This is a genomic window from Lentibacter sp. (genome assembly GCF_965657785.1).
Taxonomy (GTDB): Bacteria; Pseudomonadota; Alphaproteobacteria; order Rhodobacterales; family Rhodobacteraceae; genus Lentibacter.
The window spans coordinates 1-55,652 of the sequence record NZ_CBFHPP010000001.1; the positions used below are offsets into that span (position 1 = coordinate 1).

Sequence of the window (55,652 nt, forward strand, 5' to 3'; positions counted from 1 at the left end):
AGCTTTACGAATATCGGATATGGAACGGGGCTGCTCTTCGGAGTGGCCCTTTTTCTTTATGCGAGGTGTTTCGGCTGGTGCCGACCTGCTGGGGGGCCAGCCCCCCAGACCCCCCGGGATATTTCGGGAAAGAGGAATAACATAATATTAACCAACTTGGGCGATCATCCTCTTGCGGTACAGGCGGGGACGCCGATGACCGTGAAAGGGGAAGCATGGCTTCTCTGGGGGAGGTGGCTTGTCCGCCTCTCCTGTTTCCTCTTTCTGAAAATATCCTGGGGGTCTGGGGGCAAAGCCCCCAGTTGAAACGGGGTCTGGGGGCGAAGCCCCCAGCGGAGCGTCGCCGAAGGCGGCGCAATCACTCTTGTGAACTCATTGGTCAGATTGGATTAATCCAAGGCCTCTCAAATAGACACCGATGCCTGATTCCAGCAGGTCTTCGGGCGAAAACGGGCTTTGTGTTCCCGGGGAGTTGCGTGCGAAGAGTTCGACGACGCCGTGGCTCATCGCCCAAATATGGGCTGAGAACATCGATGCGGGCGGGCGTTTTTCGGCGGGAATGTGTTGGCTGAGGTCTGTGGCGGCTGTTTCGAGCACAGCGCGGGCGCGGGCGGCGGCTGTGGCCAGCTCTGCTGTGCGGTTGACCGAGATACCGCTTTCAAACATCGCGATATAGTGGCCCGGGTATTTGCGGGCAAAGGCCAGATAGGCGCGTCCTGTGGCTTCAAAGGCGGCGAGGGCGGAGGGCTGTCCTGTGTCATAGGCATATTGCATGAGGTCGGCAAATATCTCGTATCCCTGCCGTGCGGCTTCGGCGATCAGGTCTTCGCGGCCTTCAAAGTGGCGATAGACCGCAGCGGGCGTGACGCCAGCGGCTTTGGCGGCTTCGGAGAGGGTAAAGCCTGTCGGGCCTCTGACTTCGATCAGCTGTAGGGCAGAGTCGACCAGGGCCTGGCGCAGGTTGCCATGATGATAGCCGCGTTTTTTAGGCATCCCAGATCTCTGGGCCTGCGCAGACGAGCGGGTCGATTGCGCCGAGGGCTTTTGTATCTTTGCGGTCATAGTTGATTTGGGTGAGCACGGCGCGAATGGCGTTAAGGCGGGCGCGGCGTTTGTCGTCAGAGCGCAGGATGGTCCAAGGGGCCTCGCCCGTATGGGTGCGGGTCAGGGTTTCGCGGATGGCGGTTGAGTAATTCTCCCATTTTTTCAGGCCTTCGACGTCGATCCAGCTGAGTTTCCAGTGTTTGAGCGGGTCGCTTTCGCGGCCTAGAAAGCGGCGCAATTGTTCGGCGCGGCCAACATTGAGCCAGAGTTTGACGAGGTGGATGCCTTCTTCAACCAGCATCTGTTCAAAGGCGGGGGTTTGGGCGAAGAAATGCTCTCTTTGGTCTTTTGTGCAAAAGCCGAAGACATCTTCGACGACGCCGCGATTATACCAGCTGCGATCATAGAGCACGATTTCGCCGCCGGAGGGCAAGTGCTCGATGTAGCGCTGGAAATACCATTCGGTTTGCTCTTTTTCTGTTGGCTTGGACAGGGCAACAACCCGTGCGCCGCGTGGATTGAGATTTTCGCGGAAGCGTTTGATTGTGCCGCCTTTGCCAGAGGCATCACGGCCCTCAAACACGATTGCGATCCGCGCCCCTGTGGCTTTGGCCCATGTCTGGAGTTTGACCAGTTCTATTTGCAGGTTGGCCATGTCTTTTTCATAGGCTTTGCGCGGCATCCGATCTGAATAGGGGTAGGTCGGGCTGAGGATATCGCCCTTTTCGGCGCGCCTGATGGCGCTGCGGATGGCCTCGGGGGCGTCCTGTTCAAAATAGGTGGTGATTGCACCATCAAAGGGCAGCTCCATGCGGGCCTCCTAACTCGTTTTGACCACTATGGCGGCTTAGGGCGCGGGGCGCAATCCTGCGCGGCTGGCGGCGCGGTGAATGGCGGCGAGGGTCTCGGTCTCGGCGCTGTGCTGGATCATATGGCCGTGGCCTTTCGCCGAAGTGAGTGTGGCGTTGGGCAGGTCTTGTAGCAAGGGTTCGGCGTGTATCTTCAGGCCCACTGTGATGTCATTGGTGCCGTGGAGGATTTCCACGGGGAGGCTGATTTCGGGATAGAGCGGGACCATCTCCTTGATTTCGCTCAAGAGATTGGCACGCTGGTGGGATGTGGCCCGCATCGAGGCGTGGCGCAGCGAGAGCTTGGGGCCGAAATAGTCAAAGTAGCCCTCTGGCACAGGGTCGGGGGCAAAGACTTTTGTGAGCGTCGCTTCGATATAGGATTCGGAGATGACTGCGGGCAGGAGCGGCAGAAAGAGCGAGCCGAGGAGCGGACTTGAGCCTGCGCGGTAGAGCGGGTCAAGGGGGGTTGCCCAGGGATGGGAGGGCGTGGCGAGCAGGACGAGCGCCGAGAGGCTCTCGGGAGCATAGGCCGCCCACGCGAGCGCGACAGAGCCGCCATAGGAATGGCCCAAAACGATCGGGCTCTTGGCCCCCATGGCCTTTACAGCTTCTGCAATTTGGGAGGCTTGGGCGCGCAGGCTGTCGCCCTTTGGGCCAAGCGCGGCGCTATAGCCAAGGCCCGGACGGTCGACCATAAAAACGCGGTAGTGCGGCGCAAGCTTGGCCGCCAGTGAAAAGCTCATGTCGCGGGTGTGGCCGTTGGAGCCGTGAATCAGCACAAGATCAGGGCCATCTGGCGCGCCTGTCACAACCACGTGCACGGCGGCGCCATTGATGATCTCGATCTCGCCACGGGGCGGGGTGGCGGCTTCGGCGGCGCGCTCGGCCCGTTGGGCGAGGAGCCAGAGTGCCAGCCAGACGAGCGCCAGCACGACAAGGCTATAGAGCGCCAGTTTGAGCATCAGCCGCGCAGATCGGTGCTTTCGAGACCGATCTTTTCAATGTCAAACGGCGTGGTTTCGTAGATTTCGGAAATCCAGTTGCCATAGAGGAGATGGGCATGGCTGCGCCAGCGGTTGAGCGGGGTTTTGCTCGGATCATCGGCGGGAAAATAGCCCACTGGCAGCTGGATGTTGGCGCCTTCAATCTGGTTTTGCGCGAGGTCGCGGGCGTATTCCTCGCCCAGCGTGCCGCTGTCATATTCCAGATGATTGAAGACATAGAGTGCGCGGCGCGCGGGGTCTTCGACCAGCGCGGGGCCCACATCTTCGGAATGCAGCAGCACGGTGAGACCTGCCGCTTCGATCTCGTCGCGGCGCATTTCTGTCCAGCGGCTCACTGGCATAACAAAGTCATCGGAAAACCCTCTTAAAAGAGTGCTTTGCGGAGCGAAGTTGAGGTGGCGGTAGCAGCCAAAAAGCTTGTGGTCGAGCAGGTGCTTTTTGACACCATGGAAATAGCCAAGCATGGCCATGCCGCCCCAGCAGACGCCGAATGTGTTGTGAACATGGGTTTGGGTCCAGTCAAAAACACGGGTCAGCTCGTCCCAATAGGTGACCTCTTCAAAGGGCAAATGCTCGATCGGGGCACCTGTGATGATCAGCCCGTCAAACTTTTCGCCAGAGGCGGCGACCTCTTCAAAGGAGCGGTAGAACTCTTCGAGGTGCTCTGCGGCTGTGTTGCGAGCCTGATGTTCGGACATACGAATGAGCGACAGCTCGATCTGCAAGGGCGTTGCGCCAATGAGGCGGGCAAACTGGTTTTCTGTTTGGATCTTTTTGGGCATCAGATTGAGCAGGCCGATCCGCAAGGGGCGGATGTCCTGACGGCTGGCCTCATCTTCGCCCATCACCATCACACCCTCGCGGCTGAGCACGGAGTAGGCGGGCAAATGGGAGGGCAGTTTGATCGGCATGGGCTTGGCCTTCTGTTGGGGAGAGCTGATTTAGGACGCTTTGGCGCGGGCCTCAAGGGCGGCCGTTACGACAGCGTCAAAATCAGCCGCGTCGCGGACTGTGGCGATATCGGTGGCCTCGACTGTGATGCCCCATTTGGACATGGCTTCATAGCGCGGCTGGCGGTGCGCGAGGGCGCGTGCGTAGGTGTAGCGGATGAAGCTATCAGGATCAACTTCATCTTCTGAGCATTTGTTTTCGCTTAGGTATTCGCTCCAGACGCGGGCCAGAAAGGCGGGCTGGTAGGCCATAGGCTTGGGCGCGCGATCAAAGCGGCGGATCAGCTCTTCGGTATGGGCCTCAGAGCCTTTGAGCCAGATCATCAGGGTGTTCTCACTCAGGGTTTTCATCAGCTCGTCTTCAGGATTGGACGGATCGGCCCATTCGCAGACAGAGCCACCTGTGTCGCAGATGAAATGCGGATAACCATAGAGCGCCTCGGCGCGGTCGATAAAATAGGGTGTATCCAACAGGGCCGCGATTTCGGCGCGGCGGAATTGCTCCTGGCGGGCGCTGTAGTGCGCCATGCTCATGCCGCCTTTGGCCACGGCCCCGGGCTTGCCGAGATAGGAGGAGACGGCGGCGAGATTTCCGAAGGTGATGTTTGATCCTATGTATATGGAATCGCTCATTAAAAGCTCACGCAAGAACGGCACTTTCATGGCCTCGCGCTTGGCGTTATCGGCGATATATTCGCCCATGTAGCGGGTGCCGATGCGGTAATCGATCGAGTAGTGAAACCAGTCACCTGTTTCGCGTAGCGCATTGGCCACATGGGTTTTGCCAAGGCCCGACATCCCGAAAAAGAGGGCTTTTTTCTGGGGGGCGTCCTGCCAGCTTCTGGCTGTTGGATAGATCATGCTTGGCCTCATTCTTCACGCCTCACTGGAGTAAAGCGGCTGTGCGGCGGGGTCAAACTCTATTGCGGATCAAGGCCCAGAGCCGACCATCGAGAATAAGCAGGCCAAGCGCGAGGATCCCGAAGCCAAAGAGCGCCCTCGGGTGCAACGCCTCGCCCAAGACAGCCCAACCGAGGAGAATTGCGATGGGCGGCATCAGCAGGGTGACAAGCATAAGATTGCCCGAGCCAGCCATCGCCAGAACGCGATAATAGAGCAGATAGGCCAGCACTGTGGCCGCGAGCGCATAATAGGCGATGGCGGCCAGCGTTTCGACGCGCAAGGCAAGCGTGAGCGGGCCTTCAAAGTGCCAGGCCAGCGGAACCATGATCAGCATCGTGGCTGTGAGCATTCCTGCGGCGGCGACAAGCGGGGGCAGGCCCGCCAGATGCTTGCGCGCCCAAACACCTGCAAAGGCATAAGACACTGTCGCCGCCAGAACGGCGAGCTGTGCCAGCGAACGGATGTCAAAGTCGCGTAGGTTTTCAAGGCCGATGGCTGTGGCCACGCCGAAAAAGCCGATGCAAACGCCCGCAAGCTTCTGGGCTGTGAGGCGCTCGTCGGCCAGAAAGAGGCTGGCGACGAGCACGCCGAAAATCGCTGTGGCGCTGTTGAGAATGGCCGTGAGGCCGCTTTCGATATGAAGTTGTGACCAGTTGAGCAGAGTGAAGGGGATGACGTTGTTGAGCAGCCCCATGACGAGGAATGCACCCCAGACGGGCCAAGCGCGCGGCAGCGACAAGCGCCGCGCAAAGACGAGGCCCCAAAGCACGAAAGAGGCCCAGAGCGCGCGATGCGCAACCGTGGAGAGCACGCCCACTTCGTTCAGGGCGAGCCGCACGGAAAGAAAGACGCCGCCCCAGATCAGAGCCAGCAGCAAAAGCTCGGCCCATGTGCGCGGCGAGAGAGATTTTTGATCTGTCATGGCCTAGCTCTGGCGTGCTTTTGCGTGCGTCACGACCCGTTTCTTGCGGGTTTCGCTCCAGATGTTGAAATAATTGCCAGCAAAGATCAGCAGAGCGCCGGCAAAGACCCAAAGATCAAGCGCTTCGGCATAAAAGCCCCAGCCGATCAGGGCGATGACAGGCAGGCGCACAAAATCGATTGGCACAACCACGGTTGCGGGTGCAAGGCTGAGTGCAGTGGTGAGGCAGAAATGCGCCAGAAGCCCCGCGCAGCCGATCAGCATAAGCCAAGGCGCAGTGACGGGAGAGGGCAGGGCGATGTCGCCGTCAAACCCTGCGGCCAGAACACCGAAGACGGCTTGCATGGCGGTCAGATAAAACAAAATACAGGTGATTTTTTCGCTGCGGGTGAGCCGCTTTGTTAGGATGATTGTAATGGCAAAGCAGATCGCGGCGAGCGAGGCTGTGATCACGCCAATACCGACGGTTTCGCCAAAGGGGCGGGCCACAATAAGAATACCCGCAAAGCCCATCAGCGCGGCAAGCACGCGGGTTCGGGTCATGCGTTCGCCCAAAACAAAGGGAGACAAGACCAGAACCCAGATTGGCGAAGTGAACTCCAAAGCAAACACCTGCGCCAGAGGAATGACAGTGAGTGCAAAGAACCATAGATTCTGTCCGCTGAAATGGGCAATATTGCGGATAAGATGCGTGCCCATGTGGCGGCGGGTGATGTCGCCAAGATGGCCGCGTGCACGGGCAACAGCGACCACGATCACCAACCCGATCAAGCTGCGGTAGAGCATGATTTCAAAGGTATCGAGCTCAAAACTGACCGCCCGCCCCGCCACGGCCATAGCGGAGAAGGACGCAATCGCTCCGATCATCCAAAGCGCAGCGCGCAGGGTTTGGGGGGCTTCGCTCATGTCTTTCTTTTTGCGATAAATATCCCAGGGGGTCTGGGGGACAGCGTCCCCCAGCGGGTCGGCTTGGCGCAAGCCAAGGCGAAACCCCTCATTCCCACTCGATCGTGCCGGGCGGTTTGGATGTCACATCATAGGTCACACGGTTGATGCCCTTGACCTCATTGATGATCCGCGTGGCGGTTTCGCCGAGGAACTCATGCGTGAACGGGTAGTAATCGGCCGTCATACCATCCACAGAGGTCACAGCCCGCAAGGCGCAGGCAAAATCATAGGTCCGCCCGTCGCCCATCACACCGACGGTGCGCACCGGCAGGATCGCGACGAAGGCTTGCCAGATCTCGTCGTAAAGCCCGTGTTTGCGGATCTGATCGATATAGACCGCATCGGCTTTGCGCAAAATTTCGAGTTTTTCGCGGGTGATCTCGCCAGGGCAGCGGATCGCGAGGCCAGGGCCGGGGAAGGGGTGTCGGCCGATGAAGCTGTCGGGCAGGCCAAGCTCGCGGCCAAGCTCGCGCACCTCGTCTTTGAAGAGCCCACGCAGGGGCTCGACGAGTTTGAGGCCCATCTTCTCGGGCAGGCCGCCGACGTTGTGGTGCGACTTGATCGTCACAGACGGGCCGCCAGAGAAGCTCACGCTTTCGATCACGTCTGGGTAGAGCGTGCCTTGGGCGAGGAACTCGGCGCCCTCGATGGTGTCGGCGTATTTCTGGAACACGTCGATGAAAAGGCCCCCGATGATTTTGCGCTTGGTTTCGGGGTCAGACTGGCCTTCCAGCTTACCAAGGAAAAGCTCGGTTTCATCGGCGTGAATGAGGTTGAGATTGTAGTTCTCGCGGAACATCTTGGTGACTTCTTCGGCTTCGTTGAGGCGCAGAAGGCCGTGATCGACAAACACACAGGTGAGCTGCTCGCCGATGGCTTCGTGCAAAAGAAGGCCAGTCACCGAGCTGTCAACGCCGCCCGAGAGCGCGCAGATCACCTGCTTGTCGCCGACTTGCTCGCGGATCAGGCGGATCATTTCTTCGCGGTAGGCGCCCATGGTCCAGTCGCCTGAGAAGCCTGCGAGCTTTACGAAGTTTTCATAAAGCGTTTTGCCATTCGGGGTGTGGTGCACCTCGGGGTGGAACTGCACAGCAAAGAAGTTACGCGCAAGGTCCGCTGTCATGGCAAAAGGCGCGCCGGGGGAGGTGCCGAGCACTTCAAAGCCCGGGGCGATTTCGCTGACATGGTCGCCGTGGCTCATCCAGACCTGTTCGCGCCCCGAGCCGTCCATGAACCAGCCGTTGATGAAGGCGTCACTTGTCCCTGTCGGGCTGACCCATGCGCGGCCAAATTCTGCCGTGGCATTTTCACCGGCTTCAACTTTTCCGCCAAGATCATGCATCATGACTTGCTGACCATAGCAGATCCCGAGAATGGGCACACCAAGCGTATAGGCGCTTTGGGGCGGGCGCGGCGAGCCGTCGCGCATCACGGAATCAGGGCCGCCCGAGAAGATGATCGCCTTGGGCGAAAGCTCGGTCAGAAAAGCGTCTGTGACGTTCTGGTAGGGATGAATTTCGCAGTAGACATTCAGCTCGCGCAAACGGCGCGCAATAAGCTGTGTGACTTGGCTGCCAAAGTCGATGATCAGGAGGGTTTCATGCGATATATCTGTCATGATTTGGCTCTAGGGCAGAGTGCGGCGAAGGTCAATTCCCAGGGCTATAAGAAAGCGCTATGGTCTGTTGTTTTATGCAGACAGGGCGGGCAATGTCGCTTTTTCCTGCCAAGGGGCGCAAAAGCGCTGCGGGTGGGCGCGGGCGCGGGCTATTGAGAAGCAGATTTTTCCTGTGTTCCAGAATCAAGGATAGCCCAATGACCGAGGCAACAGCAGTACGCAAACGTGGACGCGGAGCAGGCGGCGGCGCAGCGCGCCGTGCCGAGCGCAGCGCCGTTTCTTTTGAAACAGCCAAATATATCGAGCGCAACATTCCAAATTTTGAAGTGCTCAATGAAGAAGCGCTTCAGATCATTGAAGCCAATGCCGAAACCATTCTGGAAGAAGTCGGGGTCAACTTCGTTGACAATCCCGCTGCGCTCCAGCGCTGGCGTGATGCGGGCGCGGATGTTCAGGGCGAGCGGGTCCGCCTGCCCAAGGGGCTTGCGCGCGAGCTGATCAAGACCGCGCCGAGCGAATACACCCAGCACGCGCGCAACCCCGAGCGCAATGTTGTGGTCGGCGGGCGCAACCTCGTTCTGGCGCCCGTCTATGGCCCGCCCTTTGTGCGCGATTCCGCAGGCGGTCGCCGTTATGCGACGATGGATGACTTCAAGAAATTCGTGAAGCTTGGCTATATGTCAAAGTGGCTGCACCATTCGGGCGGCACGGTTTGCGAACCGACAGATATTCCTGTCAACAAACGTCACCTTGATATGTTGCTCGCGCATATGCAGCTCAGCGACAAGCCGTTCATGGGCTCGGTCACCGAGCCAAGCCGCGCGCAGGATTCTGTAGATATGTGCGGCATTCTCTTCGGCAAAGAGTTTGTGCAAGAAAACACGGTCATGACCTCGCTTGTGAACATCAACTCACCGATGACATTTGATGATGTGATGATGGGCGCGCTTGAAGTTTATGCGGCCAACAACCAAGCCTGCATCATCTCGCCCTTTATTGTGGGTGGGGCTATGGCGCCTGTCTCTGTGGCGGGCACTCTGACGCAGGTTTTGGCCGAGGTTCTGGCGGGCGTGGCGTACTCCCAGCTTTGTAAAGCTGGCGCGCCTGTGATTTTCGGGGCTTTTGTAAGCTCGATTGATATGAACTCCGGCGCACCGACCTTTGGCACGCCAGAGGCGAGCCTTGTGACATATGGCGCAGGCCAGCTTGCGCGCCGTTTGGGGCTTCCGTTCCGCTCGGCGGGGTCGTTCTGCGGCTCAAAACTGCCCGACGCGCAGGCCGCCTATGAGACGGCCAACTCGCTCAATATGGGCCTGCTGTCGGGGGTCAACTTCATGCTTCATTCCTGCGGCTGGCTTGAGGGCGGTCTTGTGGCTGACTTTGAGAAGTTTGTCATGGATGCCGACCAGCTTGGCACATTGCACCAACTCGCAAAGGGCATTGATATGAGCGAGGGGATGCAGGCCATGGACGCGATCCGCGAAGTCGGGCCTGGTGGGCATTATCTGGGCTGTGCGCACACGCAGGCGAACTTCAAGACAGCCTTCTGGAAGTCGGATGTTTTTGACTACAAGCCGTTTGAAACATGGGAAGACGAAGGCGGGCGCGACACACGCCAGCTGGCGACCTCACGGGTTGAGCGGCTGCTGGGGCAATATGAACAGCCCGCGATGGACCCCGCGATCAATGAGGCGCTTGAAGCCTATGTCGCCGAAAAGAAAGCCTCTATGCCTGACGCGTTTATTTAAGGCCGTCTTAAGTGTGAAACGAGGCCTCGCAGGGATGCGGGGCCTTTTTCTTATTTATTCTGCTGGCGTTTGCGGCGCGGCTGCGCGCAAAAGCTGCGCTTCGCCGAGCGTGGCAATCAGAACTTCGATATGGCGCAAGTAGCTGTAGCCCGCTTCATTCTGGCGGCGCTTTTCGTTGAGGCTGTGTTCGATCTCAAGCAGATCTTGCAGCGCCTCACATGACGTCAGCGCTTGGGCGTGGTGGTATTGCCCCAAAGCGCGGGCCAGATGAGAGCTGCGCATATAATGGCGCAGGCCAGCTTCTGCGGCCTTGAGCAAGAGGCCGGGACGGCGCAGGGCTTCAAAACGGGACAGCGGATCTTGCATAATTACCTCACATAAAAAACAGAACTGTGAGGCAGGTTAAACAACCTTAGCGGGTGTTGCGCGGAGCCATGATCGAGCGCACGCAAGGTTTAGGTCTGTTTAGAATTTATCAACAATAGTTTCCAATACGTAAAAATTAACGAATGCGTAACCACACAAGTTTAGGTTGTGGATAACCTGTGGGGAAGCCTGTGGATAACGTGAGGATATTGGATGACTGTCATACGCTTTGAACTGGCTGAGACGGAGCGCTTCGGGGCTGGACACGGCCGATGGCCAAAGTGGTTCCCCAGCTCGGCGCTCGCCTATCTGGCGCATACAGAACTGGGCATGTCGATCAGGGCCTTGAGCCGTTTGAGCCAATGCCACCCCTCTACAATCTCACGACAAATCAGCCGCTGGGAACGCTTGCGCGACGAGAGCCTGATTGATGAGGCGTTCAGCAGTTTGACTGTGAAGCCTTGCACAAAAGCCCCCTGCACGACCTTAAAGGAGCCTGCCTTGATCCATGTAATGCCCGCTGAAAGCCCCTGTTTGCCTGATGATGAGACGTTTGCGGCCGAGGCGCGGCGTATTTTGCGCCGTTTGAGCGAGCCGGGGGCCGTTCTGGCGCTGGCGAGTGATATGGAAAAGGGCGTTGTTGTCAGAGAGACGGAGGCGGGAACCACCACGCGCACGGCTGTTGTGGAGCGCGCCTTGGCACAGGCTTTGGCTGTGAAAGACTGGATTGCCTGTGCCACTGAGGGGCGGATTTCGCGCTATCGCATCACATCGGCGGGGCGCGTGGCATTGGGCGGGCTATTGGCGGAGAGTGAAAACCGCGCGCGGGGCTTTGCGGAGGGGCAAATGCGCTTTGACGCCAGCGGCGCAAAATCGCTGCGGCGGCGCAGCACTTTGGGCGAAACGCCTTTGATGATCCTGTCACGGCGGCGTGAAAAGGATGGTAGCCTGTTTCTTCAGGCGGCACAGGTCAGTGCGGGAGAGCGGCTGCGCGAGGATTATGAACTGGCCCAGATGGCATCCGGCGCAAGCTATGATTGGGAGGCGCTATTGGCGCATGAAACCCTGCCTGCACGGCGCAAGACCCAGCCCTTGAGTGCGGAGGCGGCGGCGGATCGGGTGGCCTCGGCGCTGCTTTTGTTAGGGCCGGGGCTGGGAGATGTGGCGCTGCGCTGTTGTTGCCAGCTGGAAGGGGTGGAAACGGCGGAAAAGGCGCTCGGCTGGTCGGCGCGCTCGGGCAAGATTGTCTTGCGGATCGCTTTGGAGCGACTTGCGCGGTATTACGCAAGCCTTGGGGAAGGCACAAAGATGATCGGGTGAGGTCTTCACGCTATGCGCTGCGGGCAGAGCAGCGTGCCGCGCTTCCTGCGTGACAGGGGCCCGTGTTTTGGCTATGGGTGGGCGAACTGTGAAGGAAGCTCTCTCATGCGTGATCTGAAGATACCCGAACAACGCCACCCCGAGAAGGCGCGCAAGCCCGACAACGCCCAGCCGCGCAAGCCAAGCTGGATCAGGGTCAAAGCGCCCCAAGGCGACGGTTATAAAAAAACCCATGAGATCATGCGCGAGCACAAGCTGACCACGGTTTGCGAAGAGGCCGCGTGCCCCAATGCGGGCGAATGCTGGAGCCAAGGCCACGCCACCATGATGATTATGGGCGAGGTCTGCACGCGGGCCTGCTCGTTTTGTAATATTGCGACAGGAAAGCCGCCTGAAGATCTTGACCCGTTTGAGCCGGGTCGTGTGGCCAATGCTGTCGAAAAGCTTGGGCTGAACCATGTGGTGATCACTTCGGTTGACCGTGATGATGTGGAAGATGGCGGGGCCGAGCATTTTGCCCAGACCATTCGCGCCATTCGTCACCGTTCGCCCACAACCACGATCGAGATCTTGACGCCTGATTTTTTAAAGTGTGATCCCAGTGTTTTGGAGATCGTTGTTGAGGCTAAACCAGATGTTTTCAACCACAATCTTGAGACTGTTCCCGGGCTGTATCCCGAAGTGCGCCCCGGCGCGCGGTATTTTCATTCGCTGCGGCTTTTGCAGCGGGTGAAAGAGCTTGATCCTTCGATTTTCACCAAATCGGGCATTATGGTCGGTCTTGGGGAAGACAAGCAATCTGTGATGCAGGTGATGGATGATATGCGCGCGGCGGATATCGACTTTCTCACCATCGGGCAATATTTGCAGCCGACGCCAAAGCACCAGACGCTTGACCGCTTTGTGCATCCTGACGAATTCAAGGCCTATGAAACGGCGGCCTATGGCAAGGGCTTCTTGATGGTTTCGGCAACGCCTCTGACGCGCTCAAGCTACCATGCAGGCGACGATTTCGCGCGGCTGAGAGACGCACGCGAAAAGAAACTTGCGCAGGGCTGAAGCGCATTTTCATGGGCGTGATTTGTCTCTTTGCCTCAGGGTAAAGTCGCGAGATAGGCGGCGATTGCGGCGCGGTCAGATGCGGGGAGTTTGGCTGTGTTTTCGATGACGGCGGCCATATGACCGCCTGCGCTGTCAAAATCGGGGGTGAAGCCTGTTTCAAGGTAATAAATGATGTCTTTTTCGCTCCAGTCCAGCGCGTTGATCGCGGGGATGCGGCCTGTGCCCGAGGGGGTGGCGGCGCCTGAGAGCCATTGGTCATTGAGCGGCGCACCGAGAGGATTGCGCGGGGTGTGGCATTCGCCGCAATGGCCCAAAGCCTCGACAAGGTAGCGCCCACGCTGAAGCGGCGCGCTCTCAAGCGGCACGGAGGCGACCCAGTACTCCTCCAGAAACACCCGCTTCCAGAGGCCAAGGCCACGGCGGATATTGAAGGGAAAGCCGACCTCGTGGCGCTGGTTTGGGCTATCTGAAGCGGGGAGCGTTTGCAGGTAGGCGTGCAGGTGGGCGAGGTCTTGGAGACCGTCGCCTCTGAGTTTCATGCGGACATAAGAGCCGTAAGGAAAGGCAGGGTAGTAATGCTGGCCTTCGGGCGATGTGCCAAAGAGCATTGCGTTTGCAAGATCGGTTTTGCTCCAGCCGCCGATCCCATGGGTGGGATCGGGGGAGATATTGGGCGCGATGAAGGTTCCGAACGGCGAAGCAAAGCGCATCCCGCCTGCGAGCAGGCGTTTATCTTCGCTTGTTGCGTCGGGTGCGGCATGGCAGGAGGCGCAGCCCGCGGCATGAAACACCGCTTCGCCGGCACTGGCGTCACCGATAAATCCTGCGAGGGCGGACTCGGGGAGCTGTTTGGGCTTGCTGAGCTGCCAGAAGGCAAAAGCAGAAACCAGCCCGACGGCGAGGACACGGATAAAGAGACGGCGCATGACACTCATTCCTCTAACATGGTGTCAGGCAGGATAGAGGGCCTATGGCACAAGTAAACCCTAGGCGTCACCCTCGGCCAGAAAGCGCACGCAGCCGATAAAGGGCAGGTTGCGGTTGCGTTGAGCAAAGTCGATCCCGTAGCCGACCACGAATTCGTCGGGGATTTCAAATCCGATCCAGTCGGCCTTAACGCCTGTTTCGCGGCGCGTGGGCTTGTCGAGCAGCGCAATCGTGCGCAGTTTGCGCGGTTTGCGGCTTTTTAGCAGGTGCAACACGTGCTCCAGCGTGTAGCCGGTATCGACGATATCTTCGACCACCAGCACATCACGGCCTTCGATCTGGCCGCGAATGTCTTTGAGGATCCGCACTTCGCGCGAGCTTTCCATACTGTCGCCATAGGAGCTGGCCTCGAGGAAATCGACCTCGACGGCAAGATCAAGCTCGCGCACGAGATCGGCGATGAAGACAAACGAGCCGCGAAGAAGGCCCACGACGACCAGCTTGTCTGTGTCGTGAAACTCTTTTTTGATGGCGCGGCTCAGCTCTTCGATCCGCGCCGCAATGGCCTTGGCCGAGATAAGTTCGTCGATGACATATGGACGCTCTGGCATGGTTCCCCCTTGAATTCCGCGCGCTACCATACGAAATGGGGGGCCACTGTAAACGCGAAACTTGAGAGGCCTCATGCCCAAGCACGAAGAGACGCGGGTTTTGCCCTATAGCCCTGAGCAAATGTATCAGCTTGTGGGCGATGTCGCGCGCTACCCCGAGTTTTTGCCGTGGTGTTCGGCGGCGCGGGTGCGCTCTGTGACGCCGATTGACGGCGGCGAAGAGATGCTGGCTGATCTGGTGATCGGGTTTCAGGTCTTTCGCGAGCGTTTTGGCAGCCGTGTGCGGATGTTTGAGGCGCAAGCTGGCGTGCCCGCACGGCTCGAAACCGAATATCTCGATGGACCGTTCAAATATATGCGCTCTAACTGGTTTTTTGCGCAGACGGATGGCGGCTGTGAAGTGCGTTTTGATGTGGATTTCGAGTTTAAGAACTTCTTGTTGCAGAAGGCGGGTGGGCTGTTCTTTTATGAGGCGATGCAGCGGATTGTGAAGGCCTTTGAGGCCCGTGCAAAGGAACTCTACGGATGAACGCATTTGAGACATTGGCGGCGTTCTATGAAACGCAGCGAGAGGCGGAGTTGCCTTGCTCGGCGACGGATGTAATGCGTCTTTGTCTGCTGGATTGGTTGATCGTGAGCCGCGCGGCCAAGGGAGACGCCGTGGCCGAGAGCGCTTTGGCCTATGCGGCTGGGCAGGGCGAGGCCTCGCTGTTCTTTGGGGGCGGGGCGAGTGCGCGGATGGCGGCGCTTGCGAACGGCACTGTGAGCCATGCGCTTGATTATGATGATACGCATTTTGCCCATATCGGTCATGTGAGCACTGTTGTTATCCCTGCCGCTCTGGCGATGGGCGAGGCGCGTGGCGCGTCGTTTGAGACGATTTTACGCGCGGCTTTGATGGGCGCCGAGGCGGCGACGCGCTTTGGGGTTTGGCTCGGTCGGGAGCACTATCAGATTGGCTATCACCAGACCGCAACGGCTGGTGCAATCGGTGCGGCTCTTGCGGCGAGTGTGGCGGCGGGGCACAGGGACGTGCGCGCCGCCTTGAGCAATGCTTGCGGCTTTGCGGCGGGGCTAAAGGCGCAGTTTGGCACGGGGATGAAGCCTGTGAATGCGGGTATGGCGGCGGCCAATGGTGTCGAAGCTGTCTTGATGGCTGAAGCGGGGCTGGCGGGCTCTGAGACTGTATTTGAAGCCTTTGCGGCGACCCATCATGGCCTCAAGGACACCGCAGCTTGGGACGAGATTGGCGAGGCCTGGCTTTTTGAGGCGGTGACCCATAAGTTTTATCCTTGCTGCCATGGCACCCACGCCATGATCGAGGCGCTGCGCGACGCTTTGCAGCGGATGCCTTCGTCTGAGCGGACCCTTGAGCGGATAACGGTGCGCACCCATCCACGCTGGATGAGCGTATGCAACAAGCCAAGTGTGAAGGATGCGCTGGAGGCAAAGTTTTCATACCGCGCTTTAGCGGCGCTTTTGGTGCAGACTGGCGGCGCTGCGGTTGATGAGGCGGGCTTGCAGAGCCTCTTTCCGATGCGCGAGAGCACGGGGGCTTTGATGGCCTCGGTTGAGGTGATTGCCGATGAGGCGGTGAGTGAGGAGGCGTCGCGCGTGACGCTTGAGGCGGGCGGTGCAAGTGCTCAGGCGGAGCATGATTTGCGCGCGCCAATGAGTTTTGAGGCGCGACTTGAGAAGCTATTGGCCAAGGGCGAGGGTGTTTTGCCCAAGGGAGAGGCTGCGCGTTATTGGGATGTTGTGCAGAGCGCAGATGTCACCGCGCTTTTGTCTCTTATCACAGAATAGCACGCTGAATGGAGAACGGGCGCCCCGAAGAGCGCCCGTTTGACTTTAGGAGGTGTGGTCATAAGCGCGTTCGCCGTGGACCGCGAGATCAAGCCCGTTGACCTCTGTTTCCTGATCGACACGCAGAGGTGTTATGAGCGCGCAGAGCTTGAGCAGAGCGTAGCTCACCACGACTGTAAACACACCAACAATGGCAAGGCTTCCGAGCTGTGCGGCCCATGAGCCAGCGCCGAAGGCAGCGATCATGATCGTGCCGAAGATACCACCGACACCGTGAACGGCAAAGACATCGAGCGTGTCGTCGATCTTGAGCTTGTGACGAATGAGCGTCACGGCCTCTTGGCAAAGCACACCCGCGACAGCGCCGATCAAAAGGGCTTCGACGGGGCCAACAAAGCCGGAGGCGGGTGTGATGCTGGCAAGGCCTGCGATTGTGCCTGTGACGATGCCGACGAGAGAAGATTTACCGTATTTGATGCGCTCCCAGAGCGCCCATGTGAGTGAGGCGGTTGCGGCCGAGATATGTGTGACGGTGAGCGCCATGGCCGCTCCACCATCGGCGGCGAGCTGGGAGCCGCCATTAAAGCCGAACCAACCAACCCAGAGCATGGCGGCGCCGATAAAGACATAGCCCGGATTGTGCGGCGGCGTGGTTGCATTGCGCCGTGGTCCAAGCGCCACGGCGATCACCAGGGCCGCAAGGCCCGCTGTTTCATGCACAACGATCCCCCCTGCAAAGTCACGCACGCCTGTTTCGCCAAAAATGCCACCATCAGAGAGAAAGCCGCCGCCCCAAATCCAAGATACGACGGGCGCGTAACAGAGCAACATCCAGAGGCCGGAGAAGAGAAGCACAAAGCCAAAGCCGATACGTTCGACATATGCGCCAACGATAAGGGCCGGGGTGATGATCGCGAAGGTCATCTGGAAGGCGAAGAAAAGAACTTCCGGCAAGCTGCCTGAGAGGCTGTCGGCATCAACGCCCCAGAGGAAGGCTTTGCCGAGGCCGCCCCAGTAGGCATTGGCCCCGCCAAAGGCGATGGAATAGCCCACGGCCAGCCAGAGCACGCTCATGAGGCAGGCGATGGCGTAGACCTGCATAAAGACGCTGAGTACGTTGCGGGCGCGCACAAGCCCGCCATAAAAGAGCGCAAGGCCCGGTAGGGACATGAAGAGGACCAGCGCTGTTGCGACGATGATCCAAGCGGTGTCGGCTCCGTTCATTTTATCATTCCTTCGTTGCTTTGAAGTGCTCAAAGCGCAGGCGGAGCGCTGAAAGAAGGGGCACGCGCGCTTAAATCAGAGGCGTTTTGCGTATTGCCTTAATTTTAGGCAAAATTATCGGGCATTGCCTGAAAGCTGTGCGTTATGTGGAAGCGGCCTTCAGCAGCAAGGCAATCGCGTGGGCCGTGGCGGCTTGGCGCACTTCGGCGCGGCCAAGGGGGCCGAACTCGACAGTTTCAAAGTGTGTGGGCTTACCGCGCACTGCAAGGCCAAAGCAGACGCGGCCTTCAGGTTTGTGCTCCGAGCCTCCGGGGCCTGCGATCCCAGTGATCGAGACGGCAAGGGAAGCCGAGGACTGCCTCAGCGCGCCCTCTGCCATTTCTTGGGCGACCTCTTCTGAGACGGCGCCGTGGGTGTCTAATGTATGAGCTTTGACGCCGAGCATCTCGCGCTTGGCGGCATTGGAGTAGGTCACAAATCCGCGCTCAAAAACATCAGAGCTGCCTGCAATATCGGTGAGGGTGGCGGCGACCAGACCGCCTGTGCAGCTCTCGGCTGTGGCAATCGTCAGGCCAGCGGCGCGGGCGACGTCAAGGAGAGCCGAGGCGTTCACATCAACACCCCATGCCAGACAGCGGCCGCGAGGCCCACTGTGAGGGCCGCGGCGACACCTGCGATGATATCATCCAGCATGACGCCAAGTGCATCACCACGCCGATCGGCCCAACCGATGGGGCCAGGCTTGAGGATATCAAAAAAGCGAAAGCCAATGAAGGCCACGAGCCAACCTGGCCAGAGCGCAAGTGCGTCAACGCCTGCGTGGGATGCGCCTATCAGGACAGGCAAAAGCGCGATCCACTGGCCTGCGACTTCGTCCATGACAACTTCTGAGGGGTCGTGATCATCTTGCCCTTCGATCATAATCGCCGTGGCCCACCAGCCTATGAGAAAGGCCGCAAGCGCGCCAAACGCGACCAGCCAGTAGCCGCCGAGCAGATTGAGCGCATAGGCCAAGGGGAGGGCGGCCGCAGAGCCCCAAGTGCCTGAAAAGGGGCGCATATATCCGACGTAGAAGAATGTGCCGGCGAGCCTTGCAAGTGGCTTCATGATGTCACCAATGTTGCGGTTGCGAGGGCGGCTATGCCTTCTTCGCGGCCCGTGAAGCCGAGGCGCTCGGAGGTTGTTGCCTTGACAGAAATGCGGGAGGGGTCCAGCCCCATGATGCGGGATAATTCGGTTTGCATGGCGCTCGCATGAGGGCCTATTTTGGGCTGTTCGCAAATGAGCGTGCAGTCGATATTGCCGATCTCATAGCCCTTGGAACGCGCCAGTGCGCAGGCATGGGCCAGAAAAATATGGCTTGCCGCACCTTTCCATTGCGGATCGCTTGGTGGGAAGTGGCGGCCTATGTCGCCCTCAGCCAGCGCGCCATAAAGTGCATCTGTTATGGCGTGCATCCCGACATCTGCGTCGGAATGGCCCAACAGGGCTTTGTTATGAGGAATAGCGACGCCGCAGAGAACGACCTGATCGCCGTCGGTGAAGGCGTGAACGTCAAATCCGTTGCCAAGCCGTATGTCCATAGTGCCTCTCAAAATGCGCTCGGCGCGGACAAAGTCCTGCGCATGGGTGAGCTTTAGATTGTCTTCATCGCCCAGTGTGATCGTGACATCAAGCCCGGCTGTGCGTGCAATCTCCACATCATCAAGCGCTTCGCCGTCATGGGCGCTGTGGTGGGCGCGGTGCGCGGCAAGGATGGCGGGGAGGGCAAAGCCTTGCGGTGTTTGGGCGCGAAAGAGGCCCTCGCGGCTTTGAGTGCCTGTGACGGCTGCGTCCTGCCCTTGCCAGAGCGCGTCTGTCACAGGCAGCGCAGGCGCGGCGGCCTTGCTTGTTATGAGCGCTTTGATCACGCCAGAAATAACGTCGGGAGAGACACAGGCGCGAGCGGCGTCATGGATCAGAACATGGCTAAAGCCGCGGCCCTCAAGCGCTTCAAGACCTGCGCGGACAGAGGCCGCACGGGTGGACCCACCGTTTACAGCCTCAAGACCTGACGGGAGCTGGCTGTGATCATCGGGGTGCACCACTGCGACAACATGAGAGATGTCGGGGTGCGACAGGAAGGCCTGATACGTCCAGTCAAAGACGCGCTGGCCCGCCAGAATGCGCCACTGTTTTGGCAGCCCCGCACCAGCACGGGTTCCGCGACCAGCTGCGACAAGAATAGCGGCGATCTTCATCATGGATCCTTTCGTTAGGATGTCTTGTAACACCGGCAGGCAGAAGGGCAATGCGATGAAATAACGTGCAATCTGCTTAATTTTTGTGCAATAGCTTTGATGCGCCGAGGTGGGCAAGCGTAAGGGCTTGAGACCTATATGAAAACACCCATAGGGCTTAAGAGAAGTTGCGGACATAAAAATGCAAAAGACCAGCCAAAACCTGCCTCTCGATATGCCAGTTGCGCTTGCACCACTGGCCGGCATCACAGATCTGCCGTTTCGCAACCTTGTCGCCTCTTTTGGCGCGAGGTTTGTTGTGAGCGAAATGGTGGCCAGTCAAGAAATGGTGCAGGCAAAGAAGGGCGTGCGCGAAAAAGCAGAGCTTGGCTTTGACAGCGCCAATACGGCTGTTCAGCTGGCGGGACGCGATCCTTACTGGATGGCGGAAGCGGCGCGGATGGTGGCCGACAATGGCGCGCAAGTGATTGATATCAATATGGGGTGCCCAGCCAAGAAAGTTGTTGGCGGCTTGTCTGGCTCGGCGTTGATGCGCGATCTGGACCATGCTTTGCGCATGATCGAGGCGGTGACGGCGGCTGTAAATCTGCCCGTGACACTCAAGACGCGGCTCGGCTGGGACGAGAATAGCCTGAATGCGCCCGAGTTGGCGCGGCGCGCGGAGGGTGCCGGCGTGACGCGTTTGGTGATCCATGGGCGCACGCGCTGTCAGTTTTATAAGGGGCGCGCGGATTGGGGCGCGATCGCGGCGGTGAAAGAGGCGGTGGGTATCCCCGTCTTTGCAAATGGCGATATTTGCAGCACGGAGGATGCGCGCAAAGCGCTGGACGCCTCAGGGGCGGATGGCGTGATGATCGGGCGCGGCGCACAGGGGCGCCCTTGGATTTTGCAACAGATCGCACATGAGTTGTGTGGTGCTGCTGCCCCCACTATCCCGACTGAGGGTGAATTTTGCTACATGGTATTAAGTCATTACGAGGCGATGCTAATGTTTTATGGCAGCGATCTGGGCCTGCGCGGCGCGCGCAAGCATCTGGGCTGGTATATGGATGTGGCGAACACGCCGCTGCCGTTGCGGCGCGAGGTATTGACTGCGACGGACACAGCAGAGGTTTTGCGCTTGCTGCCCTTGGCGCTACAGAACAGGAGCGCGGCATGACGGAGGACGGCAAGCTCTGGGCCTCTTTGCCTTTGCCTGCGCTTTTGATCGGGGCTGATGATCGTATTGAAGCGGTCAATCCAGCGGCCGAACAACTACTGGTTGGGTCAGAAAAGAGCTTGAGACACAAACCACTGTTTGAAGCTGTGAGCTTTGAAAATGCGCTTGATGAGGCCTTTGAGCGGGCCCGGCGCGAGGACGCCCCGCTCTTTGTGCGGGATGTCGGGCTGGCGCGGGCGGGGCGTGCCCTTGAGCGGTGTGACTTACAGCTTGCGCCCTATGAGGCGGAGCGGATGCTGCTTCTGATCACGCCACTGTCGCAAGTGAGCAACCTGCCCAAAGGGCGCCGCGCCAAGACGGCGGCGCGCTCTGTGATCGGCATGGCAGAGATGCTGGCGCATGAAATCAAGAACCCGCTGGCGGGGATCACGGGCGCCGCGCAGCTTTTGTCTATGGGGCTTCGCGGAGATGATTTGGAACTGACGGATTTGATTGTGGCCGAAAGCCGCAGAATCGTGAAGCTTCTGGATCAGGTGGAGGAGTTTGGCAACATAAGCCCGCCCGAGCGGGCCCCTGTCAATTTACATGATGTGCTGGACCGTGCGCGCCGCTCTGCTCAGCTTGGGGTTGGAGCGGATGTTCAGATCATTGAAGAGTATGACCCGTCCTTGCCCGAGGCTTGGGCCGATGCGGACCAGCTGTTGCAAGTCTTGCTCAACCTTTTGAAAAATGCGGCTGAGGCAGCCGGGGCGGGGGGCGTTATTCGGCTGCGCACATCTTATGAACACGGATTTCGGCTGCGCACGGATGACGGGCTTGGGCAACCGTTGCCGCTTCAGATCGAAGTGATTGATGATGGCTGCGGGATTGCGCCTGATATGCTGGATGACATTTTTGAGCCCTTTGTGTCCGGTCGCGAAAACGGGACAGGGCTGGGGCTCGCGCTGACTGCAAAAATTATGGCCGCTCACGAGGGCTGGGTTTCGGTGCGCTCGGTGCCAGGAGAGACGGTGTTTCGTCTGTCTTTGCCGCGCGCCCCACAATCGTCTGAAAAGGAGAGTTAGATGGATGGCACAGTGCTTGTGGCGGATGACGACCGCACCATCAGAACAGTTTTGACTCAGGCTTTAACGCGAGCTGGGTGTAAAGTTCAGGCAACCAGCTCGTTGACCACGTTGATGCGCTGGATCGGGGAGGGTCTTGGCGATGTTGTGATCACGGATGTGATGATGCCAGATGGGAACGGGCTTGAGATGCTGCCTAAAATTGCGGCTGACAGGCCGGATTTGCCTGTGATTGTGATCTCCGCGCAAAACACAATCATGACGACGATCAAAGCCGCCGAGGCGGAAGCTTTTGATTATCTGCCAAAGCCCTTTGACCTGCCCGATCTGATGAAGCGCACGGCGAAGGCGCTCGATGTGAGCCGCAAACGCGGCGGCGGGCGCGCGACCAGTGCAGCCACCGAGGCCAACGAACTCCCGCTGGTGGGCCGATCTGCCCCGATGCAGGAGGTTTATAAGCTTGTGGCACGGGTCTTGAACTCGAATTTGCCTGTGATCGTAACGGGCGAAAGCGGCGCGGGGAAATCGCTTGTCGCGCGGGTCATTCACGATATGTCAGACAGGCGCAACCAGCCCTTTGTCGTGTTGACGGAAAGCGCCTTTGGCAAGACGGGCGCTTTGGCAGATGTTCTGGCAGAGGCGGGGCAGGGCACTGTTTTGTTTGAAGAGATCAGCGATTTGCCAGATGCCTACCAGATGAAGGCGGTCCATCTTATGGATGCAGCGGGGCGAAATGGGCCGCGGTTTTTGGCGTCATCGCAGATGGAGTTGTCACAGGCCATGGCGCAGGGAAAGCTGCGCAATGATCTATTTTATCGCTTGGATGGCGCGGTTTTGACGCTGCCTGCCCTGCGGGCGCGGGTTGAAGACATCGGGCTATTGGCCGAGCATTTTCTCAGCCAGAGCCGTGCCACAGGCGCGGCGCATGGCTTTGCGCCAGCGGCCTTGGAAGCGCTCAGGCACTATAGCTGGCCTGGAAATGTGCGCCAGCTTGCTAATACTGTGGAACGTCTGGCGCTGACCGCGCGCAGCGGCGAAATCAGTGAGGCTGAAGTGTCGAGCGCGCTTGCGGCGCAGCCTGCTTTGGCGCCGAGCCTTGGCGCTTTGTCTGACGAGAAGCTGGCGGAAAGCGTTGCGCGCCATGTGAAGCGCTACTTTGATTTGCATGGTGATGCTTTGCCGCCTCCGGGGCTTTATGCGCGCATTTTGAGGGAAATGGAGCTGCCCCTGATCGAGATTGCACTTGATGCGACAGGCGGCAATCAGGCCAAATGTGCCGATTTGCTGGGCCTCAACCGGAATACGCTGAGAAAGAAGATCACTGACCTCGATATAAGCGTGACACGCCGCCGCAAATTGATGTAAAACCGCAACAGAAGCGTGGCGGCCTTGCATCATGCGGGGTTTAAGCCACCAGATATGGCGGTTGAGGACTGATGCGATACAGTATGGCGGGGGCTTAGGCGTGGCCACCCGAATGCATAAGTTAAGCTGGAATAGTTTGAGCAAGCTGCGGCGACGCAGGCGTGTTCAGAACTTTGCGACGCTTGGGTTGGTGATACTTGGCCCTGTTCTTGTTCTGGCGACCTTCTTGGTTTTTGGTCCGTTTGACCAAGGCGCCCGCTCGCCGGCGCTTCGGATTGTTTTGCTTGCCGACCTTGTCTATGTGCTGCTGGTTGCGGCACTTGTCATGCAGCGCGTGGCAAAGATGATCGCGGCGCGGCGCTCGCGCTCTGCCGGCTCCAACTTACACCTGCGTTTGACTGGCGTATTTGCCATCATGGCGCTCATTCCGACTGTTACAGTTGCGATTTTTGCGGTTTTGACGGTGAACCTTGGTCTTGAGGGCTGGTTTTCTGACCGTGTGCGCCAAGTGGTTGGCTCGTCACTGTCGGCGGCGGAGGCCTATGAGGGCGAACATCGCGACAATCTCATGCGCAATGCCCAGTCTTTGGCGCGGGGGATTGATTTTGAGCATTCTCTCTCGCCTTTTATGCGCGACCCTGACTTGCGCGAAGTTCTTACACTTGGGCAGCAACGCTTTCAGCCTGATATGCGCGAAGCCTATGTGATTGACGGGGTTGGCGAGCTGAAAGCGCGGGGCGAGCGCTCTTATTTGTTTAACTTTGAAAAGCCGACCGCCGAGCAGATCGAAGAGGCCCGCAAGATTGGAATCGCGGTTATTCAGGATTGGAACAACAACGAGTTTCGCGCCATTGTCCCTTTGGCGACCTTTCCCGACCGGCTTGTCTATGTGAGCCGGGATGTGGACGGGCAGATCCTCAACCTGTTGAGTGAAACGCAAGAAAATGTGCGTCTTTACAACCAGTTGGAAAGTGATCGCGGGCAAGTCTTATTCCAGTTCGGGTTGGTCTATCTCGGGTTTGCTGTGATCCTTATTCTGGCGGCCGTCTGGCTTGGGCTTTGGTTTGCCGAACGCCTTTCGCGCCCCGTGGGGCGGCTCACCAGTGCGGCGCAGCGTGTCGGCGAAGGTAATCTGGATACGCAGGTGATCGAAGAAGAGGGCGAGGACGAGATCAGTCAGCTCAGCCGTTTGTTCAATCAGATGACGCGTCAGCTCAAAGGCCAGCGCGAGCGTCTGTTGGAAAACACCGAGCAAATCGAACGGCGGCGCAGACTGTTTGACTCTGTTCTCAGCTCTGTGACGTCAGGCGTTGTCGGGCTTGACCCTGACGGGCGCGTGGCCTTTGTGAACCGCTCGGCGGAGCGATTGCTGGACTGGGAGAATGCCAAGGACACTTTGGAGCTTCGCGTGGCTGTGCCCGAGTTTGGCCCTGTGTTTGAGGCTGTTTTGCAAAGCAGCAGCGGGATTGTTCAAGAAGAAGTCAAAGTGACACGAGGCGGTCAGCTTGAGAACCTCCTGGTGCGTATGTCTGTGCGCGAGGGCGAGGATGGGCAGATCGAAGGGTATGTTGTGGCCTTTGATGATGTCACCGATCTGGTGAGTGCGCAGCGTATGGCTGCTTGGGGCGATGTTGCGCGGCGCATTGCCCATGAGATTAAGAACCCGCTGACGCCGATCCAACTTTCTGCCGAACGGATAAAACGCAAGTTTGCGCGTGAGTTACCAGAGACGGATGCCGCGAAACTCGCAGAGTTAACGGATGTTATTGTGCGCCAAACCAATGACTTGCGGCGCATTGTTGATGAATTTTCGAAATTTGCGCGGATGCCCGAGCCGGAACGGCGGCCAGAGAATCTGTGTGTGTTGTTGAGCGGGGCGATCACCCTTCAAAAGGCAGGTCAGCCTGATGTGATGTTTAGGGTCGATCTTGGTGATGAGCCGCTTGAAGGCCAGTATGACGCGACGATGATTGGTCAGGCTTTGACCAATCTGATCAAAAATGCCGGCGAAGCGATTGAGACGCGAGCGGAACTGATCGGTGGCGGTATTGCGCCTCAGATCAGGATCACCGCAAAGCGCAGCGAGGCGGAGGCTGAAATTACGATTTCAGACAATGGCATTGGCCTTCCCGAAGACCGCGCCAAGCTGTTTGAGCCTTATGTCACCACACGCGACAAGGGCACAGGGCTTGGCCTGCCGATTGTGAAAAAGATCATCGAAGAGCATGGCGGCACACTCAAGCTTGAGGATGCAGCGCTTTTCGAAGGGGAAGACCACCACGGGGCCATGGCCCTGATCCGACTGCCTCTGACTGTGGGCAGCGAACGTGACATGAAACAAAAGACCAGTGCGGAATGAGGGCAGCATGAGTGATATTCTGATTGTAGACGACGAGCGCGATATTCGGGAGTTAATCTCTGATATTCTGGAAGATGAAGGCTATACCACACGGCTTGCGGGCAACTCAGACGATGCCATGAAAGAGGTACATGAAAAGCGGCCCGGGCTGCTGATCCTCGACATCTGGCTCAAAGACAGCAAAATGGACGGGATCGACATTTTGAAGGCTGTCAAAACCGATTATCCTGAAGTCCCTGTCGTGATTATCTCGGGGCATGGCAATATCGAGATTGCTGTCGCCGCGATCCGTCAGGGCGCGTATGATTTTATCGAGAAACCTTTCAACATTGACCAGCTTCTTGTTGTGATACGCCGCGCTATGGAGACATCACGGCTGCGCCGCGAAAACATAGAGCTGCGGCGCAAGGAGACTGTGCCATCAGAGATGATTGGTGCATCAGCTGCGTTTCGGACCATGCAAAGCCAGCTTGATAAGGTGACAAAATCTAACGGGCGGGTGATGCTGACGGGGCCGTCTGGCGCGGGAAAAGAGACGGCGGCGCGCTATATTCATAGCAATTCCAATCGGGCTTCTGCCCCGTTTGTGACGGTTGGCTGTGCTGCGATTGAACCAGACCAGATGGAAAATGCGCTCTTTGGGCGCGAAAGCCCGGAAAAGGGCGTAGAGATGGGCCTCTTGGAGGAGGCAAACGGCGGGATTGTCTATTTTGACGAGATTGCGGAGTTGCCTCTTGGGACACAATCCAAACTGCTTCGGGTTCTGGTTGATCAGCAGTTTCTGCGGGTGGGTGGCTCTCATAAAGTTAAAGTGGATCTGCGTGTTGTGTCCTCGACCGCAAAGACGCTTGAAAGTGAAGTTTCTGCGGGCCGCTTTCGAGAGGAACTCTATCATCGCTTGAACGTGGTGCCGATCGCAGTGCCCTCGCTCGAAGAGCGGCGTGAAGACATACCGCTTTTGGCCGCGCATTTTATCGAACAGTTAAACAAGGAGCAGGGCCTTGCGCTTCGGGCCGTGAGTGACGACGGGCTGGCGCTTTTGCAAACGATGACTTGGCCTGGAAATCTGCGCCAACTCAAGAATATGGTTGAACGGTTATTGATCCTTGGCGATGGAAACGGCGATATTGGCGCAAAAGAGCTGTCTGCTGGGGAGGCTCTTCAATCTGGGGAAGACAGTGGCAAGATCGTCTTGCCCAGTGTGATGGCGACTTTGCCTCTCCGAGAGGCGCGCGAAGAGTTTGAACGGGAGTATCTGCTGACACAAATCAACCGTTTTGGCGGCAATATCTCGCGCACTGCCCAATTTGTCGGGATGGAGCGCTCTGCCCTTCATCGCAAACTCAAATCTCTTGGTGTTGTTACGTCAAACCGCTCTGGCGCACGGATTGCGGAGCATGAGGGCGACGGTGAGGAAGAATAAGCGCCTGTTGAAGCACCTGTGAGGGTGGCTTTGTGACCGACAAAGGAATTGACGGCCTGAAGCGCATCTGCCACGAAACCGCACCAAGGATTGGGGACGACTTATGAAAGTTATTATTTGTGGTGCAGGGCAGGTCGGCTGGCAAATTGCGCGTCATCTCTCTGGCGAAGCCAATGATGTAACGGTGATTGACAGCAACCCTGATCTTGTTCGGCGCGCTATGGACACGCTTGATGTTCAGGGCTTTGCGGGCTTTGCCTCATACCCTGATATTCTTGAGAAGGCAGGCGCGCGCGATGCGGATATGGTGATCGCTGCGACACATTCTGATGAGGTCAATATGGTGATCTGTCAGGTCGCGCATTCGATCTTTGCGGTGCCCCGCAAGATCGCGCGACTGCGCTCGCAGAGCTATCTCACGGCGATTTACTCTGATCTTTACCGTCGTGACCACCTTCCGATTGATGTGGTGATCAGCCCTGAGCGAGAAGTGGCCGAAGCTGCGCTGCGGCGGCTGTCTGCGCCATCTGCCTTTGACATTGAGACATTTATGGGCGGCAAGGCGCAGGTTTTGGGTATTCGCCTTGAGGCAGATTGCCCTGTTGTGAACACGCCTTTGCGGCAATTGTCGGATCTATTCTCGACCTTGAAAGTGATTGTGATTGGTGTGCGCCGCGAAGGGCGCTTGTTTGCGCCTGATGCAGGCGATCAGCTTTTTGTCGGGGATGAATGTTATCTTTGTATTGCGCGTCAGGATGTGCCCCGCACATTGGAAGTCTTTGGCAAAAGTTCGGCCAAGCAGGAGCGCGTGGTTCTGATCGGGGGCGGCAATGTGGGCTTGACGGTGGCACAGGCGCTTGAGAAGCACGAAAACCGCATTAGAGCCAAGGTTATCGAGCGCAACCGCGCTACGGCAGAACAGGCCGCCGACGCGCTTGAGCGCACGATTGTACTAAATGGGGACGGTCTTGACGTTGCGCTTTTGGCAGAGGCCAACATCGAGCGGGCGGATGCGGTGCTCTGCGTGACCGATGACGACAAAACCAACCTTCTGGCCGCGGTGCGCGCCAAAAGTGAGGGGTGCAAAATGGCCATTGCCCTGATCAATGATCCGACCCTGATCCCGCTGATGGCGCCTATGGGTATTGATGCTTATATCAATCCTCGTGCAACGACTGTCAGCTCGATTTTGCGCCATATCCGGCATGGCCGTGTGAAAGACGTTTATTCGATCGGGGATGCTGAAGCCGAAATTATTGAGGCCGAAGTCTTGTCGACCTCGCCGATCTCGGGGCAGGCTATCCGCGATATTGATTTTCCAGAGGGGGTATTGATCGGTGCCTTGATGAAAAATGGCGAGGTGATCAAGCCACAGGGTGGCACACGCGTCGAAGAGGGCGATGTGATTGTGCTCTTCGCCATGGCCGCAGATGTGCCAGAGGTGGAACGCTTGCTTCAAGTCACGATCGACTTTTTCTAAGGATGAAGCGTCTCGCAGAAATCCCCCTGTTTTTGCAACTGACGCTGCTGGCGTCTCTATCGATGTATGCGCCTGCAGTTCACGCACTCAACTGGAACAACCATCATGAAGCGCGGGTGTTTTTCTATGCGGGAACACTTGGGGTGTTTGTGTGTTCGTTGATTGTCATTACGCTGAGTTCGGGGCGGGCGCACCGCCGTAGCAGCCTTGGCAGCCTTGCCGCTGTTGTAGCAGCGTATTTTGCTTTGCCACTGATGTTGGCTGTGCCCTTTTATGAAGCGGTTCAGACCACAAGCTTTCTCAATTCCTATTTTGAGATGGTGTCAGCCTTTACCACAACAGGCGCACCGCTGTTTGAGCCGGGGCGGCTTTCAGGCACCATGCATCTGTGGCGCGCGCAGGTCGGCTGGCTTGGCGGCTTGTTTGTCTGGATTACCGCTGCGGCGGTTCTGGCACCTTTGGCGCTTGGCGGATTTGAAGTCACCGCGTCTGCCGAACCCGGGCGCGGAGATAGTCCGATGGAGCGGTATGCTCCCACCACGGATGCCACACGGTTGATGCGCGGTCTGACGGGGCTTGCTCCGCTCTATATCGGCTTAACGGCTGTTTTGGGCATTTGCCTCATGATCAGTGGTGATGAACCGCTCGTTGCGGTCATTCATGCTATGGCAACCCTCTCGACCAGCGGGATTTCGGCGACAGGCGGGCTTGAGGGGAGTGTGTCGGGGATACGCGGAGAATTTTTGATATTTCTGTTTATGTTCTTTGGCCTGTCACGGCTTACCTTTTCCACCGACACAATCACGACAGGCCGCCATGGCCTGCACAACGACCCCGAATTCAGAATGGGAATGTTGATTGTCTTCGGGGTGACGCTTTTGCTTTTTTCGCGCCATTGGTTGGCGTCCTTTGAAGTGTCGCAAGAGGAAAATCTGATTGCTGCGCTGCACGCGCTTTGGGGAAGCTTTTTTACTGTGTTGTCTTTTCTGACAACCACCGGCTTTCAAAGTGCCGATTGGTCGGCCGCAAGAGGCTGGTCGGGCCTTGGTGCGCCCGGGTTGATTCTGCTGGGGTTGTCTCTTATTGGGGGCGGTGTCGCGACAACCGCAGGTGGCGTGAAACTCTTACGGGTATATGCGCTATATCTCAACGGCCTGCGAGAAATGGAACGGTTGGTACATCCGTCCTCTGTTGGCCGCGCCAGCAGCCAGAGCCGCCGCATCCGCTCTAAGGGGGCGTATATCGCATGGATATTCTTTATGCTCTTTGCGCTTTCCATGGCCTTCGTGACGTTGATCCTAACCTCCACAGGTGTTGGCTTTGAAGATGCAATTGTTTTGGCTGTTGCGGCGCTCTCGACAACGGGGCCTCTGGTTCAGGCGGCTCCTGAGGCTCCTATACTGCTGGCCCAATTGAGCGCGGGAGCCAAGCTGACGCTCTGCGCTGCTATGGTTGTTGGGCGGCTTGAGACACTGGCAATCATTGCCCTCTTCAACCCAGCCTTGTGGCGCGGCTGAGGCCCATCAAGATTGAAACCTCTCGCGGAAGTGAAGCGCGCGTGCAACATATATAATAGAGCTGCGTGTTTTGGGGGTTTAAAGTTCCTGTGCTGCAAGACATAATTAGATATCGACACGGCCGAAGAACGGCCGGAAACTGACAATAAGGCATTAGAACCATGGCTTCCGACCGTCAAAACCTTCAGGATGCGTTCCTGAACCACGTCCGAAAGACAAAGACACCTGTCACAATCTTCCTGATCAACGGCGTTAAGCTTCAGGGTGTGATCACGTGGTTTGACAATTTTTGCGTGCTTTTGCGCCGCGACGGCCAGAGCCAGCTTGTCTACAAACACGCGATCAGCACAATTATGCCCGCGCAACCGATTTCTCTTTATGAGGGTGAAGAAGCTCAGTGAGCGAACATGATCCGGCGCTGACGAGGGCGTGGGTTCTTCACCCCGAAATCCGCAGAGACGAACAGAACCGCACACCGGCCCACGCGCTTGAAGAAGCCGTTGCGCTTGGCGAAGCTATGCCGGGGCTTGACATCATCGGCTCCGAAGTTGTGAAGCTCAAAAAGCCGCACGCTGGGATGCTGTTTGGCAAGGGCAAGCTTGACGAAATCAAAGAGCGTCTTGAGGCGGGCGAGGTTGAGCTTGTCTTGATTGACGGGCCTGTGAGCCCCGTTCAACAGCGCAACCTTGAGAAGAAGTGGGGCGTCAAGATATTGGACCGCACGGGCCTTATTCTCGAGATATTCTCGGACCGGGCGCGCACCCGTGAAGGGGTATTACAGGTCGAGATGGCAGCTTTAAGCTACCAGCGCACGCGGCTGGTGAGAGCCTGGACACACCTTGAGCGCCAGCGGGGCGGGTTGGGCTTTGTCGGCGGGCCTGGGGAAACCCAGATCGAGGCAGACCGCCGAGCGATTGACGACCAGCTTGTGCGTCTGCGCCGTCAGCTGTCCAAAGTTGTGAAAACCCGTGAGTTGCACCGCAAGAGCCGCGCGAAAGTGCCTTATCCGATTGTGGCGCTTGTCGGCTATACCAACGCTGGTAAATCAACGCTGTTCAACCACCTGACGGGGGCGGATGTTTTTGCCAAAGATATGCTCTTCGCAACGCTTGACCCGACCATGCGCAAAGTCACATTGGGTGAGTCAGGGTTAGAGGTTATCATGTCTGACACGGTGGGCTTTATCTCTAATTTGCCGACCGAGCTTGTGGCGGCTTTCCGTGCTACTTTGGAAGAGGTTTTGAGCGCCGATCTGATTTTGCACGTGCGCGATATTGCACATTCGGAAAGCGAGGCGCAGGCCAAGGATGTCACCAAAATTCTTGAAAGCCTTGGAATAGACGCAGAGACGCCGCTTTATGAGGTCCTCAATAAGACAGATCTGCTTGAGACAGAAGACAAGGAGGCGGTCGAAACACAGGCTGCGCGCAGCGAAACTGTCTTTGCAGTCTCATCTGTCACAGGCGACGGGCTTGAAACCTTGCTGGACGCTGTCGCTAACGCCCTACAAGCCAGCGCAAAGACCGAGGCTTTGAGCCTGTCTTATGCGCAAGGGCGCAAGCGGGCGTGGCTTTTCGCCCAAGGTGTTGTCGAAGGCGAGCGCCAGACCGATGAGGGCTATACCCTGAAAGTCAGATGGACCCGCAAGCAAGCCGAGCAATTTGCGCGGCTTTGATGAGCCGCTCAATCTTGCTATTCAGTCTTGTTTTGGCGTCAGGACAGTCTCGCCCACAGAGGCGGCCCGCGCGAGGCCTTCATCCAGCGACATGGTGATATACTCTCCGCGCCGCCAGAGCTGCGCGAGATCGTCATAGTGTCGCGACATCGGATGGCCTGACTGACCTGTTGATGTGATGAAGATCGAGCTGTCAGGGTCTGTAAAATCATAGACCCCGCGATAACCTGCGGCATGGACGTTTTGAAACGGTTCGGGGCCTGTGCCACGGGTGCGACCGCGCATAAGCGTGTTATCACCACCTGATGTGCTTTGGCGGATATTCACAAAATAGCGCAAAATCGGGGTTTCTCCCAGCACCGGATGGTCATGTGTTGCCTCATGGGCGTCGCCCCAGCGGAGTGCCTCAATTGAGGTGCCATAGACCTCAGCAAGCCAGATCAGCGCATCATCAAGCGACTTACGGGCAATATCGGCACAGGTTTCGGTCGCTGACGACTGGATAACGTTGCACCAGACACCTGCGCCATCAATATTGCGGAAGACGCGCTCTATGAACAAAGGCTCTATATGGGTGAACTCTTCCGCCAAAGGTCCGAGCTCGTCGCGAATAATGCGCTCCTGCAAAAAACGCATCCATGCAGCATAAATCAGCGGTTCGGGCAGATGCTCGTTCATGCTGCCTGTCCAACTTGCCAGTAGGTTGAGCGCGATTTGGCGCTGCCGCTCTGTTGTGCCTTCGGGTGCGGCTTCGCCTGTAAACCAGAGGTCGGCGGCGACCAGAGGCAAAATCGTGCGCGCTGTGGGGCTTGTTATATCAAGCTGGGCCTCAACGAAGCTTTCGCGGCTGTGGGCTTTGCGGCCCTGCATCAGGCGCTGCCAGCGTTGAATGCGCTGGCTATCCCCCCATTCATAAGAGACATGAAGCGGGAAAGGGCGTTCAAGCAGTTTGTTATTTGTATTGCCGACAATGCCGCCCGCTGGGCGAATGAATTCGGGGTTGGCTGTGGTCGGAAAGTAGCCTTGCCAACGGTTGTCCGCCAACCAGCCGCGCGATGGAATACGGCCTTTACTTTCGGCCTTGGCCGAACGCCGCGGCATCGCCCCGATTGTCTTCATTGCAATGTTGTTTTTGTCAGCCAAGGTCAGATTTTGAGACGGCGCAATATAAAGCGCGCTGGCTGCTAAAGCATCATCAATCGTTTGGGCCTGCATGATACGCAGCCCTGCGCTCATAGAGGTGTCCTTAGGATCAAGCGCTGTCCAAGACAAGGCCGCAACATGGCCTGCGGGGGTCACTGTTCCAACATTGCGAAAGCTGGAGGGTAACACAGGGCCGTTTTCTGTATTGTGAAGGGTCAGCGTAACCGGCATTTCGTCTTTGATTTTGATGATCGAGCGCCGCGTCACGAAGGGCTTGAAGCCTTCCGGAGTTCGATACTCCTCACGGTTTGCGGGGTTGATCTCTTCGATAAAAATATCCTGATCATCAAGGTAGGAGGATGTGAGGCCCCAACCCAGAGTTTCACTGCGGCCAACCAGCATAAGCGGCATTCCGGGAATGGTCGCACCGATAATGCCGCCAGAGGACAGCTCTAGGCGGGCCAGATACCAGATCGCGGGGGCGGTGAGGCCAAGGTGAGGGTCATTGGCGAGCAGCGTGCCGCCTGTGGCCGAGCGAGAAGGCGCGGCAGCCCAAGCATTTGAAGCACCAGCCAGAGCGCGCGGCAGAAACGGCGAGAGCGGATGGTTGGGCCAGGCCTTTGCATCGGCGGTTTGAACTGGAAACTTGGAGGATGGAAAAAGGCTGGCATATTGGGGCAGGGCTGCAAGGCCTGTGCCCGGCATATCTGGGAGCAAATCGCTCAAGCGTTTTTCATCTTTCAGCAATAGAGAGGTGCGAGCGCGCAGGATTTCCTCTTCGGCATGGCCTGAGAGTTGAACGGCCATCAGCTTGAGGATGGCGATCGAATCTTCTGGCCGCCATGGAGAAATCGGCGCATTGAAAAGAAACATTTCAGGCGCACCACGCCCGAGGGCGCTATTGTTGATCTCAGCCAGTCGGGCATTGACCCCTGCGGCATAGGCCTCAAGTGCGGCGAGGGTCTCTGCGTCCTGCGCCTCAACGGAGCTGCGAGCCAAGGAATAGAGATCAAAACGGCGCAACAGCTTATCAACAGGCAGCGTCGCCGCGCCGAAGACCTCAGATAGGCGCCCCTGCGCGGTACGGCGCATCACGGTCATTTGCCATAGACGGTCTTGGGTATGGGCATAGCCTAAGCCAAAGAAGACAGCGGCGTCATCCTTGCCGTCCTCACTAAATATATGAGGCACATTCGAATGATCGCGTAAAATCCGGATGGGAGAGGTTAGGCCCGCGACGTCGAGGTTTTTGTTGTAGTCAGGCAAAGAACGTGAGGCGAGGTAATACACCCCGAGCAGCGCAAGCACTGCAAACACAATCGACACGGAGGCAATCCGCAGCAACCAACGAAACACTAATAGCATAGACCGTCCCTTGTCATATTGAGGGCTTTTGACTTGCCAATTGCCCCTCTGCCCGACACAAACGATAAGACATTTGAATGCAAGGGGAAAGACAATGGCGCAAATCGCTTTTTTAGGACTCGGCGTGATGGGGTATCCGATGGCAGGGCATCTGAAAGCGGCCGGTCATGATGTCGTGGTGTATAACCGCACAGCCGCCAAAGCAGACGCTTGGGCGGCCCAGTATGGCGGACAGGCCGCGGCCACGCCACGCGAAGCGGTCAAGGGCACCGAGTTTGTGATGGCTTGCGTGGGCAATGACGACGATTTGCGCGCTATTTGTCTTGGCGACGACGGCGCTTTTGCTGGCATGGATGCGGGGAGCTGTTTTGTTGATCACACGACTGTATCAGCCAAAGTGACGGCAGAGCTTTATAATCTGGCCAAAGAGAGCGGCGTTGCCTTTGTTGATGCGCCTGTGTCGGGTGGGCAGGCGGGCGCCGAAAACGGTGTGCTGTCTGTGATGTGTGGTGGTGATATGGCGGATTATGCGCGCGCCGAGCCGGTGATTGCGGCTTATGCACGGATTTGCCGCCGGATTGGCGAGAGTGGCGCCGGGCAAATGACTAAGATGTGCAACCAGATCGCGATTGCGGGTCTTGTTCAGGGGCTGTCTGAAGCACTGCATTTTGCGCAGGAGGCGGGCCTCAACGGCCGCGATGTTGTTGAGGTTATTTCGCAGGGGGCTGCGGGCAGCTGGCAGATGAGCAACCGTCATGAAACCATGCTGGACGGAAAGTTCGACCACGGCTTTGCTGTGGACTGGATGCGCAAGGACCTCGGGATATGTCTGGAAACGGCCGATGAAATCGGGGCCAGCCTGCCTGTGACGGCCCTTGTGGACCAGTTTTACAAAGATGTTCAGAAAATGGGTGGCGGCCGCTGGGACACATCGAGCCTGATCAAACGGATGAGCTCCAAGGCCTGAGGGATTGCGCCGCCTGCGGCGTCGCCAAGCTGGGGGCTTTGCCCCCAGACCCCCAGGATATTTTCGGAAAGAAAAAAGCGATGAGGGCTTAGTGAGCTGTTGTGTTTGAAAACAACTGGATGACGACGATGCCTGAAATGATCAGGCCCAGCCCTGTGATCGCGGGGAGATCAAGCTTTTGGCCAAAGACGGCATAGCCTATGAGGGCGATCAAGATAATGCCAAGGCCCGACCAAAGCGCATAGACGATCCCGACGGGCATATAGCGTAGGGTGAGTGCCATGAAGTAAAAGCTGATTGCATAGCCGAGCACAACCAGAACCGAGGGCCAGAGCCGCGTGAACTGTTGGCTGGCCTGCATAGCCGAGGTTCCTATGGTTTCAAAGGCGACGGCAATGGCAAGGTAAATATAGGGCATGGGGTAATCCTTTAGAGGGGGAGCTCTGTTGTATCCTTGATGCTCTCCATGACAAAGCTTGCGGAGACATCCGCCATGGACACGTCTGCGATCATCTTTTGATAGAGTCTGTCATAGCCTGTCATGTCAGAAACATGGGCGCGAATGAGATAATCAAGATCACCTGACATTCGAAAAACGCCCGTGATTTCCGGAATGGCGCGCATGGCGCGGGCAAAGGCTTCAGACCAAGTGGCCGTGTGTTTTTCGGCCCGCACCTGAATATAGACGGTCAGGCCCAGATCGAGTTTTTGAGCCTCAAGCAGGGCCACGCGCTTGCGGATCAGGCCTGCTTCTTGCATCTGTTTGATGCGCCGCCAGCAAGCGTTGCGCGACAGGCCAACGTCATGACCAAGCGTATCTAGCGAGACATTGCAGTCGCGCTGGAGTTGGCGAAGAATTTTGCGGTCTATTTCATCTTGTCCCATTAAGTATTAGTAATGCGTGAAAAAATCCCAAAATACAAGCTCAGGGGTTTCACTTTGGGACGAAATTAAAGCTGTGGTCGGTTATAAGGTTTCAAACCGCGAAACAGGAGTGTCGACATGATTGCGAAGCTATTTTTGAACCATCCAGAGTCTGTAAACGAAAGCTATCTGGAGCATATGCGTTTTGCACTGTGGTTTTCAGGTTGGCTTGCTCTGGCGGCCGGGGCTGCGCTCGTTCACGCCATCATCCCCGCCGCTTTTGAGAAAACTGGCAGTAGTATTATCGCCAAACTTTATCAGCGGACCCAAAAGCGCTAGGCGATTAAAGCCCTGAGAAAAAGGGGCGCATCTTTTGTGATGAGCCCCTTTTTTTGACTTAGCCGATGATCGCGTTGAGCGTCGTACTTGGGCGCATCACGCTGGCGAGCTTCTCAGCGTTGGGGTGGTAATACCCGCCCGTATCTGCGGGTTTGCCTTGAGCGGCGGCAAGTTCAGCGATGATAGCGGCTTCGCCATCGGCCAGCGCTTTGGCCATAGGCGCAAATTCTGCCGCAAGGGCAGCATCTTCTGATTGTGCGGCCAAGGCCTCGGCCCAATAACGGGCAAACCAGTAATGGCTGTCGCGGTTGTCCGGCTCGCCGACTTTGCGCGAAGGCGAGCGATTGTCATCGAGGATACCCTGCGTCGCGGCATCAACAGCCTTGCCCAGAACGCGGGCCTTTTCGTTGCCTTTGGCGTCAGCTAGGAACTGCAAGCTTTCACCCAGGGCACAGAACTCGCCCAAGCTGTCCCAGCGGAGGTGGTTTTCCGCGTCAAGCTGTTGCACGTGCTTGGGAGCAGAGCCGCCAGCGCCTGTTTCAAAGAGGCCACCGCCCTGCATGAGCTTCACGATCGAGAGCATTTTAGCCGATGTGGCCAGCTCGAGGATCGGGAAGAGATCGGTCAGGTAGTCGCGCAACACGTTGCCTGTGATCGCGATGGTGTTTTCACCTTTTGTAATTGTCTCAAGCGAAGCGCGGGTAGCTTCGCGCGGAGCCATTATTTCGAACTTTTCGGCAACGCCTTTGGCTTCAAGGATCGGCTTTACATATTTGATCAGCTCGGCGTCATGCGCGCGGGCGGCGTCAAGCCAGAAGATCGCACGGAAGCCCGTAGCGCGCTGGCGATCAATGGCAAGGTTCACCCAGTCTTCAATCGGCGCTTGGCGCGCGGAGGCCGAGCGCCAGATGTCGCCAGCTTTGACTGTATGGCTATGCAAGACCGTGCCATCATCAAGGATCATCTTTACGGTGCCGTCTTCAGGCAACTCAAATGTGGTCGGGTGTGAGCCGTATTCCTCAGCCTTTTGCGCCATGAGGCCGATGTTTTGCACTGTGCCGGCTGTGGCAGGGTTCAAGGCGCCGTTTTCTTTGAAGAACTTGATGCTCTCGTCATAAACGGGGGCATAGGAGTTGTCGGGGATCACGCAGTTGGCATCGCCTTCTTGGCCGTCAGGGCCCCAGCCTTTGCCTCCCGCGCGGATCAGCGCAGGCATGGAAGCGTCGATGATTACATCTGAGGGCACATGAAGGTTGGTGATGCCACGGTCACTGTCGACCATATACATCGGCGGGCGATCCGCCATGCAAGCCTCAATTGCGGCCATGATAGCGGCGTTGTCTTTGACGCGCGCGAGAAGATCACCAAGGCCTGAATTGGGGTTCACGCCAAGGGCTTTAAGAGCGTCGCCATGTGCTTCAAAGACGGGCGCAAGGAAGGCGCGCACAGCATGGCCGAAGATGATCGGGTCGGAGACCTTCATCATCGTGGCTTTCATATGAAGCGAGAAGAGCGTGCCTTCGGCTTTTGTTTTTTCGATTTCATCTGCAAGGAAGCTGCCGAGCGCTGCGGCGCTCATATAGGTGGCGTCGACAACTGTGCCTGCGGGGTAGGCGACACCGTCTTTCAGAACCGTTTCGCCTGAGGCGGTTTCGAGAACGATTTTGGCGGTCGCGGCTTTAGGCAGGGTGGCTGACACTTCGTTTGAGAAGAAATCACCACCTGACATGGCGGCCACGCGGGTTTTGCTGTCGGCTGTCCATTTGCCCATGCGGTGCGGGTTGTTTTGGGCGTAGTTTTTGACGGCAACGGCGGCGCGACGGTCAGAGTTGCCTTCGCGCAGAACGGGGTTCACGGCAGAGCCTTTGAGCGTATCGTACGTGGCACGAACGGCTTTTTCGGCGTCTGTTGAGGGCGTTTCGGGATAGTCAGGCAGCGCATAGCCTTGGGACTGAAGCTCTTTTACGGCAGCCACGAGCTGAGGCACGGAGGCTGAGATGTTTGGCAGTTTGATCACATTGGCAGAGGGCGTTTTGACCAATTCGCCAAGCTCGGCAAGATCGTCAGACTGGCGCTGCGCATCTGTGAGGTGATCGGGGAAGGCCGCGAGGATACGGCCCGCAAGCGAGATATCTTTTGTGCCAACAGAGATGTCGGCTGCTGAGGCAAAGCGTTTGATAATCGGCAAGAGCGATGCGCTGGCAAGCTCGGGGGCTTCGTCAACCTTTGTGTAAATGATATCGGGTGTATGTGTGTCGGCCATCTCAGATCCTTCTCGATCAGGTGTTACGATTCAGATATTCCCCCGTCTCTTAGACCAGATCACGCTCAAATGAAAGACGGTATGCAAAAGTATACAGAAAAATTTTGCAGACACTTACAGTGTGGCCAACACAGTTAAACCTATATTTGCTAATCAGTTTTTCGTCCGTGCTGCACGCGTGGTGTCCGCTCTAGCTTGAGCATAAAGTAAAGCGCCGCGACGCAGAGCAAAAACACCCCAACCGCTGCGGGGCGCGGCGTTCCGTCAAAGGCCAGTCCGATCGGAACGGCAAACACCATCGCAAAGACAGTCGAGGTGCCCCCAAGGATTGAGGCGGCAAGCCCTGCAATATGGCCAAGCGGCTCCATCGCCATGGCGTTCAGATTGCCGAGGGTCAGACCCGCCATGGCAAAAAGCGAAAATTGCCAAAATACGAATAGGCCAAAGTAGAGATCAAGCGAAACGGTCAGGAAAGTGAGCAGGATCATGCCACCCGAGAGGCCAACTTGAACCACGAGGGTCACTGTCGTGAGATATTGCATCCCAAGGCGCACAACCAGCATTGCATTCAAAATACTGGCGCTGCCTGCAAGGATTGCCACAAGCCCGAACCAGTAAGGGAAGCTCTCTGCGCGTTCGAATGTGATGTCATAGATCGGTTGCACAGAAGAGAGCGCCGCAAAGAGAACCGCAAAGCACAGCGTCTGGACAATAAGGACGCTGCGAACCACGGGATAGGAGAGCATATCTTTCAATGCGCCTTTGAGCTTACTGGCTTCAAAGGGCCGTCTCTGAGCTTTGGGAAGGGTCTCTTCAAGGCGCAAACCGAACCAGCCTGTGACCAAACAGGCAAATATAATAAAGGCCGCAAAGATCCCCCGCCAGCCAGTGAAGGCAATGATCCCCGCCCCGATAAGCGGCGCAATGGCAGGGACGAGCGTAAAGATCATCATCACAATTGAGACCAGTTTGGCCATTTGGCGGCCTGAAAACAAGTCGCGGATAATGGCAATCGAGACAATCCTTGGCCCCGCAATACCGAGCCCTTGTACGAGGCGGGCGGCCAAAACCAGCTCAAGGGTCTGTGCTGCCCAAGCAAGAACAGCGCCGACCATATAAAGCGCTATGCCAGCATAGATCACAGGTTTACGCCCGAAGCTGTCTGAGAGTGGTCCTGTGAAAAAGGTGCCAATGCCCATGCCAAGCACAAAGGATGTCAGGATCAGTTGCGCGGCATTTAGGTTTTCAGGGCTGAGCTCTTGACCGATTTGAGGCAGGGCAGGGAGCATTGCATCAATTGAGAAAGCGGTCATGGCAAACATCATGGCCATTAGGCCGATAAACTCGGCTTTCCCCATGCGAAGCGTGCTCATTCTCTGGCCTCGTGCCTTGGGTGGATTGCCTTTTTACGACGTTTGAGAAACGCAAAATGTCCGAATTGTTGAATGGCTAAGGCAAAGATCCCAAGGCCCGTAAAGATAAAGACAGTGGTGCCGATCTTGCCGAGCACGGTTGCTGGGACAAGATTGCCGTAGCCCACAGTGGACAGCGTGACCACGGTAAAGAAATATGAATCAATCCAGCTCCACCCCTCGACGAGACGGAAAAACACTGTGCCAGAAGCCACAACCAACGCAAGCAGGAGGAGAATAGAGCGTGTCGAGAGCGTCATTCGCCCTGTGCCTCGATCAACTCGTCCATCACTTTGAGCCAGAGCTCGGGTGGCTGTGCGCCCGGAACGGCGTGTTGGCTTGCGACAATGAAGGTCGGCACAGAGTTCACACCCATTTCGCGAGAATGCGTATCACGCGCCTTGATATCTTCAAGGTCGGAGTCGGTGGCAAGCAGCTTCAGCACAAGCGCCGCATCCATTCCCATACTATCGGCCACATCTGCGAGGACTTCATGGCTGCCAATATCGCGGCCCTCTTTAAAATAGGCTTTAAAGAGCGCTGATACGACAGGCGTTTGGCGACCTTCGATTCCGGCCCAATGAATGAGCCGGTGGGCATCAAGGGTATTTGGAGTTGTTTGCATGGCTTCAAAGTCAATTTTGAGGCCCGCGCGATCGGCAGCCTCGACAACGGGGGCATAGGCACGCACCGCGCCGTCTTTGCCGCCAAATTTGGTCTCAAGATACTCGCGTCTGTCCATGCCGCCTTTGGGCATGGTCGGGTTCAACTGAAACGGATGCCACTCAATCGTAAAGGGATGATCGGGGCGCTGCTCTAGCGCGCGATCAAGATGCGCTTTGCCGATATAGCACCACGGGCAAATAGGGTCAGAAATAATATCGAGTTTGATCATGGGACTGCCTTTCGCGTTCTCTCTATCTGCGTTCGCTCCAAAGCAAAACCCATATGGCGAGATCTGATTTAAATACGTCGCGTGCTTTAGAGAAAGTCTTTCAAGGCGGTTCGGCGCAGTTTGTTGTTGGGGCCAAGGGGCATGGCGTCAATGCGTTTGTAAAGCTTGGGTCGTTTGTAAGCGGCGAGCCGGCTTTCAGCTTGAGCCTCAAGAGCGGCTTCGTCTATTTCGGCCTCCGAGGTATAAAAGGCGGCAATGATACGCACATCTTGCTTAATTTCCACATCAGAAACGGCCAGCGCAGTCAGCTGTTGGGCCTCGGGCGCACTCAACAGAGCCGCTTCAACTTCTAGGGGCGAGACGCGGTACCCCCCCGCGTTCATCATATCGTCGTTGCGTCCCTGATAGTGGATCTGGCCATCCTCTGACAAAATCCCAAGATCCCCCGTGAGAAACCACTCGCCGCGATAGCGTGCGGCAGTGTCCTCGGCTGCGCCAAGATAGCCAAGCATCAAACCCGGATCGGAGCGATGCACAGCAATCTGGCCGACCGCACCTTTTTCGGCAATGCCCTCTTCTGTGAGTAGGGCAATGTGGCGGCCTGTCTGAACCGAGCCAAGCGCGCCGCCTGTGGCGGGCGACTTAGGACTGGCTGACAGAAATGTCGAGCATTCCGACATTCCATACGCCTCAAAGATTTCTCTGCCTGTCGCCTTTTGCCACTGGCTGCGCAGTGTTTCGCTCAGCTTTTCGCCCGCGGAAAGTCCGTGGCGCAGGGTTGGCACATCCAGTGCAGCACCAGCTTTCAGTATCTTGCGATAAACACCTGGTGCAGCTGCAAAAATACTGGCTTGATGGCTCTTCATTAAACTGGGGAGCGCGTCCGGGGCAATCCCGTCTTCTGGAATAAGGGCTGTTGCGCCAATCGTCCATGGGTCCATGAGGCCTGTGCCAAGCGTATAGGTCCAGTTGAAGGCCCCTGCATGGCAAAGCCTGTCGTTCTCCTGAAGACCATACCAGCCGTCAAACATCATTTGCCGGGCCCATATGGCGCGATGGGCGTGCATAACAGCGCGTGGGCGGCCTGAAGTTCCTGATGTGTAAATGATATAGGCCATGCGGTCAGGATCACCCATGGCATATTCACAGGGCAGTAAACTCTGCATCTCTGACAGATTTGCCTCGCTGATGCGCTGAAATGCGCCGTTAAGGGGAGATGGGACAGATGCGCCATTGGCAATGGCTTTTGGCTTGAGCGTCCCAACGATTTTCTCAACCTCGCCAAGCGTGAGCTGCGAGGATGTTGGCACAGGAATAACCCCGACCGCGATGGCTCCAAGATAAGCGATGGGAAACTCTGCTGTATTGCCTAAGCGCAGCAATAAAATATCACCCGCTTTGAGGCCAAGCTGTAAAAGTCCTGTGCCGGTACCGCGCACAGCGGCCTCAAGCTGAGCATACGTCCAATGCGTGTCTTCAGTGCGCCCCATCACAGTAAGAGCGTCTTTGTCAGGCTGTGCGCTTGCGCGCCCCAAGACATGAGCTGCCATATTGAAAGGCGCGGGGCAGGGCGCGAAAGGCCCTTTGTCGATAATGCTGTTCATGGTCTTTTGCTAGGGGCTTGGCGCGGGCGGCGCAAGGCCCTATGAAAGCGCCATGACAAATGCTGCAGACCCAAAATCCCTGATCAAAATCGCGCGCGCAGGTGGCGATGTGCCTGTGCCCGAGCAAATCGACCTTGGCACGCGCGTGCGAGACTTGCGAAAGAGCCTCGGGCTTACGCTTGAGCAGGCCAGCAAGCAAGCAGGGCTGGCGCGCTCGACTTTGTCTAAAATCGAAAACGGTCAGATGTCGCCGACCTATGAGGCGCTCAAAAAGCTCGCTTTGGGGCTGGAAATATCTGTGCCGCAGCTCTTTACCCCGCCGCAATCCGCTCAGGCCACGGCGCGTATGAGCCTCACCCGTTCAGGCGAGGGTGCTGGGCATATTACGGCGACCTATGAACACAACCTTATGGCCGAAAGCCTCTCTGCAAAGAAGATGCTCCCCTATCAGGCCCGCATCCGGGCGCGCAGTATGGAGGAGTTTGACGGCTGGGTGCGCCATGATGGCGAAGAGTTTCTCTATGTGCTGACGGGCGTGATCAGGCTTTACACCGAGTTTTACGAACCCGTCGAGATGCGCCGCGGCGACAGCGCCTATTATGACGCCTCCATGGGGCACAATGTTGTCTCGGTCAGCGCTGACGACGCCACTGTGCTCTGGGTGACATCTCTGGCTTAATCGGCCTTTGAAAAGACCAGCGGCAGGACCAGATAGGCAATGCCGACCCCGACCAGCTGCATCATAACAAACATCACAATATGCTGAGGCGCGATGCCCGCGAATGTATCTGACCATCCGCGCGCGAATGTGACGGCAGGGTTGGCAAAACTTGTGGACGACGTGAACCAGTAAGCGCCTGTGATATAGAGGCCGACAAGCGGCGGCACTGTATCGGGCTTATGAACCACACCACCGACAATCACAAAGAGCAGACCAAAAGTCGCTATGATCTCCGAACTCCATTGGGCAAGACCTGTGCGGTGCATGGTTTCGCTGACTTGCACGATCGGCATATCAAACATCATATGGGCCGCCCAAACGCCCAGCACGGCTCCGGCCACTTGCGCCAAAACATAGGGCAAAAAAGCGCTCCAAGCGTGCTCTTTGCGCAGAGTGAAAAATAGAGTCACGGCGGGGTTGAAATGCGCACCTGACACGGGGCCAAGGCAGGTGATAATGCCGTAAAGGATACAACCCGTCGCGATCGCGTTGGCGAGCAATGCGATGGCGGTGTTTCCGCCTGACAGGGTTTCGCCCATGATACCAGAGCCAATCACGCCAATGAGAAGAAAGGCGGTTCCGAGCATTTCGGCAATTAGTTTTTGTTTCATGAAAGTGTCCCCACAGCATCCAGTGCTGATTTTAAATCTTTTGGTGTTTGCTCGGCAGTAAGCGCGCTTAGAAACGCTTTTGCCCGTAATTCTAACAAGCGGTAAGCCGTTTCAAAAGCCTCGGGCCAATCGGCCTCGCAAGCCGCAGCAGGATCATCGACGCCCCAATGCGCCCGCACAGGTGTTCCGGGCCAGATCGGGCAGGTCTCCCCTGCCGCTGAAGCGCAGACCGTGATCACCGCGTCCATCTTTGGCGCATCACACAGCGCAAACTCATCCCAGCTTTTGGATCGTGCGTGTGACGTGTCATAGCCATGGGCGGCCAAAAGCTTGAGCGAATAGGGATGAACCTTGTTCGAGGGCTGTGATCCCGCAGAGTAAGTCGTGACGCGGCCTGCACCTTCTCTGTTTAAGATAGCTTCGAGCAAAATTGAGCGCGCCGAATTGCCGGTGCACAGCACGAGAATATTCATCATCAAGTTTCCTTTGTCGCGGATGGTATGTCGCGTACGATTTGATCAATCTCGCGTTGAAGGGATATGGCGGAGAGCGTGGTCATCGGCAAAGCCACAAAGCCGGTCAGGCGGTTTTTTAGAACGCCATAAGCCTGCTGAAACGCCAGATTGATCTCGGCCTGTGTCCCTGTGGCTTTTACAGGGTCCGCCATGCCCCAATGCGCCGAAATAGGCTGTCCGGGCCATGTTGGACAGGCTTCGTTTGCCGCGGCGTCACAAACTGTAAATACAAAATCAAACTGAGGGGCATCAGTGGTCTGGAATGTGCTCAAAGGTTTTGAATAGAGCTTTGATGTGTCATGGCCTTTGACTTCCAGAAGGGCTTTGACACGCGGGTTTATGTCTGACCCCGCCTTTGATCCCGCCGAATAGGCCGTAAAAACATCTTCGCCAATATCGTTCAAAATTGCCTCGGCCATGATCGAGCGCGCTGAATTCGCGCTGCAAACAAACAGAACGTTGAGTGCTGGGTCCATGGTTTTTTCCAGAGCGCTTGGGGTTGAAAAGCTGCACACATCAGGCCGCCCTTTGCAGCAATCGCCAAGCAGCGCGGCAGCCATGGCTTCTACGCCCGTCATCTGGATACTGTAGTGCAGATGCGTTGCGTGGCGCTGACTCGTGATCAGGCCAACTGATTTGAGCGCGGACAGGTAGTCTGACCCTGTGCTCGCTTTTAGTCCCAAGACAGTACATATTTCGCCAGCAGGAAGCGCGTCGGGATAACGGCGCATCAAAAGCTGGAACACGGCCATACGCTGTGGATGGCCTAATGTTTGGAGCTGGGATACAAGTGCATTCATCATACTTCGGATATTTCCGAAATATGAGCTTTCAGCAAGTGAAACTTTTGTAACACTCAGTCTTCATACCACCAGACATCGGGCAAAAACCAATATCCATCCCCGTTGATCGGAATACGGGAGGGATACTTTAGCTCTTTCACATGAGCGATACGGCTGACACCGAAAGCATAAGTCGGGATCACATAGCGCCCAGCGGTCAGAACGCGGTCAAGCGCGCGCGTTGCGGCGACAAACTCGGCCTTATCATCTGTCCCTACCATCGTCTTGATCATGGCTTCAGCCGCGGGCGAGTTCATTCCCATGAGATTGCGCGACCCTGGCGTATCAATGCCATCACGGCCCCAATACAGCATCTGTTCGTTGCCCGGGCTTAGGGAAAAGCCACGTCGAATATCGGTCATTTGGAAGTCAAACGCGTTCTGACGTGCAAAATACTGTGCATTATCAACGCTCTCCACTTCGGCTTTGATGCCTAAGCGCTCAAGCGCCTGACTGTAGATATTGGCAAAGGCTAAGAGTTCGCTCGCCCCCGTGGGCAAAAGGATTTTGAAGGCAAAGGCTTCGCCATCGTCGTTCCTAAGGGTTCCGCCGTCAGTATTCCAGCCTGCTTCGGCAAGAAGCGAGATGGCGCGTCTTAAGTTGGTCCGATTGCGCTTGGTGCCGTCCGAGACGGGAAGCGAGTAGCCTTCCAAAGTTCCAAACGGTAGGTCTGCTGCAAAAGGCGCCAGCAGCTCGGCCACGCGGCCTTCGGCGGGGCCATGGCTCATCCCAAGCTCGGAACCCGAGAAGTAGGAGCTGATCCGCCGTTGCGCACCGCCTGTCACAACATCATTCATAAATTCAAAGTTGAACGCGAGGATCAAGGCCTCGCGCACGCGCCAGTCGGTAAAAAGTGGATCACGGGTGTTCATGACAAAACCGGTGATCCCACTGGGCTTTCCGTCCTGAACTTCGGCCTTCAAGACGTCGCCTCGTTGTATGCCGGGGTAGTCATAAGCCGTGTCCCATTTGTTGGCGTTGTTTTCACGCACAACATTGAGCACGCCCGCCTTGAAGGCTTCTTTCAACACCGTATCGTCTGCAAAAAACTCGATGCGAATTTCGTCCAGATTGGCTTTACCCCGCTGAAGCGGCAAATCGCGCGCCCAATAGTCTGGATTACGCTTTAGCGTAAGGTAGCGGTTTGGCTCATAATCGCCAATAACGTAGGCCGCCGAGCCGATGGGCGCGATATCAAAACCAGATTGGTCAAATGCACGGCCCTCCCATTGGGCCTTCTTCAGGATCGGGCGGAGCCCCGCAATCAAGGCGAGCTCTCGGTTGGCTGAATTGAACGTGATCTTCAAAGAACGCGGGCCTGTCGCCTCTAGGCTTTCAACTTGGGTCATGAATCCGCGATAGCGCGGGTGGCCCTCGCGGCCCAAAGTCTCATAACTCCAGATCACATCCTCAAGCGTCACAGGCGACCCATCAGAGAATCGGGCCTCGTCGCGGAGGGTAAATTCGACCCATTCGCGATTCGGACCTGTTTCAATCGATTCGGCCAACAGGCCGTAAAGTGAGAAAGGCTCGTCCCAATTTCGCCCCATGAGACTTTCGTAAGCTAAAAATCGCAGCTGCCATGGGGCTGTGCCTTTGAAGATAAACGGATGCAAGCTGTCAAAGCCGCCGGTGTTGCCTGTGACCAAGCGGCCCCCCTTTGGCGCCTCTGGGTTGGTATAGGGCAGGGACACAAAATCAGGTGGTAGAGCAGGGTCTCCATACATAGCTATGCCATGTTTAGGCCCTGCATGAGCGGGCTTAGACACGAGAAACAGAACGCAAAAACAGACCAAAACCTGTGTCAGCGTTTGGAAAAATACTGATCTCATTTTTGTGACAATCCTGTTTTCTCTATGTTTTCTAGAGGCAAACCCTAACCCGCCCAGAATGCCAAGACAAACTTTTAGCTTGGATTGGGCGTTAACATATCTTATAAAGTAACCACTGCTCGATAGGTTTCTTGCCTGTATGAAACCTGCCTCAATAACTTGACGCCAGCCTTGTGCTGGCGTTTTTTTTGCGCCGAGGGCCTCCCTGATCACACCAAGACCTTGGCCTTGCCCCACCGAACGGCTAGGTCTGGGGCGAACGAACATGGTGGAGCACACATGACACTCAAAGGTAAGACAGCGGTTATCACAGGGTCAAATTCTGGCATCGGCCTTGGGATTGCATGGGAGATGGCCAAGGCAGGGGCCGACATTGTGCTCAACTCCTTCACAGATAGCGCCGATGATCATGCGCTGGCCGCAGACATGGCCTCTGACACGGGCGTGATGGTGCGCTACATCCAAGCCGATATGTCCAATGGTGCCGAGTGCCGCAAGCTGATTGACGCAGCAGGCCGCTGTGACATCCTGATCAACAACGCAGGGATTCAGCATGTTGCAGCCATTGATGCGTTTCCGATGGAAAAATGGGATGCGATTATTGCGATCAATCTCAGCTCGGCGTTTCACACAACCGCGGCGGCCTTGCCAAAGATGCGCCAAGCAGGTTGGGGCAGGGTGATCAATATCTCTTCCGCACACGGGCTGACCGCTTCGCCCTACAAGTCTGCTTATATCGCGGCAAAGCATGGCGTTATTGGTCTCACAAAAACAACCGCGCTTGAGACTGCTCAAGAGCCGATCACAGCCAATGCGATCTGTCCTGGCTATGTTTTGACACCGCTTGTTGAGGCACAGATCCCCGACACCATGAAAGAATATGACATGAGCCGTGAAGATGTGATCAAGAATGTCATGCTTACACGCCAGCCATCAAAAGAGTTTGCAACAGTTGAGCAACTCGGCGGAACAGCCGTTTTCCTGGCCTCAGATGCCGCAGCACAGATCACAGGCACAACGATCTCTGTCGACGGGGGCTGGACAGCCCTTTAAGCTTAGGCCGATTTGGCGGGCTGGCTCGGGTCTTTTGAGTTCGGATAGACCAGCCCCGCCGAGATCACCAGTTTGGCGGCATCTTCGACTGTCATATCAAGCTCGATGACGTCAACTTTCGGCACGAACAACAAGAATCCAGATGTGGGATTTGGCGTTGTGGGCAAGAAAATGCTCATCATCTCGCCCTCTGCCGTGGTGCGCTTGGCAATCTCGCCTTTGGCGGACGTGGACACAAACCCAATCGCCCAAATGCCTTTGCGCGGATATTCAATCAAGCAGGCCTTTTCAAAACTGCGCTCGGATTGGGCAAAGATGGTCTCTGCAATTTGCTTCACCCCATTATAAATCGAGCGGACGACGGGAACCCGCTCTAGCAAGCCTTCGGTATAGCGAATAAGGGAGCGCCCCAAGAGGCCTTTGGCGAGCCAACCGACAAAAATTGTGAAGAAAAAGAAAACAAACACGCCAACGCCACGAATGTTGACATGAATCCAGTCGTCTGTTGCGTAGGTTCTATCCAGCCAACGATTGACCAGTTGCTCAGGGTGATAATTTGCGGGCACGAATGGCATGACAAAACCATCGACCCAGCCAATAAAGCTCCAGAGCAGCCAAATCGTAAACGCCACAGGCGCGATCACGATCAGCCCGGTAAAAAACGACGCGCGCAAACCAGCAAACATACTGCGGCGCTTGTGGGTGTCTTCGTCAAAAGGCGTTGTCATATCAGCAATTTGTCCCGCTCTACTTCACTTCATGTAGGGCCTTCGGTGCAGTGACACAATCTTAAAGCGTTCAACACATCAGTTGTTCAGCCCTGCTGGCTGATTTCGCCCGCAATTTGGGCGGCCAGACGCGCATTGTTTAAGACAAGGGCGATGTTTGTTGCAAGCGAGCGGCCCTCGGTCAGCTCAAAAATGCGGGCCAGCAGGAAGGGCGTCACCGACTTCCCCGAAACGCCTTGCGCCAGCGCTTCGCTTTGAGCCTGCGCAATGATCGGAGCCAGCGTCTCACGGCTGATCTCTGCGCTCTCTGGCACAGGGTTGCCCACAAGCTGCCCCCCGGGCAAGTTCAAAGCGGCGCGCATAGCGTGGGCCTTGGCGATCTCTGCGGCCGTGTCCATCCGCAATGGCGCAGCAAGCCCTGAGGCGCGCGACCAAAAGGCAGGAAAATCAGATTGACCATAGCCAATCACAGGCACGCCCAACGTTTCGAGAACTTCGAGCGTTTTAGGAATATCAAGGATGGCTTTTGCACCGGCGGCAACAACTGTGACAGGGGTTTGTGCAAGCTCCTGTAGATCGGCCGAAACATCAAAACTCAGCTCTGCCCCCTGATGCACGCCGCCTATTCCGCCCGTCGCAAACACGGAGATGCCTGCGATATGCGCCGCAATCATAGTTGCGGCGACGGTTGTCGCGCCTGTGCCGCCCATCGCCATGCAGGCCGCAAGATCGGCCCGCGACAGCTTGGCCACGTCTTGAGCCACAGCCAGCGCCTCAAGCTCCTGATCTTCCAGTCCGATGTGCAAGTGACCGTTCAGAACTGCAATCGTCGCCGGAATTGCCCCGTGACGGCGCACCTCGGCCTCAACCTTGCGCGCTGTTTCTACATTTTGCGGGTAGGGCATCCCATGGGTGATGATTGTGCTTTCCAAAGCCACAATGGGCGCAGCGGCGGCGCGTGCGTCACGCACTTCACTTGAATAGTTGATCTCATACATAATTGTCATCTCCTGCCACATAGGTTGCGGCTGTTTTTTGTGCAATTTCAAGCGCATTAAGGCGGCTTAAGCCCTTTATCTCGGCCGCAATATGCGCCGCCATAAAGGTGTCGCCCGCGCCAGTGATCCGTTTAGCAATGACTTTTGGCGGTGCGGCCTCATGTATTTCGGTCGCGCAAGCGTCACAGGCCACATCTGCGCCTTGGGTCACCACAACCCGTTGTGCGCCCGCGCCCAAGAGCGCTTCCGCACCGGCGCGCGCCGTGCCAAGACCAGTGGTGCCACTGATCAGCTCTGCCTCCTCAAGGTTAACATAGAGCGTCGCGCCCTTGTGCGCGATCACGGCGCGCAAACGCTCGGCTTTGCCGGGAGAGGCCGGCGCTATCCGTAAGTCAGCGGCTGCAAAGGCCGGGCTGGCGGCGATCTCCGACAGGAGCGCCTCTGTTAAGTTGCCATCCAGCGCTATGGCGCCGCCATAGGGCACGGCTGTAGACCCAAGCGTCCCGTTGAGGAGGGGGGCAAGGATAGCGCCTCCAGCGCCCTCAAGGGAGTGGGCATCGGCAAGAGCCGCAATCAGACCGTTGGCCCCCTCAATTGCCATATAGGCGTCAGTGGGGCGTTCGCTTATGTGGATGTGATCTGTCAGAAGCCCCAAGTCTTGCGCCGCATTGATCAGCTCTTGACCAGCCTCATCGCGGCCAAGGGCTGTCAGCAACACAGGCGAAAGACCAAAGCGGGCAAGCGTCATGGCAATATTCATAGCCACACCGCCAGGCAGGCGGGTGATCCGCCCTGGCATATCGCTGCCAACCCGCATTTCTCGGGGTGATCGGCCGATAATGTCCCAAAGGACCGATCCAATACAAATGATCTGATGTGATGTGCGCCGCATAGGCGCTAAATGAAGATAAGCGCAGCGCTTGACAATGCTTTTCCTGAATCAGAATAGGCTCTTGCAAAGGGCAGGGGGCAGATATATACGCGCGCCACTAACTTCGCAGATGGAAGCGGGCTCATGAGGGAGAAATCCTTATGTGTCCACCGGTTGAAGCATAGGCTTCTCTTCCTTCCATCAAGGCATAAACCGGAAAGGAAAAAGACAATGGCTCTTCCCGAGTTCACATTGCGTCAGCTGCTTGAAGCGGGCGTTCACTTTGGTCACCAAACACAACGCTGGAACCCACGCATGGGCCCGTTTATCTACGGCGCGCGCAACGGCATCCACATTATGGACCTGACACAAACAGTTCCAATGCTCGACGCAGCTCTGAATGCTGTCCGCGACACAGTTGCAAAAGGCGGCCGTGTCCTCTTCGTTGGAACAAAGCGTCAAGCCGCAACACCTGTTGCTGAAGCAGCCGAACGTTGCGCACAATATTACATGAACCACCGCTGGCTCGGTGGCACGCTGACAAACTGGCAGACAGTTTCAAAGTCAATCAGCCGCCTTAAGTCCATCGACGAGAAGATGGAAACAGGCTTTGAAGGCCTGACCAAAAAAGAACGTCTCGGCATGGAACGTGACCAAGAGAAGCTCCAAGCCTCTCTCGGCGGCATCCGTGAAATGGGCGGCGTTCCTGATCTTATCTTCGTGATCGACGTGAAAAAAGAAGCGCTGGCGGTGGCCGAAGCCAACAAACTGGGTATCCCCGTTGTGGCTGTGGTTGATACAAACTGCTCCCCAGACGGCGTTGATTATATCATCCCAGGCAACGACGATGCGGCACGCGCAATCGCGCTCTACACGGACCTCGTTTCGCGCGCAGCCCTTGATGGTATGTCAGCCCAACTTGGCAACGCAGGCGTCGATATTGGCGCAATGGAAGAAGCACCCGTTGAAGAACTGGCAGCTGAAGTTCCAGCCGAAGCCTAAACGTCACAATATCGTCAGACAGGCGTGCGAGAGCACGCCTGTTACCGAACAGATTTCATTAGAGGAGAACCATGATGGCGATTACAGCTGCATTGGTGAAAGAACTGCGCGACAGCACTGGCGCAGGCATGATGGACGCGAAAAAAGCTCTGACAGAAACAAACGGCGATATGGAAGCCGCTGTTGACTGGCTGCGCACCAAAGGTCTTGCGAAAGCGGCCAAAAAATCAGGTCGCACAGCGGCGGAAGGCCTTGTGGCCGTTCAGGTGTCTGGTGGCAAAGGTGTTGCCGTTGAAGTGAACTCGGAAACCGACTTTGTTGGTAAAAACGCTGAATTCCAAGACATGGTTGGCAAGATTGCCCAAGCGGCGACGGGCGTTTCAAACGTTGAAGAGCTGGCCGCAGCAAGTGTGGGGGGCAAAATTGTTGCTGACATGATCACAGACAAGATTGCCACAATCGGCGAGAATATGTCGTTGCGCCGCATGGCATCCCTTGAGGGCGAAACTGTTGTGTCATACGTCCACAACGCCGCCACGGATGGCATGGGCAAAATCGGTGTTCTCGTCGCTATGAGCGGCGGCGACGAAGGCTTTGGCAAAATGGTCGCGATGCACATCGCCGCTGCACGCCCCGAAGCGCTGAACGAAGCCGCGCTTGACCCAGCATGGGTTGCCAAAGAGCGTCAGGTTCAGATCGACATCGCGAAAGAGTCAGGCAAGCCTGATGCTGTGATCGAGAAGATGATTGTCGGCCGTATGGCGAAATTTATGGCTGAAAACACGCTTCTCGGCCAAGCTTTCGTTGTGAACCCAGACCTGTCTGTCGAGCAAGCCGCGAAAGAAGCGGGCGCAACCATCACTGGTTTTGTTCGTATGGAAGTTGGTGAGGGTATTGAGAAGAAGGTGGAAGACTTTGCTGCTGAGGTGGCCAAAGCCGCACAGGGTTAAGTATTCCTGATCTGCATATGACGGCGTCGCTCGGAAACGGGCGGCGCCGTTTTCTTTTGGAGCATAGGTGGCTTGATACGTGGCCTGATAAATTTAACATAATACATATTATACGATAACTTTAGGTCGGTAAAAAGGGGCGCCATAGACGCCCCTTTGCTTTAGAAAAACGCCTGCAATCCAGTCTGGGCGCGCCCGAGGATCAGCGCGTGGACATCATGTGTGCCCTCATAGGTGTTCACGGTCTCAAGGTTCATCGCGTGGCGAATGACGTGATACTCAAGCGTGATCCCGTTGCCGCCGTGCATATCGCGAGATTGTCTCGCAATATCAAGAGCTTTGCCGCAATTGTTGCGCTTGAGAAGCGAAATCATCTCTGGCGCAGCCCGTGCCTCGTCCATCAGCCGACCCAGACGCAATGCGCTGTGCAGGCCCAAAGTGATCTCTGTCTGCATATCCGCCAGCTTCTTTTGGAAGAGCTGCGTTTGCGCCAGTGGCCGCTTGAACTGGTGACGATCCAGCCCGTATTGACGGCCCGCGTGCCAACAGAACTCAGCCGCTCCCATCACACCCCAAGAAATACCGTAACGGGCACGGTTCAAACATCCAAAGGGCCCTTTAAGTCCTTGAACATTAGGCAAAAGAGCATCTTCGCCTACTTCAACCGCATCCATCACAATCTCGCCGGTCACAGAGGCCCGCAAGCTCATTTTATTGGTGATTTTGGGCGCTGATAGACCTGTCATCCCTTTCTCAAGGATAAAGCCACGAATTTTTCCGCCGTGCTCATCTGACTTTGCCCAAACAACAAAAACATCTGCGATGGGAGCATTCGAGATCCACATTTTTGCGCCCGTGATTTTGTAGCCGTTGGCTGTCTTTTCCGCGCGCGTCTTCATGCCGGCCGGGTCTGAGCCTGCGTCGGGTTCAGTCAGGCCAAAGCAGCCGATCAGATCCCCTGCCGCGAGGCCTGGAAGGTATTTTTTGCGTTGTTCTTCAGAGCCATAGGCGTAAATCGGATACATAACGAGCGAGCTTTGAACGCTCATCATAGAGCGATAGCCACTGTCCACACGCTCAATCTCGCGGGCGACAAGACCATAAGCCACATAGGAGCTGCCAAGGCCGCCGTATTCCTCTGGAACGGTGATTCCCAAAAGGCCCATATCGCCCATCTCTTTAAAGACTTCTGGTGCCACGGTTTCATTGGCGTAAGCCTCTGTAATTCTTGGCATAAGTGTGCTTTGGGCGTATGTGCGCGCGCTTTGGGTCATCATGCGCTCGTCTTCGGTGAGCTGGTCTTCAAGATACAGCGGGTCTTCCCAGTTGAAAGCGCCAAGCTCTGGCGCATCTTTTGCTTTAAGTTCAGGGGTTTGGCTGGACATATTAACGCTCCGTTCGCAGCTGTGAATTTAGATTTGTTTAGCATGAAATTTTTGCATATAATAACGCTATATTCGCGTATTATCATGAACTTTCGGAATACAAATGGCCCGACGCACCCTTCCCTCCACGCACGGTCTTGCGGCTTTGGAGGCGCTGGCGCGCCTAGAGAGCGTGACGGCAGCCGCGCAGGAACTGAGCCTGACGCAAAGCGCCGTTTCGCGCCAGCTACAGGCGCTTGAGGCGCAGCTTGGTGTGGAGCTGTTTGTGCGCCGTGCCAAACGGATCAGCCTGACAACCGCAGGTCAGCTTTATGCCCAAGAGGTGCGCCGCGCGCTTGATCTTTTGACAAACGCCGCGCTGCGCCTGCAAACAAACCCCGAAGGTGGCACGCTCAACCTTGCCATTCTGCCGACCTTCGGAATGCGCTGGCTTTTGCCCCGCCTGCCCCGTTTTGGCCGCGCTCATCCTGATGTTACGGTTAATATGAACACCCGCCTCGGACGGTTCGATTTCGCCGAAACAGACATGGACGCAGCCCTCAGTTTTGGCAATGGAGACTGGCCCAAATGCCATGCTATGCGGCTTGAGGGCGAAGCGGTTCTGCCGATGGCCTCCAGAGATTTTTTGCAAGCTACGCCCGTTGCAAACCCCGCCGATCTTTTGACCCTGCCCTTGCTTCACATTCAAACGCGGCCTGACGCTTGGCAGGATTGGTTTTCGGGCCAAGGTGTCCATGCGCAGGTCTTGCCGGGGACACGCTATGACCAGTTTTCAACCATCCTTCAGGCCGCGCGTCACGGGCTTGGCGTGGCTTTGTTGCCTGAGTATCTGGCGCGGGAAGAGGAGGCGGACGGGCGGCTTGAGGTTGTGATTGGCGCGCCAAGCCCGAGCCGTGGCGCGTATTATCTGGTTTGGCCCGAAGAGAAGCACAACACCCCTGCCCTTCAGGCCTTTTGCGTCTGGATCAAAGAAGAAATCGAGGCCGAAGACCTATTGCCGCGATAGCGGATACAGTCCTGTCTGGCATATTCGGTTTTGTCATATGAGGTAAAATCCGGAGGCGTAGGGCCGCCTATGTGGCAAGCAGTGCATACACCAGTATGGACAGCTTCAATCCGATTTTGGCCGACACCGAAGGAGAGCTGGCCGCGCCATATGTCTTAGCCGAGGGCATAGCCCGCGCCGCGCACTGTGCGCAGCGGATCATCGCCGCCGCCCTGCATCAGAGCTTTGCGCAGACGCCCGATATGAACATCAACCGTGCGGGTGTCGACATAGATATCACGGCCCCAGACCCGATCCAGAAGCTGTTCGCGGCTGAGCACCCGCCCCTGATTTTCCAGAAAGGCTGCCAAGAGGCGAAACTCGGTTGGCCCCAGTTTGATCTCATCGCCTGCGCGGCTCACGCGGTGGCTGCCCGCATCCAGCACAATATCTCCAAAGCTCAGCTCCTCGCCCACAGAGGCAGGCCGTGTGCGGCGCAACTCTTTGCGCACCCGCGCCATCAGCTCGGCGACGGAGTATGGCTTGACCATATAATCATCTGCCCCCGTCTCAAGGCCACGCACCTTATCAAGCTCTTCAGAACGCGCCGAAAGCATGATCACGGGCAGCGCCCGTGTGGCCTTGCCAGATTTGAGCCGGCGGCAGACTTCAAGCCCCGACACATGAGGCAACATCCAGTCCAGCAGCACGAGATCAGGCA

General features: G+C 57.0%; 53 protein-coding genes (1 of these 53 running past the window's edge). 21 read left to right on the forward strand and 32 right to left on the reverse strand.

Going from position 1 to position 55,652, the window contains the following annotated elements:
• Positions 1-372: 372 nt before the first annotated feature.
• The 8 genes from ACTF58_RS00005 to guaA all read right to left on the reverse strand — a co-directional run bounded on the left by ACTF58_RS00005 (position 373) and on the right by guaA (position 8,240).
• Complete coding sequence (locus ACTF58_RS00005; protein ID WP_438989904.1) at positions 373-993, reverse strand: TetR/AcrR family transcriptional regulator; 621 nt, start codon at positions 991-993, stop codon at positions 373-375.
• Complete coding sequence (ppk2, locus tag ACTF58_RS00010; RefSeq protein ID WP_438989905.1) at positions 986-1,855, reverse strand: polyphosphate kinase 2; 870 nt, start codon at positions 1,853-1,855, stop codon at positions 986-988. Before ppk2 ends, ACTF58_RS00005 begins: the two co-directional genes overlap by 8 nt.
• Positions 1,856-1,891: 36 nt before the next feature.
• Positions 1,892-2,857, reverse strand: coding sequence for an alpha/beta fold hydrolase (locus ACTF58_RS00015; RefSeq protein WP_438989906.1), 966 nt, complete (start codon positions 2,855-2,857; stop codon positions 1,892-1,894).
• Positions 2,857-3,810, reverse strand: coding sequence for a homoserine O-succinyltransferase (locus ACTF58_RS00020; protein WP_438989907.1), 954 nt, complete (start codon positions 3,808-3,810; stop codon positions 2,857-2,859). The genes ACTF58_RS00015 and ACTF58_RS00020 overlap by 1 nt, the downstream gene beginning before the upstream one ends.
• 30 nt (positions 3,811-3,840) lie before the next feature.
• Positions 3,841-4,710, reverse strand: coding sequence for an ATPase (locus ACTF58_RS00025; RefSeq protein WP_438989908.1), 870 nt, complete (start codon positions 4,708-4,710; stop codon positions 3,841-3,843).
• 52 nt (positions 4,711-4,762) lie between these two features.
• Positions 4,763-5,674 carry a DMT family transporter gene (locus tag ACTF58_RS00030; protein WP_438989909.1) on the reverse strand — a complete coding sequence of 304 codons (912 nt, stop codon included), beginning with the start codon at positions 5,672-5,674 and terminating at the stop codon, positions 4,763-4,765.
• A 3-nt stretch (positions 5,675-5,677) separates the two neighbouring features.
• A complete protein-coding gene (locus ACTF58_RS00035; RefSeq protein WP_438989910.1) occupies positions 5,678-6,580 on the reverse strand; it encodes a DMT family transporter in 903 nt (300 codons plus the stop codon).
• Positions 6,581-6,668: 88 nt separating this feature from the next.
• Positions 6,669-8,240, reverse strand: a complete 1,572-nt coding sequence (gene guaA / locus ACTF58_RS00040) for a glutamine-hydrolyzing GMP synthase (protein WP_438989911.1) — start codon at positions 8,238-8,240, stop codon at positions 6,669-6,671.
• 197 nt (positions 8,241-8,437) lie between these two features.
• Between guaA and ACTF58_RS00045 the strand changes: the two genes are divergently transcribed.
• Positions 8,438-9,988, forward strand: coding sequence for a trimethylamine methyltransferase family protein (locus ACTF58_RS00045; RefSeq protein WP_438989912.1), 1,551 nt, complete (start codon positions 8,438-8,440; stop codon positions 9,986-9,988).
• Between the two features lie 54 nt (positions 9,989-10,042).
• Here the strand turns inward: ACTF58_RS00045 and ACTF58_RS00050 are convergent, their stop codons facing one another.
• Positions 10,043-10,354 (reverse strand): DUF6477 family protein, encoded by a 312-nt coding sequence (locus ACTF58_RS00050; protein ID WP_438989913.1) that lies wholly within the window; start codon positions 10,352-10,354, stop codon positions 10,043-10,045.
• Between the two features lie 213 nt (positions 10,355-10,567).
• On the opposite strand from ACTF58_RS00050, the gene ACTF58_RS00055 reads away from it, so the two are divergent.
• A complete protein-coding gene (locus tag ACTF58_RS00055) occupies positions 10,568-11,674 on the forward strand; it encodes a DUF6456 domain-containing protein (RefSeq protein WP_438989914.1) in 1,107 nt (368 codons plus the stop codon).
• Between the two features lie 105 nt (positions 11,675-11,779).
• Complete coding sequence (gene lipA / locus ACTF58_RS00060) at positions 11,780-12,733, forward strand: lipoyl synthase (protein ID WP_438989915.1); 954 nt, start codon at positions 11,780-11,782, stop codon at positions 12,731-12,733.
• Between the two features lie 35 nt (positions 12,734-12,768).
• Here the strand turns inward: lipA and ACTF58_RS00065 are convergent, their stop codons facing one another.
• Both ACTF58_RS00065 and hpt read right to left on the reverse strand, forming a co-directional pair.
• Positions 12,769-13,662: a c-type cytochrome gene (locus ACTF58_RS00065; protein ID WP_438989916.1), complete on the reverse strand. Its 894-nt coding sequence runs from the start codon at positions 13,660-13,662 to the stop codon at positions 12,769-12,771.
• Between the two features lie 60 nt (positions 13,663-13,722).
• A complete protein-coding gene (gene hpt / locus ACTF58_RS00070; RefSeq protein WP_438989917.1) occupies positions 13,723-14,274 on the reverse strand; it encodes a hypoxanthine phosphoribosyltransferase in 552 nt (183 codons plus the stop codon).
• 73 nt (positions 14,275-14,347) lie between these two features.
• Here hpt and ACTF58_RS00075 point away from each other — a divergent pair, with 73 nt between their 5' ends.
• A complete protein-coding gene (locus ACTF58_RS00075) occupies positions 14,348-14,803 on the forward strand; it encodes a type II toxin-antitoxin system RatA family toxin (RefSeq protein WP_438989918.1) in 456 nt (151 codons plus the stop codon).
• Entirely contained in the window at positions 14,800-16,080 is a 1,281-nt protein-coding gene (locus ACTF58_RS00080) for an MmgE/PrpD family protein (RefSeq protein ID WP_438989919.1), read from the forward strand. Before ACTF58_RS00075 ends, ACTF58_RS00080 begins: the two co-directional genes overlap by 4 nt.
• Positions 16,081-16,125: 45 nt before the next feature.
• Here ACTF58_RS00080 and ACTF58_RS00085 read toward each other — a convergent pair whose 3' ends face one another.
• From ACTF58_RS00085 to ACTF58_RS00100, 4 genes are all read right to left on the reverse strand, one after another.
• Positions 16,126-17,304, reverse strand: coding sequence for an ammonium transporter (locus tag ACTF58_RS00085; protein ID WP_438989920.1), 1,179 nt, complete (start codon positions 17,302-17,304; stop codon positions 16,126-16,128).
• Positions 17,305-17,446: 142 nt separating this feature from the next.
• On the reverse strand, positions 17,447-17,917 hold the full coding sequence (locus tag ACTF58_RS00090) for a CinA family protein (protein WP_438989921.1): 471 nt from the start codon (positions 17,915-17,917) through the stop codon (positions 17,447-17,449).
• Entirely contained in the window at positions 17,914-18,411 is a 498-nt protein-coding gene (locus ACTF58_RS00095) for a phosphatidylglycerophosphatase A family protein (protein WP_438989922.1), read from the reverse strand. The genes ACTF58_RS00090 and ACTF58_RS00095 overlap by 4 nt, the downstream gene beginning before the upstream one ends.
• Positions 18,408-19,544, reverse strand: a complete 1,137-nt coding sequence (locus ACTF58_RS00100; protein WP_438989923.1) for a bifunctional 2-C-methyl-D-erythritol 4-phosphate cytidylyltransferase/2-C-methyl-D-erythritol 2,4-cyclodiphosphate synthase — start codon at positions 19,542-19,544, stop codon at positions 18,408-18,410. Before ACTF58_RS00100 ends, ACTF58_RS00095 begins: the two co-directional genes overlap by 4 nt.
• A gap of 181 nt (positions 19,545-19,725) precedes the next feature.
• On the opposite strand from ACTF58_RS00100, the gene dusB reads away from it, so the two are divergent.
• From dusB to hflX, 9 genes are all read left to right on the forward strand, one after another.
• Positions 19,726-20,703 (forward strand): tRNA dihydrouridine synthase DusB, encoded by a 978-nt coding sequence (dusB, locus tag ACTF58_RS00105; protein ID WP_438989924.1) that lies wholly within the window; start codon positions 19,726-19,728, stop codon positions 20,701-20,703.
• Entirely contained in the window at positions 20,700-21,767 is a 1,068-nt protein-coding gene (locus ACTF58_RS00110; protein ID WP_438989925.1) for a two-component system sensor histidine kinase NtrB, read from the forward strand. The genes dusB and ACTF58_RS00110 overlap by 4 nt, the downstream gene beginning before the upstream one ends.
• Positions 21,768-23,132: a response regulator gene (locus tag ACTF58_RS00115; protein ID WP_438989926.1), complete on the forward strand. Its 1,365-nt coding sequence runs from the start codon at positions 21,768-21,770 to the stop codon at positions 23,130-23,132.
• A gap of 112 nt (positions 23,133-23,244) precedes the next feature.
• Positions 23,245-25,491: an ATP-binding protein gene (locus ACTF58_RS00120; protein WP_438989927.1), complete on the forward strand. Its 2,247-nt coding sequence runs from the start codon at positions 23,245-23,247 to the stop codon at positions 25,489-25,491.
• A gap of 7 nt (positions 25,492-25,498) precedes the next feature.
• Positions 25,499-26,914, forward strand: a complete 1,416-nt coding sequence (gene ntrX / locus ACTF58_RS00125) for a nitrogen assimilation response regulator NtrX (RefSeq protein WP_438989928.1) — start codon at positions 25,499-25,501, stop codon at positions 26,912-26,914.
• 103 nt (positions 26,915-27,017) lie between these two features.
• Entirely contained in the window at positions 27,018-28,394 is a 1,377-nt protein-coding gene (trkA, locus tag ACTF58_RS00130; RefSeq protein WP_438989929.1) for a Trk system potassium transporter TrkA, read from the forward strand.
• Between the two features lie 62 nt (positions 28,395-28,456).
• A complete protein-coding gene (locus ACTF58_RS00135) occupies positions 28,457-29,911 on the forward strand; it encodes a TrkH family potassium uptake protein (protein ID WP_438989930.1) in 1,455 nt (484 codons plus the stop codon).
• A 161-nt stretch (positions 29,912-30,072) separates the two neighbouring features.
• Positions 30,073-30,312 carry an RNA chaperone Hfq gene (gene hfq, locus ACTF58_RS00140; protein WP_089891201.1) on the forward strand — a complete coding sequence of 80 codons (240 nt, stop codon included), beginning with the start codon at positions 30,073-30,075 and terminating at the stop codon, positions 30,310-30,312.
• Positions 30,309-31,586 carry a GTPase HflX gene (gene hflX / locus ACTF58_RS00145; RefSeq protein ID WP_438989931.1) on the forward strand — a complete coding sequence of 426 codons (1,278 nt, stop codon included), beginning with the start codon at positions 30,309-30,311 and terminating at the stop codon, positions 31,584-31,586. The genes hfq and hflX overlap by 4 nt, the downstream gene beginning before the upstream one ends.
• Positions 31,587-31,607: 21 nt before the next feature.
• Here hflX and ACTF58_RS00150 read toward each other — a convergent pair whose 3' ends face one another.
• Entirely contained in the window at positions 31,608-34,094 is a 2,487-nt protein-coding gene (locus ACTF58_RS00150) for a penicillin acylase family protein (protein WP_438989932.1), read from the reverse strand.
• A gap of 94 nt (positions 34,095-34,188) precedes the next feature.
• Between ACTF58_RS00150 and ACTF58_RS00155 the strand changes: the two genes are divergently transcribed.
• Entirely contained in the window at positions 34,189-35,061 is an 873-nt protein-coding gene (locus tag ACTF58_RS00155; protein WP_438989933.1) for an NAD(P)-dependent oxidoreductase, read from the forward strand.
• An 88-nt stretch (positions 35,062-35,149) separates the two neighbouring features.
• Here ACTF58_RS00155 and ACTF58_RS00160 read toward each other — a convergent pair whose 3' ends face one another.
• Both ACTF58_RS00160 and ACTF58_RS00165 read right to left on the reverse strand, forming a co-directional pair.
• Positions 35,150-35,479: a DMT family transporter gene (locus tag ACTF58_RS00160; protein WP_438989934.1), complete on the reverse strand. Its 330-nt coding sequence runs from the start codon at positions 35,477-35,479 to the stop codon at positions 35,150-35,152.
• Positions 35,480-35,490: 11 nt separating this feature from the next.
• Positions 35,491-35,946 carry an Lrp/AsnC family transcriptional regulator gene (locus tag ACTF58_RS00165; protein WP_438989935.1) on the reverse strand — a complete coding sequence of 152 codons (456 nt, stop codon included), beginning with the start codon at positions 35,944-35,946 and terminating at the stop codon, positions 35,491-35,493.
• A gap of 117 nt (positions 35,947-36,063) precedes the next feature.
• Here ACTF58_RS00165 and ACTF58_RS00170 point away from each other — a divergent pair, with 117 nt between their 5' ends.
• Positions 36,064-36,264: a DUF6356 family protein gene (locus tag ACTF58_RS00170; RefSeq protein WP_438989936.1), complete on the forward strand. Its 201-nt coding sequence runs from the start codon at positions 36,064-36,066 to the stop codon at positions 36,262-36,264.
• 58 nt (positions 36,265-36,322) lie between these two features.
• Here the strand turns inward: ACTF58_RS00170 and ACTF58_RS00175 are convergent, their stop codons facing one another.
• From ACTF58_RS00175 to ACTF58_RS00195, 5 genes are all read right to left on the reverse strand, one after another.
• Entirely contained in the window at positions 36,323-38,527 is a 2,205-nt protein-coding gene (locus tag ACTF58_RS00175; RefSeq protein ID WP_438989937.1) for an NADP-dependent isocitrate dehydrogenase, read from the reverse strand.
• A 149-nt stretch (positions 38,528-38,676) separates the two neighbouring features.
• Complete coding sequence (locus tag ACTF58_RS00180; protein ID WP_438989938.1) at positions 38,677-39,900, reverse strand: multidrug effflux MFS transporter; 1,224 nt, start codon at positions 39,898-39,900, stop codon at positions 38,677-38,679.
• Positions 39,897-40,199: a potassium channel family protein gene (locus ACTF58_RS00185; protein ID WP_438989939.1), complete on the reverse strand. Its 303-nt coding sequence runs from the start codon at positions 40,197-40,199 to the stop codon at positions 39,897-39,899. Before ACTF58_RS00185 ends, ACTF58_RS00180 begins: the two co-directional genes overlap by 4 nt.
• Entirely contained in the window at positions 40,196-40,834 is a 639-nt protein-coding gene (locus ACTF58_RS00190; RefSeq protein WP_438989940.1) for a DsbA family oxidoreductase, read from the reverse strand. The genes ACTF58_RS00185 and ACTF58_RS00190 overlap by 4 nt, the downstream gene beginning before the upstream one ends.
• A gap of 86 nt (positions 40,835-40,920) precedes the next feature.
• Positions 40,921-42,438 (reverse strand): class I adenylate-forming enzyme family protein, encoded by a 1,518-nt coding sequence (locus tag ACTF58_RS00195; RefSeq protein WP_438989941.1) that lies wholly within the window; start codon positions 42,436-42,438, stop codon positions 40,921-40,923.
• Positions 42,439-42,490: 52 nt separating this feature from the next.
• On the opposite strand from ACTF58_RS00195, the gene ACTF58_RS00200 reads away from it, so the two are divergent.
• On the forward strand, positions 42,491-43,117 hold the full coding sequence (locus ACTF58_RS00200) for a helix-turn-helix domain-containing protein (protein WP_438989942.1): 627 nt from the start codon (positions 42,491-42,493) through the stop codon (positions 43,115-43,117).
• On the opposite strand, the gene ACTF58_RS00205 is transcribed toward ACTF58_RS00200, so the two are convergent.
• Genes ACTF58_RS00205 through ACTF58_RS00220 form a run of 4 tightly spaced genes read right to left on the reverse strand, consistent with a single transcriptional unit; the run spans position 43,114 to position 46,959 of the window.
• Positions 43,114-43,770 carry an aquaporin gene (locus tag ACTF58_RS00205; protein ID WP_438989943.1) on the reverse strand — a complete coding sequence of 219 codons (657 nt, stop codon included), beginning with the start codon at positions 43,768-43,770 and terminating at the stop codon, positions 43,114-43,116. The genes ACTF58_RS00200 and ACTF58_RS00205 overlap by 4 nt on opposite strands.
• Positions 43,767-44,243, reverse strand: a complete 477-nt coding sequence (locus tag ACTF58_RS00210; RefSeq protein ID WP_438990129.1) for an arsenate reductase ArsC — start codon at positions 44,241-44,243, stop codon at positions 43,767-43,769. Before ACTF58_RS00210 ends, ACTF58_RS00205 begins: the two co-directional genes overlap by 4 nt.
• A 2-nt stretch (positions 44,244-44,245) precedes the next feature.
• Positions 44,246-45,088, reverse strand: coding sequence for a helix-turn-helix domain-containing protein (locus ACTF58_RS00215; protein WP_438989944.1), 843 nt, complete (start codon positions 45,086-45,088; stop codon positions 44,246-44,248).
• Positions 45,089-45,141: 53 nt separating this feature from the next.
• Complete coding sequence (locus ACTF58_RS00220; RefSeq protein WP_438989945.1) at positions 45,142-46,959, reverse strand: extracellular solute-binding protein; 1,818 nt, start codon at positions 46,957-46,959, stop codon at positions 45,142-45,144.
• 279 nt (positions 46,960-47,238) lie between these two features.
• Here ACTF58_RS00220 and ACTF58_RS00225 point away from each other — a divergent pair, with 279 nt between their 5' ends.
• Positions 47,239-48,012 carry a 3-hydroxybutyrate dehydrogenase gene (locus ACTF58_RS00225; protein WP_438989946.1) on the forward strand — a complete coding sequence of 258 codons (774 nt, stop codon included), beginning with the start codon at positions 47,239-47,241 and terminating at the stop codon, positions 48,010-48,012.
• A 2-nt stretch (positions 48,013-48,014) separates the two neighbouring features.
• Here the strand turns inward: ACTF58_RS00225 and ACTF58_RS00230 are convergent, their stop codons facing one another.
• From ACTF58_RS00230 to ACTF58_RS00240, 3 genes are all read right to left on the reverse strand, one after another.
• Positions 48,015-48,740, reverse strand: a complete 726-nt coding sequence (locus ACTF58_RS00230; protein ID WP_438989947.1) for a DUF502 domain-containing protein — start codon at positions 48,738-48,740, stop codon at positions 48,015-48,017.
• A gap of 86 nt (positions 48,741-48,826) precedes the next feature.
• A complete protein-coding gene (locus ACTF58_RS00235; protein WP_438989948.1) occupies positions 48,827-49,738 on the reverse strand; it encodes a pseudouridine-5'-phosphate glycosidase in 912 nt (303 codons plus the stop codon).
• Positions 49,731-50,630 (reverse strand): PfkB family carbohydrate kinase, encoded by a 900-nt coding sequence (locus ACTF58_RS00240; RefSeq protein WP_438989949.1) that lies wholly within the window; start codon positions 50,628-50,630, stop codon positions 49,731-49,733. The genes ACTF58_RS00235 and ACTF58_RS00240 overlap by 8 nt, the downstream gene beginning before the upstream one ends.
• A gap of 210 nt (positions 50,631-50,840) precedes the next feature.
• Between ACTF58_RS00240 and rpsB the strand changes: the two genes are divergently transcribed.
• Both rpsB and tsf read left to right on the forward strand, forming a co-directional pair.
• The gene (rpsB, locus tag ACTF58_RS00245; RefSeq protein ID WP_438989950.1) at positions 50,841-51,611 is read left to right on the forward strand and encodes a 30S ribosomal protein S2; all 771 of its coding nucleotides are present in this window, start codon (positions 50,841-50,843) and stop codon (positions 51,609-51,611) included.
• Positions 51,612-51,685: 74 nt separating this feature from the next.
• Positions 51,686-52,561 carry a translation elongation factor Ts gene (gene tsf, locus ACTF58_RS00250; RefSeq protein ID WP_438989951.1) on the forward strand — a complete coding sequence of 292 codons (876 nt, stop codon included), beginning with the start codon at positions 51,686-51,688 and terminating at the stop codon, positions 52,559-52,561.
• Positions 52,562-52,722: 161 nt separating this feature from the next.
• Here tsf and ACTF58_RS00255 read toward each other — a convergent pair whose 3' ends face one another.
• Positions 52,723-53,946 (reverse strand): acyl-CoA dehydrogenase, encoded by a 1,224-nt coding sequence (locus ACTF58_RS00255; protein WP_438989952.1) that lies wholly within the window; start codon positions 53,944-53,946, stop codon positions 52,723-52,725.
• Between the two features lie 103 nt (positions 53,947-54,049).
• On the opposite strand from ACTF58_RS00255, the gene ACTF58_RS00260 reads away from it, so the two are divergent.
• Positions 54,050-54,952 (forward strand): LysR family transcriptional regulator, encoded by a 903-nt coding sequence (locus ACTF58_RS00260; protein ID WP_438989953.1) that lies wholly within the window; start codon positions 54,050-54,052, stop codon positions 54,950-54,952.
• A 155-nt stretch (positions 54,953-55,107) separates the two neighbouring features.
• Here ACTF58_RS00260 and phoB read toward each other — a convergent pair whose 3' ends face one another.
• A protein-coding gene (phoB, locus tag ACTF58_RS00265; protein ID WP_438989954.1) for a phosphate regulon transcriptional regulator PhoB crosses the window boundary here: on the reverse strand, positions 55,108-55,652 show its 3' portion. The gene runs 145 nt beyond the window's last position; only the last 545 of its 690 coding nucleotides appear in the window; its start codon lies beyond the right edge, outside the window; the stop codon is at positions 55,108-55,110.

Excerpts from the sequence above, each read along its gene's own strand:
- ACTF58_RS00050 (WP_438989913.1), bottom strand. The coding sequence starts at position 10,354 with ATGCAAGATCCGCTGTCCCGTTTTGAAGCCCTGCGCCGTCCCGGCCTC.
- guaA (WP_438989911.1), bottom strand. The coding sequence starts at position 8,240 with ATGACAGATATATCGCATGAAACCCTCCTGATCATCGACTTTGGCAGC.
- ACTF58_RS00175 (WP_438989937.1), bottom strand. The coding sequence starts at position 38,527 with ATGGCCGACACACATACACCCGATATCATTTACACAAAGGTTGACGAA.
- dusB (WP_438989924.1), top strand. The coding sequence starts at position 19,726 with ATGCAAAAGACCAGCCAAAACCTGCCTCTCGATATGCCAGTTGCGCTT.
- ACTF58_RS00025 (WP_438989908.1), bottom strand. The coding sequence starts at position 4,710 with ATGATCTATCCAACAGCCAGAAGCTGGCAGGACGCCCCCCAGAAAAAA.
- ACTF58_RS00045 (WP_438989912.1), top strand. The coding sequence starts at position 8,438 with ATGACCGAGGCAACAGCAGTACGCAAACGTGGACGCGGAGCAGGCGGC.
- ACTF58_RS00055 (WP_438989914.1), top strand. The coding sequence starts at position 10,568 with ATGACTGTCATACGCTTTGAACTGGCTGAGACGGAGCGCTTCGGGGCT.
- ACTF58_RS00240 (WP_438989949.1), bottom strand. The coding sequence starts at position 50,630 with ATGCGGCGCACATCACATCAGATCATTTGTATTGGATCGGTCCTTTGG.
- ACTF58_RS00195 (WP_438989941.1), bottom strand. The coding sequence starts at position 42,438 with ATGAACAGCATTATCGACAAAGGGCCTTTCGCGCCCTGCCCCGCGCCT.
- rpsB (WP_438989950.1), top strand. The coding sequence starts at position 50,841 with ATGGCTCTTCCCGAGTTCACATTGCGTCAGCTGCTTGAAGCGGGCGTT.
- ACTF58_RS00100 (WP_438989923.1), bottom strand. The coding sequence starts at position 19,544 with ATGAAGATCGCCGCTATTCTTGTCGCAGCTGGTCGCGGAACCCGTGCT.
- trkA (WP_438989929.1), top strand. The coding sequence starts at position 27,018 with ATGAAAGTTATTATTTGTGGTGCAGGGCAGGTCGGCTGGCAAATTGCG.
- ACTF58_RS00120 (WP_438989927.1), top strand. The coding sequence starts at position 23,245 with ATGCATAAGTTAAGCTGGAATAGTTTGAGCAAGCTGCGGCGACGCAGG.
- ACTF58_RS00180 (WP_438989938.1), bottom strand. The coding sequence starts at position 39,900 with ATGAGCACGCTTCGCATGGGGAAAGCCGAGTTTATCGGCCTAATGGCC.
- ACTF58_RS00065 (WP_438989916.1), bottom strand. The coding sequence starts at position 13,662 with ATGCGCCGTCTCTTTATCCGTGTCCTCGCCGTCGGGCTGGTTTCTGCT.
- ACTF58_RS00150 (WP_438989932.1), bottom strand. The coding sequence starts at position 34,094 with ATGCTATTAGTGTTTCGTTGGTTGCTGCGGATTGCCTCCGTGTCGATT.
- ACTF58_RS00205 (WP_438989943.1), bottom strand. The coding sequence starts at position 43,770 with ATGAAACAAAAACTAATTGCCGAAATGCTCGGAACCGCCTTTCTTCTC.
- ACTF58_RS00185 (WP_438989939.1), bottom strand. The coding sequence starts at position 40,199 with ATGACGCTCTCGACACGCTCTATTCTCCTCCTGCTTGCGTTGGTTGTG.
- ACTF58_RS00215 (WP_438989944.1), bottom strand. The coding sequence starts at position 45,088 with ATGATGAATGCACTTGTATCCCAGCTCCAAACATTAGGCCATCCACAG.
- ACTF58_RS00110 (WP_438989925.1), top strand. The coding sequence starts at position 20,700 with ATGACGGAGGACGGCAAGCTCTGGGCCTCTTTGCCTTTGCCTGCGCTT.
- ACTF58_RS00005 (WP_438989904.1), bottom strand. The coding sequence starts at position 993 with ATGCCTAAAAAACGCGGCTATCATCATGGCAACCTGCGCCAGGCCCTG.
- ACTF58_RS00030 (WP_438989909.1), bottom strand. The coding sequence starts at position 5,674 with ATGACAGATCAAAAATCTCTCTCGCCGCGCACATGGGCCGAGCTTTTG.
- ntrX (WP_438989928.1), top strand. The coding sequence starts at position 25,499 with ATGAGTGATATTCTGATTGTAGACGACGAGCGCGATATTCGGGAGTTA.
- ACTF58_RS00220 (WP_438989945.1), bottom strand. The coding sequence starts at position 46,959 with ATGAGATCAGTATTTTTCCAAACGCTGACACAGGTTTTGGTCTGTTTT.
- ACTF58_RS00115 (WP_438989926.1), top strand. The coding sequence starts at position 21,768 with ATGGATGGCACAGTGCTTGTGGCGGATGACGACCGCACCATCAGAACA.
- ACTF58_RS00200 (WP_438989942.1), top strand. The coding sequence starts at position 42,491 with ATGACAAATGCTGCAGACCCAAAATCCCTGATCAAAATCGCGCGCGCA.
- hpt (WP_438989917.1), bottom strand. The coding sequence starts at position 14,274 with ATGCCAGAGCGTCCATATGTCATCGACGAACTTATCTCGGCCAAGGCC.
- ACTF58_RS00225 (WP_438989946.1), top strand. The coding sequence starts at position 47,239 with ATGACACTCAAAGGTAAGACAGCGGTTATCACAGGGTCAAATTCTGGC.
- ACTF58_RS00020 (WP_438989907.1), bottom strand. The coding sequence starts at position 3,810 with ATGCCGATCAAACTGCCCTCCCATTTGCCCGCCTACTCCGTGCTCAGC.
- ACTF58_RS00135 (WP_438989930.1), top strand. The coding sequence starts at position 28,457 with ATGTATGCGCCTGCAGTTCACGCACTCAACTGGAACAACCATCATGAA.
- ACTF58_RS00170 (WP_438989936.1), top strand. The coding sequence starts at position 36,064 with ATGATTGCGAAGCTATTTTTGAACCATCCAGAGTCTGTAAACGAAAGC.
- tsf (WP_438989951.1), top strand. The coding sequence starts at position 51,686 with ATGGCGATTACAGCTGCATTGGTGAAAGAACTGCGCGACAGCACTGGC.
- ACTF58_RS00075 (WP_438989918.1), top strand. The coding sequence starts at position 14,348 with ATGCCCAAGCACGAAGAGACGCGGGTTTTGCCCTATAGCCCTGAGCAA.
- ACTF58_RS00095 (WP_438989922.1), bottom strand. The coding sequence starts at position 18,411 with ATGAAGCCACTTGCAAGGCTCGCCGGCACATTCTTCTACGTCGGATAT.
- ACTF58_RS00235 (WP_438989948.1), bottom strand. The coding sequence starts at position 49,738 with ATGTATGAGATCAACTATTCAAGTGAAGTGCGTGACGCACGCGCCGCC.
- ACTF58_RS00080 (WP_438989919.1), top strand. The coding sequence starts at position 14,800 with ATGAACGCATTTGAGACATTGGCGGCGTTCTATGAAACGCAGCGAGAG.
- ACTF58_RS00085 (WP_438989920.1), bottom strand. The coding sequence starts at position 17,304 with ATGAACGGAGCCGACACCGCTTGGATCATCGTCGCAACAGCGCTGGTC.
- ppk2 (WP_438989905.1), bottom strand. The coding sequence starts at position 1,855 with ATGGAGCTGCCCTTTGATGGTGCAATCACCACCTATTTTGAACAGGAC.
- ACTF58_RS00230 (WP_438989947.1), bottom strand. The coding sequence starts at position 48,740 with ATGACAACGCCTTTTGACGAAGACACCCACAAGCGCCGCAGTATGTTT.
- ACTF58_RS00260 (WP_438989953.1), top strand. The coding sequence starts at position 54,050 with ATGGCCCGACGCACCCTTCCCTCCACGCACGGTCTTGCGGCTTTGGAG.
- ACTF58_RS00015 (WP_438989906.1), bottom strand. The coding sequence starts at position 2,857 with ATGCTCAAACTGGCGCTCTATAGCCTTGTCGTGCTGGCGCTCGTCTGG.
- ACTF58_RS00035 (WP_438989910.1), bottom strand. The coding sequence starts at position 6,580 with ATGAGCGAAGCCCCCCAAACCCTGCGCGCTGCGCTTTGGATGATCGGA.
- lipA (WP_438989915.1), top strand. The coding sequence starts at position 11,780 with ATGCGTGATCTGAAGATACCCGAACAACGCCACCCCGAGAAGGCGCGC.
- ACTF58_RS00165 (WP_438989935.1), bottom strand. The coding sequence starts at position 35,946 with ATGGGACAAGATGAAATAGACCGCAAAATTCTTCGCCAACTCCAGCGC.
- ACTF58_RS00160 (WP_438989934.1), bottom strand. The coding sequence starts at position 35,479 with ATGCCCTATATTTACCTTGCCATTGCCGTCGCCTTTGAAACCATAGGA.
- ACTF58_RS00155 (WP_438989933.1), top strand. The coding sequence starts at position 34,189 with ATGGCGCAAATCGCTTTTTTAGGACTCGGCGTGATGGGGTATCCGATG.
- ACTF58_RS00210 (WP_438990129.1), bottom strand. The coding sequence starts at position 44,243 with ATGAATATTCTCGTGCTGTGCACCGGCAATTCGGCGCGCTCAATTTTG.
- ACTF58_RS00255 (WP_438989952.1), bottom strand. The coding sequence starts at position 53,946 with ATGTCCAGCCAAACCCCTGAACTTAAAGCAAAAGATGCGCCAGAGCTT.
- ACTF58_RS00190 (WP_438989940.1), bottom strand. The coding sequence starts at position 40,834 with ATGATCAAACTCGATATTATTTCTGACCCTATTTGCCCGTGGTGCTAT.
- hfq (WP_089891201.1), top strand. The coding sequence starts at position 30,073 with ATGGCTTCCGACCGTCAAAACCTTCAGGATGCGTTCCTGAACCACGTC.